A 56,428-nucleotide genomic window follows, 5' to 3' on the forward strand; every position below is an offset into this window, starting at 1 on the left:
AGCCTTGCGGGCACGGATGGCGGAGCGCTTGCAGGTGATGCTGGGGCAGTTGGCTTAGGCGCAGGCGGGGTTTCGGTATTTCCCAAGCCTGTTAAGAGATTTCTCTTCGGATGATTTCCGCACCTGCACTGAGCGCATGCAATTTGCCTCTTGCCACCTGACGCGACAAGGGCGCCATGCCACAGTTGGTGCTCGGGTAAAGCTTGTCGGCATCGACAAAGCGCAGCGCCTTGCGCAGGGTGTCGGCCACTTCCTGCGGCGTTTCAATGGTATTGCTTGCCACGTCGATAGCGCCGACCATCACTTTTTTGCCACGAATGAGTTCAATCAGGTCGATCGGGACACGCGAGTTGTGGCATTCCAGCGAGATGATGTCGATATTCGATTGCTGCAGCTTGGGGAACGATTCTTCATATTGGCGCCACTCGGAGCCCAGCGTATTTTTCCAGTCGGTATTGGCCTTGATGCCGTAGCCATAGCAAATGTGCACGGCCGTTTCGCATTTGAGCCCCTCGATTGCCCTTTCCAGCGTGGCAATCCCCCAATCATTGACTTCATCAAAGAACACATTAAATGCGGGTTCGTCAAACTGGATGATGTCGACGCCGGCCGCCTCCAGTTCCCTGGCTTCCTGATTGAGGATCTTGGCAAATTCCCAGGCCAGTTTTTCACGGCTTTTATAATGGCTGTCATACAGCGTATCGATCATCGTCATGGGACCCGGCAAGGCCCATTTGATCGGCTGGCTGGTTTGCTGGCGTAAGAATTTGGCGTCCTCCACAAAAACCGGCTTGGTGCGGCTCACGGCGCCCACGACGGTCGGCACGCTCGCATCGTAGCGGTCACGAATTCTGACGGTCTCGCGCTTGTCAAAATCAACGCCGCTCAGATGCTCGATAAACGTGGTGACGAAATGCTGGCGGGTCTGCTCGCCATCGCTGACGATATCGATGCCTGCCTGCTGCTGTTCCTGCAGTGACAAACGTAAAGCATCTTGTTTGCCCTCAATCAATTCCTCGTCCTGTAATTTCCACGGCGACCAGAGTTTTTCAGGCTGCGCGAGCCAGGAAGGTTTGGGCAAGCTGCCGGCAGTGGAGGTAGGCAATAATTTTTTCATGATCAGTAATGTCGTGTATGTTGATTAAGCAGAGAGCGTGGTCGCAGCCCATTGTTCAAGAATATGCTTGTAGGGCTTGATGAAGTGCTCTTCCGTATATTTGCCCTGCTTGACTGCCAGCTGGCTGCGCTCTTCCCGGTCATAGACAATTTGCGTCAACGAATAATCCTGGTTCTTCAGGCTGGGCTGATAGAGTCTTCCCGCCGCAGAATTGGCGTTGTAAATCTCGGGCCGGTAGATCTTTTGGAACGTTTCCATCGTGCTGATGGTGCCGATCAGCTCAAGATTGGTGTAGTCGCCCAGCAGGTCGCCGATAAAATAAAACGCCAGCGGTGCCGCACTGTTTGGCGGCATGAAATAGCGCACCTGCATCCCCATTTTCTCGAAATATTCATCCGTCGAGGAGAACTCATTTTGTTGATACTCAACGCCCAGGATGGGGTGCTGGTTTTCAGTGCGCTGATAGGTCTTGCTGCTCGAGGCGCTGATGCAGATGACCGGCGCCTTGCTGAAGTGCGCTTTGTAAGTAGCTGATCTGACAAAGTGCTTGAACAGCTTGCCATGAAAATCGCCGAAATTGTCCGGCGTGCCAAAGGTCGATGTATTGTTGTTGTGCTCTGGCAGCAGCACGCTGAAGTCGTAATCGCGCACGTAGGAGGAGAAGTTATTGCCGGCGATGCCGGCGATGCGCTCTCCGGTTTTTTTATCGAGGATATTCGGCTTCAATATCTCGATCAGCGGAATATTCGCGCCTGCGGCATCCATATTCAACGCGACGGAAATGATTTCAAGTTCGACGGCGTAGCGGTCTGCCTTCGGGTTGTCCCAATGGGCCAGGTTGTTGAAGCGGCTGTCGATCATTTTCAGGGTGTTGCGCAAGTTCTCCTGGCGACGCTCTCCCCTGGCCAGATTGGCAAAGTTGGTCGTCAGGCGCGTATTGTCCGATGGGTGATAATTTTCATCGAAAACAATGCTCTTGATGCTGAATGCAAAATCTTGGCTCATGGTGATCTGGTGTCCTGTTTGCTGCGAAAAGATGAATATGTTGCTTGCCTGGTGACCGTGCTGATGCGTATCAGGCCGAGACCAGCTCTTCAGCGGTGGCAGATTGCGCCTGGCGCGTCAGGCCGACCAAGGGCAATGCCCGTTGGACGGCCAGCGTGGCGCGCTGGATCAGGGCCGCGTTGTGCAGACGGTAGTCGAGGAAATCCCGGTCGGTCGCGTAGACGCCCAGCGGCAAGGTGCGTGCCTGGAAAAAGCTGAACAGCGGCCGCAACTGGTGGTCGATCATCAGGGCATGGCGCTCGCTGCCACCGGTGGCCGCCAGCAAGACGGGCTTGTCGATCAAGGCATCCTGATCAATGAAGTCGAAGAAGTGCTTGAACAGTCCCGTGTACGAGCCGCGGAAGACCGGTGTTGCCACCACCAGGATGTCGGCTTGCTCGACCGCCGCAAGTTCCCGCTCCACCGCATCGGGCAGGTGGGAGCGCCAGGTCGCGCCGGCGAGCTGCGGGGCGAGCTGGCCCAGTTCGATCAGGCGTTGTTCGCACAGCACTTCATCGGCGATCAGGTCCATCAGGTGCTCGGCCAGGGCTGCCGCCTTGGAAGGGCGTTGCAGCCCGCCGGAAACCGCGACTAAGCGAAGTGGACGTGTCATGTTTGCTTTCATAGGGAGTGATGCGCGAGGGCGAAGAATGCCAACAGCAAGAGGATCGATGATAGCGGCGAAGATCGATGAAGTATAATGGTCTTATTTCATACATCCATGAACTTGGCTCATTCAAATGCTTGAACGCATCCACCTCAGCATCGTCCAGCAGGTCGAAAAACAAGGGTCGTTGACGGCCGCCGCAGGCGTGCTGCACCTGACCCAGTCGGCCCTGAGCCACAGCATGAAGAAGCTGGAGCAGCAACTGGGCACCGACGTCTGGCTGCGCGAAGGGCGCAACCTGCGCCTGACGCAGGCCGGCCAGTACCTGCTGGCGGTGGCGAACCGGGTGCTGCCGCAACTGGACCTGGCCGAAGAGCGCCTGGGCCAGTTTGCGCAGGGCGAGCGCGGTGCGTTGCGCATCGGCATGGAATGCCACCCTTGCTACCAGTGGCTGCTCAAAATAGTCTCCCCGTATCTGGCCGCCTGGCCCGATGTGGATGTGGACGTCAAGCAGAAGTTCCAGTTCGGCGGCATCGGCGCGCTGTTCGGCTACGAGATCGACCTGCTGGTCACGCCCGACCCGCTGTACAAGCCGGGGCTGGCATTCGAACCCGTGTTCGACTACGAGCAGGTGCTGGTCGTGGCCAAGGGGCATGCCCTGGCGTCGGCGCCGTATGTGAAGCCGCAGCAACTGACCCAGGAAGTGCTCATCAGCTACCCCGTGGACATCGAGCGCCTGGATATTTACAATCAATTCCTCTTGCCGGCCGGTGTCACGCCCAAGCGCCACAAAGCCATCGAAACGACCGACATCATGCTGCAGATGGTGGCCAGCGGCCGCGGCGTGGCCGCCCTGCCGCGCTGGCTGGTCGAGGAATACGCGGCCAAGATGGACGTGGTGCCGGTGCGCCTGGGCGCGCGCGGCATCGCCAAGCAGATCTTCCTGGGCGCACGCGAGACGGACACCGCCATCGACTACGTGCGGGCCTTTATCGCGCTGGCGCGCCAGCCGGCCATGGCTCAGTGACGCATTGGCCAGCCCCTTGATGCCTCGCGCTCAGCCCTGGCGCGCGAGCGACATCACGCGCGGCTATTCCCTGGGCCCAGCCTGCTTCGCGCTTTCCATGGATTCCACCGTGTCGAAAATATGCGCCAGCGCGCTTTCCATGGCACCGGCAGTCGCGTCGCCGCTCTGGTTGGTGATGATGAAGACCCCAAGCTGATATTGAGGAACGACGTAGGCGTAGCTTTGCGCGCGTGGCACGCCGCCATGGTGCACATAATGCGTGCCCAGCTGGCGATTGCTGCCGATGTTCCAGAAATAGCCGATGCTGAAGTCGTCCTGAAAGCGCGCCAAAGGCTGGTGCGATTCGACGACCGCGGGATGGGCGCCCAATTGCAGGCGCAGGTACTTCACCATATCCGGCATGGTCGACTTCAGGTTGCCGGCCGCCCCCCAAGGCAGTTGTGGCATCGGTGTGGTCATGACGGGATTGTCGCTGTGGTAGCCGGGCGCCAGCCGGCCGGTATCCCTGGCGGTGATTCTCAGCCTGGTATCTTGCATGCCGGCTTCACGCGCGAGGAATTGCGTGAGCAGGACGTCATAGGGCATGCCGTAGATTTTTTCGAGCGTGTGCGCAATGAGTTCGCTACCGGCGCTGGAATATGCATAGTCCTTGCCAAGCGGACCTTTGATGCTGACCGTGTGCAAGTCCTGCCAGAATTGCTGTTGTCCGTAGTTGGCGTAGGCTGCATTGAGCTTTGCCGGCGTGGCGTGTGCCGTGAAATCCTGCAAGACGGTGTTCACCTGCAATGGCAACATGCCCGGCATATTGCTGGTGTGCGTGACCAAATGGCGCAGGCGAATGGGCTGCCCCTGCGACTGCAGGTTCGGGTAGGCATCCGCCAGGTACTTTTGTATGGGATCGTCGAGCGCCGCCTTCCCATCCAGCACGGCGTTCGCCAGTAGCAGGCCAGCAAAAGTTTTGCTGACCGAGCCGATTTCATACAGCGTTGTATCGTTCGGCGGATTGGCTTTGCCGGTCTCCAGCTCGCCTTGATGCAGAATGAATTCCTTGCCGCGATACACGACAGCAATCGAGGTCGCGTGCAGCAATGTTGACTGCAGCAGGGTGGTCGCGGTCTGGCGCATTGCCGCAGGAATATCATGCGCAGGTGCTGTGGCTGCGGGCTTGCAAGCTGCCAGCACGAGTGTCATTCCAGTCATGATTGCGGCGAGTTTTATCATCATGCGCACCATCCAGGGGGGAGGGGCATTCTCGCACAATGGATTCCGCGGTGACAGAAAAAAGTCACTCGTATGGTTTGTCCAGATAGTGAACGGCGGTGCTGGATAAAAGAAAACGCCACCCGGAGGTGGCGTTTCTTTCCGTTCCTGGTGGCCCGGGACGGCCCCCGGCCTGCTTACTCCACCGTCACCGACTTCGCCAGATTGCGTGGCTTGTCCACATCCGTGCCACGCGCCAGTGCCGTGTGGTACGCCAGCAATTGCAGCGCCACCACGTGCAGGATCGGCGACAAATCGCCGTAGTGCTCGGGCAGGCGGATGACGTGCAAGCCTTCGCCGGAGCTGATGCGGGAATCCACGTCGGCGAAGACGTACAGCTGGCCGCCACGGGCGCGCACTTCCTGCATGTTCGATTTGAGCTTTTCGATCAGGGCGTCGTTCGGCGCGATGGTGACGACGGGCATTTCATTCGTCACCAGGGCCAGCGGGCCGTGCTTCAGTTCGCCGGCCGGATACGCTTCGGCGTGGATGTAGGAAATTTCCTTCAGCTTTAACGCGCCTTCCAGGGCGATCGGGTAATGCATGCCGCGGCCCAGGAAGAGGGCGTTTTCCTTGCGCGCGAATTCCTCGGACCAGGCGATGATTTGCGGTTCCAGCGCCAGCACGGACGCGATGGCGACGGGCAGATGGCGCATGGCTTTCAGGTGCGCCGCTTCCTGCTCTTCGGACAGGCGGCCATTGACTTGCGCCAGGCACAGGGTCAGCAGGAACAGGCCCGCCAGCTGCGTGGTGAAGGCTTTGGTGGAGGCCACGCCCACTTCCACGCCGGCGCGCGTGATGTAGGCCAGCGCGCATTCGCGCACCATGGCGCTGGTGGCCACGTTGCAGATGGTCAAGGTGTGCAACATGCCCAGGCTGCGCGCATGTTTCAGGGCGGCCAGGGTGTCGGCCGTCTCGCCGCTTTGCGAAATGGTGACGACCAGCGTGTTCGGGTGCGGCACGCTGTCGCGGTAACGGTATTCGCTGGCCACTTCCACGCTGACGGGCACTTTCGCAATCGCTTCGATCCAATATTTCGCCGTCATGCCCGCATACGAGCTGGTGCCGCAGGCCAGGATCAGCACGCGGTCGATCTGCTTGAAGATGGGATAGGCCTTGTCGCCGAACAGTTCCGGCATGATGGCCGTCACGCCTTCGAGCGTGTCGCCGATAGCGCGCGGCTGCTCGAAGATTTCCTTCTGCATGTAGTGGCGGTACGGACCCAGCTCGGCAGCGCCCGTGTGCGCATGCACGGTTTTCACTTCGCGCTCGACGGGCTTGCCATCGACGTCGACGATCCAGCAGCGCGACAGTTGCAGGTCGACTACGTCGCCTTCTTCCAGATAGATGATCTGGTCCGTCGTGCCGGCCAGCGCCATGGCGTCGGAGGCGACAAAGTTTTCACCATTGCCCAGGCCGACGATCAGGGGCGAGCCCTGACGCGCGGCCACCACGCGGTGCGGCTCATCGCGGCAGAAGACGGCGATCGCATACGCGCCATCGAGGCGTTTCACGGCCTGCTGCACGGTCTCAAATAAATCGCCGTTGTACATGTGCTCGACCAGGTGGGCGATCACTTCGGTATCCGTCTGGCTCTGGAAGACGTAACCCAAGGCCGTCAGTTCGGCGCGCAGCTCATCGTGGTTTTCGATGATGCCGTTATGCACCAGCGCCACGCGGGCGTTCTCTTCCGCTGGGGAAAAGTGCGGGTGGGCATTGAAGTTGACAGGGGCGCCATGCGTGGCCCAGCGCGTGTGGGCGATGCCCGTAAAACCGCTCAAGCCCTCTTCGGCGATCTGCTTTTCCAGCTCGGCCACGCGCGAAGTGGAGCGCGAACGCTGCAAACGGCCATCGGCGTGCAGGGCGATACCGCAGGAATCGTAGCCACGGTATTCCAGGCGCTTCAAGCCTTCGAGCAGGATGGGAGTGATATTACGTTGCGCTACCGCGCCGACGATGCCGCACATGGAAACCTCTGTCTAAAAATTCATCAATGCACGCATGCTAATGCAGAGCGCATGAAATATGCTTTCTAAATATGTGTATTTTTGACTGAATATTTCACACCTATTTTGCGGTGAAATATTATTTCATTTAAACTCAATTTATTCTCTAATTCATCAAAATCATGAGCGAACACAACATTACTCTCGACGAGATCGATCGTCGCATCCTGAACGCCTTGCAAATTGATGCATCGCAAACCAACAGTGAACTGGCGCGCTCGGTGCATGTCTCGGCGCCCACCTGTTTGCGGCGCGTCAAGCATTTACGGGAAAGCGGCGTCATCGAGCGGCAAGTGGCCATCGTCGCGCCGCAGCTGGTGGGCGCGCGCCTGACGGCCATCGTGGAAATCACGCTCGACGTGCAGGCGGCGGAACGCATGGCGGAATTCGAGCAAGTCGTGGCGGACGAGCCCGCCGTGCTGCAGTGCTACCGCGTCTCGCCCGGACCCGACTTCGTGCTGATGGTGCAGGTGGCCGACATGCCCGCGTATCACGCGCTGGCGCACCGCCTGTTTGCCGCGCACGCGAATGTGCGCAACGTGAAAAGCTACTTTTCCACGTTTCGCAGCAAGTTCGAGACACGCATCGCCATCTGATTTGCCATGCGCCGATTATCCACCGCTTGCCCACATGCTTATACGCGTCTTGCGCACCGCTTATACGGCACTTTTACACAGGTTTATACACAAGCAGGCCAGGCGCCGCGAGCGATGGCAGGACGATTTTTCTCCAGCAAACTCCAGACTGGACGAGGCCGTACCCCGGCAAGCGTGTTGCACTTATTCATACCCACGAGCGAAGCATTGCCACGCTGACTTTTACACCGCTTTCCCACAGCTTGCCAACAGGCTTTTGCACCACTTATCGACAGGCTTATCCACAGCCGCGCGCAAAGGGAACATTCAGGGACGCACTTGCGCGTCGGCATAAAACCGGTAGCCGGCATTGCGCGCGGTATTGATGGGCAAGGTCATGCCGGCGGCCTCCTCCTTGCGGCGCAGGCGGCTGATCTGGGTGTCCAGGCGGCGCTGGTCATAGCAGAGGAAATTCTCGCCCAGCGACTGGACGATCTGCTGGCGGCTGACGATACGCTCCGGTTCGGCCATCAGGACGTGCAGCACCGTCACATCCTGTTGCGACAGCCCAATGGCGTCGCCTCCGGGCGGCAGCAGGCGGCGCGGCCCCAGTTCCAGCACCCAGGCCGTGACGGGCGCCGCAATGGCAGCAGCGGCCGGTTCGCCCAGGCGCCGCGCCAGCGCGCTCAGGGTGGCCGCCAGTTCATCCAGGTCGGCGCTCTTGGGCAGGTAATAGCAAGCCGCAGGGGCGTCATGCCCCGCATGGTAAGCTCCTGCGCCATGAAAATCCTGCTCGCCATTGTCCTGTTGTTCACCACCCTGCAAGCGCTGGCCGGGGCGGCCGCGCCCGTATCGGCGCCACTGTTGCTGCCAGCCAGCGGTCAACCCGTGTCGACCAGCGGCCACATGCAGATGCTGCGCGACCCCTCCGGCCAGCTGGGTCCGCAGGCCGCACTGGCCGCGCCCGGCTGGCGCCCCCTGCCTGGCGCCGTCAGTGCCGGCTATACGCAGGATGCCATCTGGCTGCGCCTGGAGGTGACGCGCGCGGCGCAGTCGCCCGATGAATGGGTATTGCGCTTTAGCAACGCCGTGCTCGATGACGTGCGCCTGTATCGCCAGGACCAGGCCGGACACTGGCTGCGGCAAGAGGCGGGCGCCGACGTGATCCGCGACGCCTGGCCCATCGATGCGCGCCAGGTGGTGTTTCCCGTGCAGTTGCAACCCGGTCAGCCGCAGCGCTGGCTGGTACGCCTGCAGAGCAAGAAAGCCATGTCGACGGAGCTGACCTTGCTGCCCAGCGATGCCTTCGACAACGCCTCGCGCCGCGAATACCTGTATTACGGCTTGCAGTTCGGCAGTTATTTGCTGCTGATCCTGTTCCATATCTTTTTCTGGCGCATGACACGCGAAGCCCACAGCGGCTGGTACCTGCTGTATGTGTTGACGAATGCCACCACGGAAGCGCTGACGATCGCCATTCCCCAGCAAATCTTCGCCATGCCGAACGGCTTGTCCGACCCCATGCTGGGCGTATCGATGGCCATGTCGATTGCCATCGGCGCGCGTTTTTCCACCTTGCAGCTGGAGCTGCCCGCCCTGTATCCCCGTTTCAGCCGTGCCGTGGTGGGCATCACGGCCGCCGCCGCCCTGTTCGGGGCGCTGCTGGTGCTGGGCGGCGACTATGCTGCAGGCGTGCTGGTGGTGCAAATGACGGCCTTGCCGCTGATCGTGCTGTTCATCGGCCTGGCCAGCTGGCTGGCGCTGCGCGGCCATCGCCCGGCGCATGCCTTTCTGTTCATTTTCGGCATCTTCTACGCCGGTGTCATCATCAGCTTCCTGCGCAACATGGCCGTGGTGCCGCCGAATTTCTGGACCAACCATGCCGCCACCCTGGGCGCCTTTGTCCACATGATGCTGATGAGCCTGCGCCTCAACCGCCGCTACGCGGAATTGCGCCGCGCCAAGGACAGGGCACAGGCCGAAGCCGTGCGTGCCGTGCGCGCCCTGAATGAACGGCTGGAAGAGCAGGTGGCGCGGCGCACGCTGGCGCTGCAACAGGAAATCGGCCGGCGCGCCGCACTCGAAGGCGAATTGCGTGCCGCCCTGGAAGTGGAAACCCGCACGCGCGAAGAACAGCAGGATTTCGTTGCCATGGTGTCGCATGAATTCCACACGCCGCTGGCCATCATCAACACCACGGCCCAGCAGATTGCCCGCAACACGGAGGCGCCACGGGAAAAAACCCTGCAGCGCTGCCAGAACCTGCGCGAAGCGAGCGGCCGCATGACGGCACTGGTGGATGAATACCTGAGCGCAGACCGCATGGAAACAAGCGCGGCGACATTCCGTCCCCAGCCATGCGACTTGCGCGCCCTGCTGCACGCCCTGCTGGCCGAATGGCCCGACGGCCGCATCGATGCCAGCGTACAGGCGCTGCCCGACAGCGTCGTGGCCGATGCCAGCCTGCTGCGCGTGGCCCTGCGCAACCTGCTCAGCAATGCTGACCGGCATGCGCCGCAGACCCAGGCGATTCGCGTGCAAGCCGCCACACTCGATGACGGCGGCGTGCAAATCGTCGTCAGCAATGCGGGCGAGCCCCTGCCTGCCGATGAAATCCCGCGCCTGTTCCAGAAATACTTCCGCGGCCGCATCGCCCAGCACAAGGCTGGTGCAGGATTGGGCCTGTACCTGGTACAGCGCATCGCCGAATTGCACGGCGGCCAGGTCACCCTCGACAGCGCCGGCAACAACGGCACCATCAGCTTCGCCCTGCGCCTGCCCGCCTGACTGCCCCGGCATTCCCGACTGAATCAGTCGGGAATTACTCAGATTTGCCCAACGTCACATTCTTCCCTTCTGCTGCGCCTGCAAAACCTGGACCAGCGCAACGCCGTGTATCCCGGTGCCGGGCCAGATGTGAACTGGGCGGGCAGCAGTGGAATACCCGTGCCTATGTCGCCAGGCCTGCCCTGATCGATGGCAGCACTTGCACACATGCTATCCACCGCCTATTCACGCGCTTTTCCACAGGCTTACCCACAGCAACCAAAGGCAAGCCGGTGGCAAAAAAACAGTTATCCCCACTTGTACCCAGGCTATCCAGCGCTTATCCGCAGCCTTACGCACAGACTTATCCACAATGCAGGGATAAGCGCCGCGACAATGCTGGCGGCGAGCGGCAATCGAAGGAAAAGGGAGCGACAGGCGCATGCCAGGCAGCAGGAAGAAACTTGCCAACAGCTTATGCACGGGCTTGCACACAGACTTATCCGCTACTTGTGCGGCGGCTTACCCACATAGTTATCCACAAATAAAAAAGGCAGGTCGCGAGACCTGCCTGTGTGCAAAACGGCACGTTGCGCTTACTTCTTGATTTTCACGGGGCGCGTCCAGCCGTCGATGGTCACTTGCCGTGCGCGCGAGACCGTCAGCTTGCCGGCCGGCGCATCTTTCGACAAGGTCGTGCCGGCGCCCAGAGTGGCGCCCTTGCCGACGGTGACGGGCGCGATCAGCTGGCTGTCGCTGCCGATAAAGGCGTCGTCTTCAATCACCGTGCGGAACTTGTTCACGCCATCGTAGTTGCAGGTAATCGTGCCGGCGCCGATGTTGACCTTCGAGCCGATGGTGGCGTCGCCGATATAGGCCAGGTGGTTGGCCTTGCTGTGCGCGGCGATCTGGCTGTTTTTCACTTCGACGAAGTTACCGATATGCACGTCTTCCGCCAGGACCGTGCCGGGGCGCAGGCGCGCGTAGGGGCCGATGATGGAGGCGGCGCCGACGACGGCGTCCTCGATATGGCAGAACGGCTTGATGTGCGCGCCAGCGGCCACCGTGGCGTTGATGATGACGTTGTTGGCGCCCACGCGCACGCCATCGCCCAGTTCGACTCTGCCTTCGAACACACAGCCGACGTCGATGGTGACATCGCGGCCGCAAATGAGTTCGCCGCGCACGTCGATGCGGGCCGGGTCCAGCAGGGTCACGCCACGCTCGAGCAGCGCTTGCGCGATATTGTTCTGGTGGATGCGTTCCAGCTGCGCCAGTTGCACCTTGCTGTTGACGCCCGCCACTTCCCACACGGCAGCCGGGTGGGCCGAGGTGACGGCCACGCCATCGGCGACGGCTTGCGCGACGATATCGGTCAGATAGTATTCCCCCTGCGCATTGTCGTTCGACAAGGCCGACAACCATTGTTTGAGCTGCACGGTGGGCGCGACCATGATGCCACTGTTGATCTCCTTGATGGCGCGCTCTTCTGGCGTGGCATCCTTTTCCTCGACGATGCGCACGATGGCGCCGTGCTCGCGCACGATGCGGCCCAGGCCGAAGGGATCGTCCTGTTCCACGGTCAAGATGGCCAGCTTGTCCTTGCCGGCGGCCTGCACCAGTTGCTGCAGGGAGGCGGCGCTGGTCAGCGGCACGTCGCCGTACAGGATCAGGGTCGGTACGCTGTCATCGAGCAAGGACACGGCTTGCTGCACCGCATGGCCGGTGCCCAACTGCTGCGTTTGCTCGGCAGCGTCGATCGCCAGGGCATGGCTGGTCTTGTAGCCGTCGAGCAACTTCAGCACGGCGGCGCCCCCATGCCCGTAAATCACGCATAATCGGGACGGCGCCAGGCCGCGCGCCGTGTCGATGACGTGCGACAACAGCGGCTTGCCAGCCAACGGGTGCAATACCTTGGGCAATGCCGACTGCATGCGTTTGCCCATACCGGCAGCGAGAATGACAACGTTCATAGACCGTCTTTTATAAGTTAAGAATATGAAAAAGTTTAACACGCAGGCCCCCACTTCCACGCCCTTCAAGCGGTTTACTTATGCCGTGCTGGCCCTCATGCTCGTCGTCATGGCCGGCTGCAGCGGCTTGCGCCTGGCCTACAACAATGGCGATACCGTGCTGTACTGGTGGCTGAATGCGTATGTCGACCTGGACCGCGACCAGAAGGGCTGGGTGCGCGACGACATTGACAAGCTGTTCGACTGGCACCGCAAGACGCAATTGAAGGATTACGTGGACATCCTGCGCACGGGCCAGAAGCAGCTGCAAGGCAATATCACGCAAGCAGACCTGATGGCCGACTACGGCGAGATCAAGCAGCGCACCCAGGCGTTGCTGCTGAAGGCGGCGCCCGAACTGGCCGACCTGGCGCGCTCGCTCAAGCCCGAGCAGATCGCACAGATGGAAAAGAAGTTCAAGTCCAACAATGACGATTACCGCAAGAAATACCTGAGCGGCGACCAGGAGAAGCGCCAGAAACTGCGCTACAAGAAAGCCATGGAGCAATTCGAACTGTGGTTCGGCAGCTTCAGCAGCGAGCAGGAAGCGATCATCCGCAAGGCGTCCGACGCGCGTCCGCTGAACAATGAGATCTGGCTCGACGAACGCATGCGGCGCCAGCAGAACGTATTGAACCTGGTCAAGAAAGTCCACCAGGAAAAGCTCGGCAAGGAAGCGGCCGCGACCTTGATCACGACGCTGATCAAGGACAGTTTCGAGCGCCTGGAACATTCCGAGCGCAAGGCCTTCTTCGATGCCTACGAAAGCAGCACGGCGCAGATGGTCTTGACGGTGATCAAGATCGCCACGCCGGCGCAAAAAGCCCACGCCGTCAAGCGCATGCAGGGCTGGATCGACGATTTCAATTCCCTGGCCACACAAGCCAAATAGACAGGCAGCGCCAGCAGGGGAGGTGGGGCCATATGCTATAGTGGCCGCCACCGAATTGAAGAAATACCCATGCAAAAGAAAATTAAGAAACCCGCCAAAGTCCCCGTCCACCACGCGCCGCCACCGAACCAGGTGCGCATCATCGGCGGCCAGTGGAAGCGTTCCGTGCTGCCTGTTTTACAGGCACTGGGACTGCGCCCGACACCAGACCGCGTACGTGAAACCGTATTCAACTGGATCAACCACTTGCGCGACGGCGACTGGGCCAACGCCCAGGTGCTGGACCTGTTCGCCGGCAGCGGCGCACTGGGCTTCGAGGCGGCCAGCCGCGGCGCGGCGTCCGTCACCATGGTCGACACGCATACGCCCGTGATCCGCCAACTGGAAGAAAACAAGGTGAAATTGCGCGCCGAGAATGTGCAACTGCTGCGCGGCGACGCCCTGCTGACGGCGCAAGGCCTGGCATCGCGCGGCCAGCGTTTCGACCTGATCTTCCTCGACCCGCCTTACCAGCAGGATTTCCTGGCCAAAGTGCTGCCCTTGTGCGCCAACCTGCTCAAGGAAGGCGGCATGGTCTACGCGGAATCGGGCTTGCCGCTGGTCTTCGATGAAGCCAGCGAACTGGACAAACCCGAGTGGATGGCGCCGTGGGAAGTCATCCGTGCCGACAAGGCGGGCACCGTTTATTATCATTTGCTAACTTACAACAAAGTGCCGGCAACTGCCTGAATCTGCCTATAAATGAGGCAAAAAGGCTCCCTGGCCCGAGGCGCAGCACCAATTTCAGGCATAATGCGCGTCTATATTGGTGCATCATCAGGGAGCCGCAATGGTTGTAGCCGTTTATCCAGGAACATTCGATCCGCTCACGCGCGGTCATGAAGATTTGGTGCGCCGTGCATCGGGTCTGTTTGACAAGCTGATCGTCGGTGTGGCCGACAGCAAGAACAAGCAACCGTTTTTCTCGCTCGACGAACGCCTGGAAATCGCCAACGAAGTCCTCGGTCACTATCCGAATGTGCAAGTGGAAAGCTTTTCCGGACTGCTCAAGGATTTCGTGCGCAAGCATGAAGCGCGGGTCATCGTGCGCGGCTTGCGCGCCGTCTCCGACTTCGAATACGAATTCCAGATGGCGGGCATGAACCGCTACCTGCTGCCCGATGTCGAAACCATGTTCCTGACACCGTCCGACCAGTACCAGTTCATTTCGGGCACCATCGTGCGCGAAATCGCGGCACTGGGCGGCGACGTCTCCAAGTTTGTCTTCCCCTCGGTGAACCGCTGGCTGCAAAACAAGATTGCTGCCAACGCTGCATCATCGCAATAAGTAAGAGTGAAATCATGGCATTACTGATCACCGACGAATGCATCAATTGCGATATTTGCGAGCCCGAGTGCCCGAATGACGCGATCTACATGGGCGCGGAAATCTACGAAATCGATCCCAACAAGTGCACCGAATGCGTGGGCCACTTTGACGAGCCGCAATGCCAGCAAGTGTGCCCCGTCAGCTGCATCCCCTTCAATCCCGCCTGGCGCGAAACGCCGGAACAGCTGATGGCCAAGTACGAACGCCTGCAGGCCGAGCTGCCTGCCGCAAAAACCTAAGCTTTTCCCTCCCGCCGCCGCTCCGCGCGGCCCTCTTTTACCAACTGTTCTACACTGTGTGCTCAGTTATCCACAGCCCATGGTTTCCACGGAGGTAGAAGATGCAAATCAGCACATCCCGCTTGGGCCGCTCCCTGGCTTGTGCCTGCCTGTGCGCTGCCCTGGCACAAGCAGCGCTGGCCATCGAGGTGGGCGGCGTCAAACTGGACGAGACCGTGCAGCTGGCCAGCCGCGAGTTGAAACTCAACGGCGCTGGCGTGCGCTACAAGGTCATCTTCAAGGTCTACACGATTGCGCTGTACCTGCCGGAAAAGAAAACCCAGCTGACCGACATCCTGGCCCTGCCGGGGCCGCGCCGTCTGGAAATCGTCATGCTGCGCGACATCACTTCCGACGAGCTGGGTCACGCCTTCATGCAGGGCTTGAAGCGCAGCTCCGACCAGGCCGACCGCACGCGCCTGCTGAGCCAAACGATGCAGTTCGGCGCCATGTTCGCCATGGTGCCCGGCCTGAAAAAAGGCGACATCCTGACGGTGGACTGGCTGCCGGAAGAGGGAACGTTGTGCAAGCTGAACGGCAAGCAGGTGGGCGACACGGTACCGGACCTGGCTTTTTATAATGCGCTGCTGAAGATCTGGATCGGCGCCCATCCGGCCGACAGCTTGCTGCGCGCGCATTTGCTGGGCGATATGGCCTAAAGCGGCCTGAAGCAAAACGCGGGCGTAAAAAAAGCCGGCGCAGGCCGGCTTGTCATACTGCAACAATTTAGCGCTCAGGCGCGCGTCGACAGGGCGCGCAATTCAGTGGCATTGCTGGGCGACACGCCATCCATCGTGCCCAGGGTGCGTTGCAAGGCTTGCGCTTCGCGCATCTGCTGGCGCGCCAGGCGCTCTTCGCGGCTCAGCTTGGGACGCACCACCAGCACCATGGCGCGGGCGATGCCCACCAGCAAAGGCTTGAACAGCAGGGCGAACGCGCCCACGGCGACGATCACCAGCACGAGTTGCAGGGCGTTCAGCAGGGAAATCTCCAGCACGGGTGCGGATACTGCGTACAGGGCGGCGGCGAAGGTAGACATACTGTTCCAGTGCATTATAGAATTTGCCAGTACTATAGTGCAGTGCAACATATAAATCTAATTCCATTTCTTGATACCAATTATATGAATCGTGAATGGAAAACGGTAATATTTTTTGACGAGTGAAAATATTCGCGCGCGGCGCGGTTTACACTCTCAAGTAATCAATTCAACTTTTATCTTGGGCTTTCCATGAGTTTTCTGACGCTGGATCTGAACTTGCTGCGTGTTTTCGACGCCGTCATGACGGAACAAAACCTGACGCGCGCAGCCGGCCACCTGGCGATGACGCAGCCGGCGGTATCGAACGCCATCAAACGCCTGCGCGAGAGCCTCGGTGACGAATTGCTGATCCGCACCGCATATGGCGTCAAACCCACGCCCCGCGCCGAAGCGCTGTGGCCATCCGTGCGCTCGGCCCTGGCCAGCCTGGAAGCGGCCGTCACGCCGGAAACCTTCGACGTGTCGAAGACCCACGCCACTTTCCGCATGGCCATGGCCGATGCGACGGCCGCCTTCTGGCTGCCCTCGCTGATGCGCTCGATCGAACGGGAAGCACCGGGCGTCAACGTGCGCATGATGCCACTGACCACGCGCGAACCGCGTCCCATGTTGCTGCGCGGCGATATCGACCTGGCTGTGGGCTTCTTTCCCGGCGTGGCGGCGCAACTGTCGAGCGAAACGGGTTCGCCCATCCGCCACGAGCGCTTGTATTCCGGCAAGTATGTGTGCGTGATGCGGCGCGGCCATCCGCTGGCCGACAAGGAATTAACCTTGGATAACTATTGCGCGGCGAACCATTTATTGGTGAGCTTTTCCGGCCGCGCGCATGGCTTGATCGACGAAGCGCTGTCGCAGATCCACCGCGAACGGCGCATCTTGCTGACGGTCAACCAGTTCTTCACGGCAGGCAGAGTCGTCGCCAATTCCGACCTGATCACCGTCTTGCCGCGCCATTTGATCGCCTCAACGGGCATGACGGAGTCCTTGCTGTACAAGGATTTGCCATTGACCCTGCCAGCGGTCCACCTGGACATGCTGTGGCACGAGCGCGATGCGCGCAGCCCCGCCCACAAATGGCTGCGTAATCATCTGGAAAGCATGAACACGCCCACTTTACGCACGGCCACGGCGGCCGGCGGCGGCGTGGCACCCAAGCCCCATATCGAGTGAAAAAATTAACGGCACGAACGTCTGAGAAAATCGTAGCGAACGGAAGTAAGTTGTGGCCGAGAAGCGGAACTGTGCTCTAGCACAGTGAGCATCGCAGGCCGCAAATTACGACGCGCAGTAGATTTAATCAGATGTTCTTCATGCGTGGCTGCTGGAGCGGTAACCAATCCTGAAACCGCCCCAGTGCTTGCCATCGACGTGGATCGGCACGGATAAATCGTGCATGACTTCGCCCGTGTCGCGTTTATAGGTCTGCAGCAGGAAAGGCTTGGTATTGCTGCCGCAGCGCTTGCCCGTGCGGTCGCTGAAGATGCGCTTGGTGCGGTTATTCACCATATCGGTGGCGTAATCGCCCGTCAGCGGCTGGGAAAACTTCTTGTTGTGCGTCGGAAAGTATCCATTGTTGTCGACGGCGCCCGCATACGCCAGATGGGGCAATGCCGCCAGCACGCCTTCCTGCAGCTCCGGCAAGACCTTGTCCGTAAACGCGTCGAACTTCGTGTTGTGCTTGGGCGGATTGGTGTTCGGGATGGGCCGGTAGTGGCGATCGAACAGGGCTTCGCGCGTGATGCGCCCCGACGCGATCGCTTGCTCGAACAGTTTGCCCACCTCGCGCGCGGCGCGCTGGGCCGTCTCGCGGATTTCATCGTGCGGCGTGGCCACACTCGATTCGCCCAAAGCGCCGGCGATCGCCTCGGCCCGCTCTGCCAGGGCCATGGCCGACTGCGTGGCACGCGGCAATGCGACATTCGTCGACAGCATGCTGTCGCGGATTTGCTCGATGGCGTCGGCGATCAGCTGCGTCGTCTCGACGTGTTCGCGCGAGGCGCGGGCGATTTGCCCGATCGCGTCCTCGGACTCGCCCGATGACTGTTCGATATGGCTGAGCGAGGCATGCACGCTTTCCACATTGCGCGCCGCTTCCGTCACGCCCTCCGCCAGCGAACTCATGCCACGCGCAGCTTTTTCCGACTGTTCATTGATTTCGCGCACCATCACGCTGATTTCATCGGAGGCTTCCTTGGTGCGCTGCGCCAATTGCCGCACTTCCCCCGCCACCACGGCAAAACCACGCCCGTGCTCGCCGGCACGCGCCGCCTCGATGGCGGCGTTCAGCGCCAGCAAGTTGGTGCGCGCGGAAATATCGGAAATGGCTTCCGTAAAGCCCGTGATGCGTTTGGATTTGTCCTGCAAGCTCAGCATGGTGCTGGAGGCGCCTTGCGCTTCCTCGCGGGCCTTGTTGATGCGGTGCAGCCCCTGATCGACTTCGGCACGCGCCGCCACGCTTTCCACGCGCACGCCGGCGGCGACCTTGGCGGCCCGTTCCGCGTTGGCGGCGATCTTTTCCGTCATCACGGCATTTTGTGCGGAACTGTCGGCGATGTCGCTGGCCGTGCGCACATCGAGTTCCACCTTCTGTTTGACGGAATCGACAAAATACGAGGTTTCCGCCGCGCCGATCATGATGGCGTCGATGGCGTTGCCCACCGTGTCGGCGAACTGGTGCAAGCCCGGCTCGCCGCGCGGACGTCCGGCGAACGCCAGCAGCGCCGCGCCGATGGCGGCAGCCACGCAGGCTATCAGATATGGATGGTCGCCGCCCGACAGCAGCAGCAGATAGGCCAGGCAACAGGCGACGGCCATGGCCAGGATCGTGAATGCAAAGAAACGCACCAGCTGATGCTGCAACTGCTTCATTTGTCCCCCGCTGCGCGAACCCGTCACGTCCCGCGAAAGGGACGTGCTGTAACCGTATGCGGGTGGGCACGATTGCCCACCTTGCACCCTGAACATCACGTCTGCGCGGCGTTTCAGGCGGCTACTGGATAGCAGTGTGTAGTTCTACCCTACAACATTTGTTCCGATAGCTCAATCAGAAAAGTGGGGCGGCTACACCAAGGTCACTTAATTGGCAATTTGGTGGTGTTTTTGACCTCTTCCATGACGGCATAAGTGTGGGTTTCCCGCACACCTTTCTGCAACAGCGTCTTGCCCAGGAATTCGCGGTAGGCGGCCATGTCCTTGACGCGCGCCTTGACCAGGTAATCGAAACCGCCAGCGACCATATGACATTCCAGTACCTCTGGGATGATTTGTACGCTATGCTTGAAGGCGTCGAACACTTCCGGTGTCGTGCGATCGAGCACCACTTCGATGAACACCAGCAGCGAGACGTCGAGCAGCTGCGGGTTCAACTGGGCCGTATAGCCCATGATGTAACCGGATTCGTGCAATTTGCGCACGCGCTCCAGGCAGGCGGCCGGCGACAGGTTCACGCGCGCAGCCAGCTCCACATTGCTGATGCGTCCATCGCTCTGCAATTCCATCAAGATTTTCTTACTGATCTTGTCCAGCATTACCATCACCCCCAAATTAATATTATTTGGTTAAATTGTCGCATCAAAAACTATCTATTGCTAGCCCCCTGTATTACCAGAATTAATCCATAAGAATCCCCTTTACAATCGAATCATCTTAACGTCCGACTTTCTGTATTTTTTTGCACCAAAAAAGAGCAAGAATTACGTCAGTTTTCGTCCCCTTTTTCCTTGTAAAGAGCACTTATGCACCCTGCAGGCCCCTCGGCTTTTACCCCGATTCCTTTTGCTGCGTTCCAGGCAGAAATCCTGCCCGAAGCGACACCCCAACGCGCCGCCATCACCTCCGCCTATAGGCGCGATGAGGTTTCCGCCGTGCAGTGGCTGTTGCAACAAGTGCGCCCCAGCAGTACCGAAACGACGGCCGAAGGGCAAGCGCTGGCGCACCGCCTGGTCTCGAACGTGCGCCACAAACGCACACGCGCCTCCGGCGTCGATGCACTGATGCACGAATTCTCGCTGTCGTCGGAAGAGGGTGTTGCATTGATGTGTCTGGCTGAAGCGCTGTTGCGTATACCCGACAGTCAGACGGCCGATCGCCTGATCGCCGACAAAATCAGCAAGGGCGACTGGAAGAAGCACCTGGGGGAATCGCCGTCGCTGTTCGTCAACGCGGCCACCTGGGGCTTGCTGATTACCGGCAAACTGGTCAGTACCAGCAGCGAAACGGGCCTCGGCTCGGCCATGACCAAGCTCATCGCCAAAGGCGGCGAACCGCTGATCCGCAAAGGCGTCGACCTGGCCATGCGCATGCTGGGCAACCAGTTCGTGACAGGCCAGACCATCGAGGAAGCGCTGAAAAACAGCCGCGAGAATGAAACGCGCGGCTACCGCTACTCATACGACATGCTGGGCGAAGCGGCCCTGACGCAGCAGGACGCGGCCAACTACTATGCCTCATACGAAACGGCGATCCATGCCATCGGCAAGGCCTCGAACGGGCGCGGCATCCGCAACGGCCCCGGCATTTCCGTGAAACTGTCGGCCCTGCATGCGCGCTACAGCCGCGCCCAGCGCGCCCGCGTCATGGAAGAATTGCTGCCGAAGGTCAAAGCACTGCTGTTGCTGGCCAAACAGTACAACATCGGCTTCAACATCGATGCGGAAGAAACGGATCGCCTGGAACTGTCGCTCGACCTGATGGAAGCGCTTGCCTTTGATACAGATTTGGCCGGTTTCGACGGCATCGGCTACGTGGTGCAGGCGTATCAAAAACGCTGCCCCTTCGCCATCGATTTCCTGGTCGACCTGGCGCAGCGCAGCGGCCGCAAGTTCATGGTGCGCCTGGTCAAGGGCGCGTATTGGGATGCGGAAGTCAAACGCGCGCAAGTCGATGGCCAGGAAGGCTATCCCGTCTACACACGCAAGGTCTACACGGACGTCTCTTACCTCGTGTGTGCGCAAAAACTGCTGGCCGCCAGCAGCCTGATCTATCCACAATTTGCCACGCACAACGCGCAAACCCTGGCGACCATCTATACCTGGGCGAAGCGCGACGGTATTAGCGACTACGAATTCCAGTGCCTGCACGGCATGGGCGAAACCCTGTACGACCAGGTCGTCGGCCCCGACAATCTCGACAAGCCGTGCCGCATCTACGCGCCCGTCGGCTCGCATGAAACCCTGCTGGCCTATCTGGTGCGCCGCCTGCTGGAAAACGGCGCCAACTCGTCGTTCGTCAACCAGATCGTCGATGAAAGCGTGGCCATCGATAGCCTGATCCGCGATCCCCTGGAACAGGCGCGCCTGCAGGGCGGCTTGCCGCACCCGTCGATTCCACTGCCACTGGACATGTTTGGCAGCGAACGCAGGAACTCGGCCGGCCTGGACCTGTCGAATGAAGACACCTTGCGCACCCTGGCCACCGGCCTGGCGCAGCAGCAGACCTGGCAGGCAGCGCCGCTGATCGATGGCGCGGTCAGCCTGAATGGCCCTACGCACATGCTGCACAATCCGGCCCAGCACGACGATGTCGTGGGCAAGGTCATGGAAGCCGGTCCGGCCGACGTGGAAACGGCCCTGGCCAGTGCCAGTGCGTATGCCATCGACTGGCAAACCACGGAGCCTTCGGTCCGCGCGCAAGCGCTACAACGCGCGGCCGACCTGTTCGAAGAACACCATATCGAGCTGATGGCCCTGGCCGTGCGCGAAGCGGGCAAGTCCTTGCCAAACGCGATCGCGGAAATCCGCGAAGCCGTCGACTTCCTGCGCTACTACGCGGCGCAGGTGGAACACGCGCCGAACACCCTGGCGCTCGGCCCCGTTACCTGCATCAGCCCGTGGAATTTCCCGCTGGCCATCTTTACGGGCCAACTGGCCGCCGCCCTGGCCGCCGGCAACGTGGTGCTGGCCAAGCCGGCCGAGCAAACGCCGCTGATCGCCCACCGCGCCGTGCAATTGCTGCATGCGGCGGGCGTGCCGCGCGGTGCGCTGCAATTTTTGCCCGGCAGCGGCGACATCGTTGGCGCCGGCCTGTGCAATGACGTGCGCGTGAAAGGCGTGATTTTCACGGGCTCGACGGAAGTGGCGCAATTGATCAACCGCAACCTGGCCGCACGCGCCGTGGCCGAAGGCATCGATATTCCCCTGATCGCCGAAACGGGTGGGCAAAATGCCCTGATCGTCGATTCGTCCGCCTTGCCGGAGCAAGTAGTGCAAGACGTGATGTCGTCCGCTTTCGATAGCGCCGGCCAGCGCTGCTCGGCCTTGCGCGTGCTGTTCCTGCAAGCGGAAATTGCCGACAAGACCATCCACATGCTGAAGGGCGCCATGCAGGAATTGCGCGTTGGCAATCCTGACCGCCTGGCCACCGATATCGGTCCCGTCATCGATGCGGAAGCGCAAAGCAATCTGCTGGCACACATCAACAAGATGAAAACCGTGGCCATCGACCATTATTCGCTCGATTTGCCGACCGTCAAAGGCACGTTCGTCGCCCCGACCGTGCTGGAAATCAAGTCGCTGGCGCAATTGACGCAGGAAGTCTTCGGTCCCGTGCTGCACGTGATCCGCTACAAGCGGGCCGAACTGCCGCAACTGGTGCAATCGATCAACGACAGCGGTTACGGCTTGACCCTGGGCATCCATACGCGCATCGATGAAACCATAGCTTTCATCACCAAACGCGCGCACGTGGGCAATATTTATGTGAACCGCAACATCGTCGGCGCCGTCGTCGGCGTGCAGCCGTTCGGCGGCGAAGGCAAATCGGGGACCGGTCCGAAGGCGGGCGGCCCCTTGTACCTGAAACGCCTGCAGCGCAATGCACCGGCCGGTGCGCAGCACCAGCGCCAGGCGCCGCCAGCGCTCGATGCGCTGACCGTGTGGGCCAAGATGCATGGCCACGACCAGGTGCAGCAACTGGCGCAGGAATACGCGCGCACGACCTTGCTGGGCAGCAGCACCGTCTTGCCAGGCCCAACCGGTGAACGCAATACCCTGAGCTTTGCGGCACGCGGCACGATTCTGTGCGCGGCGGCCACCTCCGGCACCTTGATGAACCAGCTGGCGGCAGTCCTGGCCACCGGAAACCAGGCCCTGGTGCTGGCACAATCGCCGGAGTTGATCCCGGGCGACTTGCCGGCGGCGCTGAAGGACCGCATCCAGGTCGTCAGCAGCCTGGCGTCGGTCCAGCATGATTTCCAGATCGCCATGATCGAGGCTAGCCTCGATGGCCAGCTCAAACCGCTGCTGGCGGCACGGGAAGGGGCCCTGGTGGGCACCATCGCCACCACGCAGGAGGGTGTCATCCCCCTATGGCGCCTGGTCGCTGAGCGGGCGCTGTGCGTGAATACGACGGCAGCCGGTGGTAACGCGAGTTTAATGATGCTCAGCGTTTAAAATGTAAGCAGGCAGTGAATGTAAAAGGGCAGAACCAGTGGTTCTGCCTTTTTTTTATGCACGCGTGATGAAAAATCAGCCAGCCAGACGCTGGCATAGCTGTTGGATCACCGTAAACGCATACGGCGAGGCGACGGTTTGCACGAAACGCATGAAGTCGACGGCGGCCTTTTCGTTGGCGTTGTCGGAAATGGTGCGCATGACCGTAAACGGCACGCCCAGTTCAAAACAGACTTGCGCCACGGCGGCACCTTCCATTTCGACGGCCAGCAGGTCGGGGATATCCACTTTGAGCTGGTGCAGATGCGCGGCGCTGCTGATGAACTGGTCGCCGCTGGCGATCAGGCCCCGGTGCACTTGCGCGTGCTGCAAGCCAAATGCCACGATATCGGCCGCCTTGAGCACGCTGGAAACATCGTCACGCAGGAAATCTTCGGCGGCAGCTGCCAGTTGCGTGCTCAGTTCCAGGTCCGTGGCAAAACGCTGCAAGCCCGTCAGCGGTACTTCGAAGCGGGGAAACAGGGGGCGGGCATCCATATCGTGCTGCAGCAATGCTTCCGCCACCACGATATCGCCAACTTTGACGTGTTTATCCCCACTACCGGCCACGCCGGTGAAGACGATGTGGGTAACTCCATACTTTTCCACAAGGATAGAAGCTGTCATGGCAGCGGCAACCTTGCCCAGACGCGACAGGACGCACACAGCGTCGATATTCCACAAGGTCCCCAGGGTGTAGTCGCGCATGCCGTGCGAACGCCTCTGGGGGCCTTGCATGGCTTCTACCAGCCCCTGCTGTTCTTCGTGCAAGGCACTGATGATGCCTAAACGCATTTTTTTGTGTGATTTCATGCTGTTTTTACAGGTTTTTTGAATTGCCAGACGGTTTACATGGTGAAAACAGCTGTTTTGGCGACTTTTCCACCGTTCGCGTTTGTCTCTGTGTTTTAAATAAAGATGTATACATAAAAATAGTAGTGATAGTAAACGGCCATTTTTTTGTGGATAAGTCGGTATACCGTATAAAAATCATCTACTTGGCGCACAAAAAAGTAGGCGCACAAGCATTGTATCGAGCGAGGACTTGTTTGGGATAAAAATCGGGCTGTGGACAAAGATCGACTTTTCCCACATCTCATCCTGTGGATATGCAGGCACTTATCCACAGCAGCAAGCAAAAATCACGGGTTTTCTTGCTGTAGTGACATGTTTGATGTGCATCGTACGCTCAGATCCCTGTTTGGCAATCAAGCTTGAGCGACCACGGGTGCTGTTCTTGCGCGAACGCTGGCATCGAGGTGATTCCTGCAAGACGGTTTGGCAGTGGGTCGCGCTGTCGCCGTTGGCTTTTTTTGGGGATGCTTTTTGCATGCTTTTTGAAAATATCCCCGGACTTCCGCTTTTTTTATCGGTTTACAATAGATCTATATATAAAAATAGTAGTAATAGTAAACGCGGATTTTTCTGTGGATAAGTCGCTTTTTTTCAACAGGATCAATCGTTTACGCGCAAAATAAAGCGTGCATAATCGCTGTATCACGCGAGGAGCAAAATTGTATAAAATGCGGGCCTGCGTAAAAGTTCGTGTTTACTCACAAATCATCCTGTGGATATCAAGTGACTTATCCACAATCGTTGTAAATTTCCCTCTTTTTGACATTGAATGGCTTGCTGGCACTGTGCCTGGTCAGGTCTGTTGACGTTTCCATTTTGCAAAACGGTTTGGCAGTGCTGTGTGCGTGATGCCGGCCACGCCGGCTTTCGTTGCTCAGTTGTTGGCGCGATTTTTTTTGTCAGCCGTTTGTCGCTTTTTTTTGAAGACAGGCTGGTGAACCTTTCCGAGTGCGAAGCATAGGCAAAGCGCGCGTTGTCGGGTTTACCTTAACAAGATCGTATACAAGAATAGTAATAGTAGTTAACGGCGGCATCTTCTGTGGATAAGTCCCGATTTATCCTTGTAAACAATCGCTTGGCGTGCGGATAAGCGCTGAGTAAGGCTTGTATCTGCCTGGGACGGTTTCTGGACAAAAAAACGCCGCCGAAAAAATTTTTCGTTTACGCACATATCGTCCCTGTGGATATCCATACGGTTATCCACAGCTTGCAGCCCCCTGTTTTACCCTGCTTTTGAGCGTGTCGCGAGGCTTGCCACGAATAATGTCGCTCTGGCCCGGCACTGGTGGTAATCTCAATGCGGCTCAACAGCCATGCATGCATGAAGAAAGACAGACTCTGGTAACGGGACGCGGCGGGGAGACACGCCGCGCGACAGCTTGATGGCATACCGAAAGGAGCTTCATTGGAATCGGCAGGCGAATACGACTACATCATCGTGGGTGGCGGTACGGCAGGTTGCGTGCTGGCCAATCGGCTCACACGCGACAAGGATGCCAACGTTTTACTCGTGGAAGCGGGCGGCAAGGACGATTACGTGTGGATACACATCCCCGTCGGCTATCTGCATTGCATCGGCAATCCCCGCACGGACTGGCTGTATTCCACCCAGGCGGACGCGGGCCTGGGCGGGCGCAGCTTGATGTATCCACGCGGAAAAGTGCTCGGGGGCAGCTCCTCCATCAACGGCATGATCTATATGCGCGGCCAGGCCGGCGATTACGACCACTGGGCCGACCTGACGGATGACGCCTCCTGGCGCTGGGATAAAGTCTTGCCGCTGTTTAAACAAAGCGAGGATTACCACGGCGGCGCGTCGGAAAACCATGGCGCGGGTGGCGAATGGCGTGTGGAAAAACAGCGGCTGTCGTGGGATATTTTGAATGCGTTCCGCGACGCGGCGCAGCAGGTCGGCATTCCGAAAACCAGCGATTTCAACGGTGGCGACAACAGCGGCAGCGCCTATTTCGACGTCAACCAGCGGCGCGGCATCCGCTGGAATACCTCCAAAGCGTTTTTGAAACCGGCATCGCGGCGCCCGAATCTGACCATCATGACGGGTTGCCACGTGGAACGTCTGCTGCTGGAGGCGACAGAATCGGGACCGCGCTGCACGGGCATCGTGTTTACGGGCGGCGGCACGCAGTGGCAGGCGACGGCCCGGCGTGAAACCCTGCTGACGGCGGGCGCCATCGGTTCGCCCCAATTGCTGCAACTGTCCGGCATCGGCCCGGCCGCCTTGCTGCACGAACACGGCATCACGCCCGTGCTCGATGCGCCTGGCGTGGGCGGCAATTTGCAGGACCACTTGCAGTTGCGTATGGTCTTTAAAGTGCAGGGCGTCAAGACTTTGAACGTGATGGCCAGCAATATTGTCGGCAAAATGCAGATCGGCTTGCAATATGCGCTATTTCAGAGCGGGCCCATGTCGATGGCGCCGTCGCAGCTGGGCGCGTTCGCCAAGTCCGATGCGCAGCAAGCCACACCGAACCTGCAATACCACGTGCAGCCGCTCTCCCTGGACAAGTTCGGCGAACCGCTACACGCGTTTCCCGCGTTTACGGCCAGCGTCTGCAATCTGCGCCCCACTTCGCGCGGTCACGTGCACATCGCCAGCGCCGACAGCTATGCGGCGCCGAAGATCGTGCCCAATTACCTGAGTACCGAGCCGGACCGCAAGGTCGCGGCCGACGCCTTGCGCCTGACGCGCGCCATCGCCGCCGCGCCGGCCTTGAAAAAATTTGCGCCACAGGAATACAAGCCTGGTGTGCAATTCCAGAGCGAGGAAGAGCTGGCGCAGGCGGCCAGCCAGATCGGCACCACCATCTTTCATCCCGTGGGCACATGCCGCATGGGCGTGGCAGGCGATGCGTCGAGCGTGGTCGACAGCCAGCTGCGCGTGCTCGGCGTGGACGGCTTGCGGGTGGTCGATGCCTCCATCATGCCGTACATTACTTCTGGTAACACGAACTCGCCCACCGTGATGATTGCGGAAAAAGCGGCGCAAATGATACATGCGGCCTGGAAATGACTGTGGCAAAGCGCGGGTTTGCGCTATTCGGGCTGGTGAAAAATCCCCGTAGTTATACTGTATTGTGCGTTAAATTTAAGTTGTGTATTATAAAAATGACTAAGTAGTACAAAAAGTACAACTAGGAGACACGATGTCAAACGTAATCTTGGAAACAAGAAATTTGACCAAGGAATTCAAGGGTTTCACCGCAGTGAGCGAGGTGAACCTGAAGGTAGAGCGGGGCCATATCCACGCCTTGATCGGTCCTAACGGCGCCGGCAAGACCACGTGTTTCAACTTGCTCACCAAATTCCTGGTCCCCACCGGTGGACAGATCCTGTTCAATGGGAAAGATATTACGGCAGCCAAACCGGCGCAGATCGCCCGCATGGGCGTGATCCGTTCCTTCCAGATTTCCGCCGTCTTCCCGCATCTATCCGTGCTGCAAAATGTGCGTATCGGCTTGCAGCGCCAGCTGGGGACCTCGTTCCACTTCTGGCAAAGCGAGCGTTCCTTGAACCGGCTCAATGACCGCGCCATGGCCTTGCTGGCCGAAGTCGACCTGACGGAGTTTGCCGATACCATCACGGTCGACATGCCGTACGGACGCAAGCGGGCGCTGGAAATTGCCACCACCCTGGCGATGGAACCGGAAATGATGCTGCTCGACGAGCCGACCCAGGGCATGGGCCACGAAGACGTGCACCGCGTCACCGAACTGATCAAGAAAGTCTCGGTCGGCCGCACCATTTTGATGGTGGAACACAATATGAGCGTGGTCTCTGGCATCTGCGACAAGATTTCTGTCCTGCAGCGCGGCGCCATGCTGGCCGAAGGCAGTTACGCGGAAGTGTCGCGCAATCCGCAAGTGATGGAAGCGTACATGGGCACCACCCACGCCGAACTGGAAGGGGCACATTGATGAGCGCTAGTAACAAGGCACCCGCGCTGGAAATTGCACAACTGCACACCTGGTATGGCGAATCGCACATCCTGCACGATGTGAACCTGAAAGTGGAGCAGGGCGAAGTGGTGACTTTGCTGGGCCGCAATGGCGCCGGCCGCACGACCACCTTGCGCGCCATCATGGGGCTGACGGGCGCGCGCACGGGTTCCATCAAAGTCAATGGCGTCGAAGCGATAGGTTTGGCCACGCACAAAATCGCCCACCTGGGCATCGGCTATTGTCCTGAAGAGCGCGGCATTTTTTCCTCGCTGTCGACGGAGGAAAACCTGATGCTGCCGCCCACCCTGGCCAGCGGCGAGAAGGGCATGTCGGTCGAGGAAATCTACGCCATGTTCCCGAATTTGCAGGAACGCCGCCATAGCCAGGGCACGCGATTGTCGGGCGGGGAACAGCAGATGCTGGCGGTGGCGCGCATCCTGCGCACGGGCGCGCGCCTGCTGCTGCTCGATGAAATTTCCGAAGGCCTGGCGCCCGTCATCGTGCAAGGGCTGGCGCGCATGATCACCACCCTGAAAGCGAAGGGTTACACCATCGTCATGGTGGAACAGAATTTCCGGTTTGCCGCACCGCTGGCAGACCGGTTTTATGTGATGGAGCACGGTCAGATCGTCGAGACTTTTGCTGCATCCGAACTGGAAGCCAAGATGCCGGTATTGACCGAGCTGCTTGGCGTGTAATGCCCATGTAGTTCCGTATCGTCGTCGAGCAATCGTTTAAATAGCAAACAATAATCCCAACGGAGACACTATGAAACGTAACGCTATCGCCATTGCCACCGCCACTCTTTGCGCACTGGGCTTGTCCAGCGCCGCGCACGCCCAGGTATCGGGCGACACCATCAAGATCGGTTTTATTTCCGACATGTCGGGCGTGTATTCCGACGTCGACGGCCTCGGTGGCGCGGAAGCCATCAAGATGGCGATCGCCGATGCCGGCGTGGTACTGGCCGGCAAAAAGGTGGAATTCATTTCCGCCGACCATCAAAACAAGGCCGACATCGCCGCCTCCAAGGCGCGTGAATGGTTCGACCAGCAAGGTGTCGACATGCTGATCGGCGGCACCAATTCCGGCGCCAGCCTGGCCATGGCCAAGGTGGCGGCAGAAAAGAAAAAAATCTTCATTGCCATCGGCGCCGGTTCCTCGCGCCTGACGAATGAAGAATGCACACCCTACACCGTGCATTACGCCTACGACACGGTAGCGCTGGCGCGCGGGACGGGTGGCACCATCGTCAAGCAGGGCGGCAAGAGCTGGTATTTCATGACGGCCGATTACGCGTTTGGCCATTCGCTGGAAAAAGACACGGCCGAGGTCGTCAAGGCGGCCGGCGGCAAGGTGCTGGGCAGCGTCAAGCATCCGCTGGGCGCCTCGGATTTCTCGTCCTTCCTGCTGCAGGCGCAATCGTCCAAGCCGCAAATCCTGGGCCTGGCCAATGCCGGCGGCGACGCCATCAACAGCATCAAGGCGGCCAACGAGTTCGGCCTGACGAAATCGATGAAGCTGGCCGGTCTGCTGATCTTCATCAACGACATCCATTCGCTGGGCCTGAACCTGACGCAAGGCATGTACCTGACCGATGGCTGGTACTGGGACTTGAATGCGGAAACGCGCGCCTGGTCGAAACGCTATTTCGCCAAGATGAAGAAGGAACCGTCGATGTTGCAGGCGGCCGACTATTCGGCCGCAGCAAACTACCTGAAAGCCGTCAAGGCGATCGGCACGGATGACACCGAGAAAGTCATGGCGTATCTGAAGAAGACCAAGATCAACGACATGTTCACGCAGAATGGCGAAGTGCGTCCCGATGGCCGCATGGTGCACGATATGTACCTGATGGAAGTCAAGAAACCGTCCGAGTCGAAATACCCATGGGATTACTACAAGGTGGTGGCCACCGTGCCCGGTGCGCAAGCGTATGTGACCAAGGCTGAATCGAAGTGTTCGCTGTGGAAGTAAGGCTGTAGCAACATCCAAAGAGTGCCCGCCGCTGCGCGGGTGCTCTGTCCTGCACTTCGCTCGCAGGGTTCGCCTTGCGCCGCCGCAGCCGTTTGCGGTGGCGCGTTTCCCTTGATACCACACCGCTACCCGGCGGTGCTTTTTATACTGTGATGCCATGGAAATTTTCGGCGTTCCAATACAAGCGATGATGAGCCAGCTGCTGCTGGGTCTCGTCAACGGCTCGTTCTATGCCATGTTGTCCCTCGGTCTGGCCGTCATCTTCGGCTTGCTCAACGTTATTAATTTCTCGCACGGCGCCATGTACATGATGGGCGCCTTCCTGGCCTGGATGGGCCTCAGTTATTTCGACATCAATTACTGGGCCATGCTGGTCATCGCCCCGATCCTCGTCGGCCTGGTCGGCATCCTGATCGAAAAGACCATGTTGCGCTGGCTGTATAAACTCGACCACCTGTATGGCTTGCTGCTGACCTTTGGCATTACCCTGATCATGGAAGGCGTGTTTCGCTCTTTCTATGGCGTCTCGGGCCAGCCGTATGCCGTGCCTGAAGCGCTGGCCGGCGCGACGGACCTCGGTTTCATGATCCTGCCGAACTACCGCGCCTGGGTGGTGATCGCCTCGCTTTCCGTCTGCCTGGCGACCTGGTTCGTCATCGAAAAAACCAAGCTGGGCGCCTACCTGCGGGCTGGCACGGAAAACCCGAAACTGGTGGAAGCGTTCGGCATCAACGTGCCGCTGATGGTGACCTTGACCTTTGGCTTCGGCGTGGCGCTGGCCGGTTTCGCCGGCGTGCTGGCTGCACCGATCATCCAGGTTTCGCCGCTGATGGGCTCGAACCTGATCATCGTCGTGTTTGCCGTGGTGGTGATCGGTGGCATGGGTTCCATCATGGGTTCCATCCTGACGGGCCTGGGCCTGGGCGTGATCGAGGGCCTGACCCGCGTGTTCTACCCGGAAGGCTCGGCCACCGTGGTCTTCGTGGTAATGGTCATCGTGCTGCTGCTGCGTCCCGCCGGTCTGTTCGGCAAAGAAAAGTAATCCTCATCAGTCATGTATTGGAGCTACCACGATGAATAAGAATGTAGGCTACGCCATTGCCTTGCTGCTGGCGTTGGCGGCCCCGTTTTACGGCTATCCCGTCTTCCTGATGAAGTTGCTGTGCTTTGCCCTGTTTGCCTGTGCCTTTAACTTGCTGATCGGCTACACGGGCTTGCTGTCGTTTGGCCATGCGGCGTTTTTTGGCGGCGCCGGCTATGTCACCGGCTACGCGCTGCGCACCTGGGGCTGGCCAACGGAACTGGGCTTGCTGGCCGGCGTCGCCACGGGCGCCTTGCTGGGCCTGGTGATCGGCGGTCTGGCGATCCGCCGGCAGGGCATCTACTTTACGATGATCACCCTGGCGCTGGCGCAGATGGTGTACTTCCTCGCCTTGCGCCTGCCCTTCACGGGCGGCGAAGATGGCTTGCAGGGTGTTCCACGTGGAACCTTGCTGGGCATGATAGACCTAGGCAATGACACGGTGCTGTACTACGTGGTGCTGGCCATTTTTGTCGCCGGCTTCGCCCTGATCGTACGCACCATCCATTCACCGTTCGGCCAGGTGCTCAAGGCGATCAAGGAAAACGAACCGCGCGCCATCTCGCTCGGTTACGACGTCAACAAGTACAAGCTGATGGCCATCGTGCTGTCCGCTTCGCTGGCGGCACTGGCCGGCGCCACCAAGACCCTGGTGCTGGGCTTTGAAACCCTCACCGATGTGTATTGGGGCATGTCGGGCCTGGTCGTGCTGATGACCCTGGTGGGCGGCATGGGGACCTTGTCCGGTCCCATCCTCGGCGCCGTGCTGATCATCGCGCTGGAAAACAAGCTGGGCGATGTTGGTAGCTATCTGGCCACGCATACGGGCATCGAGTGGTTCGGTACCCTGGGCGAATCGGTGGGCATGGTCACGGGGGTGATTTTCGTCATCTGCGTGCTGCTGTTCCGGCGCGGCATTGTCGGCGAAGCCATCGCGCGCTTCGGCGGCAGGCCAGCCAAAGCCGCTGTCTGATTTCAAGCAACGCCGGACGATTCGTCCGGCGTTTTTCATTGTGCGTCCACTGTTACCTCAACGGAGAGAACCACCATGCAAATGACGATCACGCGCGCGGGCACGACTGGCATGCGCCTGTGCACCCTGCTGGCATTGGCAGCCTGCGGCAGCAACCATGCACCGGAAGAGCTGAACCAGATGCCCGGCTACCTGGGCAGCATCACGCGCGCCGACTACGACGGCAAGACGAATGATTTACTCACGGCCGGCCTGGGCAAGACGGGGCTGGCGGGCGCCGCACCCGCGTATGCGAATACGGAACAGCCGACGCCGCTCGAACTGCGCCGCAATGCGATCTACGCCAACTACCGCGCCGTGCTCGACATTGCCGCCAACAGCGGCTATGGCACCCTGTACGGACCGAACGTGGATGCGTCCGGAAACGTGGGCACGGGCGAAGGCCTGGTGGCGGGCAGCGAATACATCGCCTATGCCGATGACGGCACGGGCAAGAAGAATGTCACCCTGATGGTGCAGGTGCCGGCCAGCTTCGACCCCGAGCATGCCTGCATCGTCACGGGCACGTCGAGCGGCTCGCGCGGCATCTATGGCGCCATCGGCAGCTCCGGCGAGTGGGGCTTGAAGAAGGGTTGCGCCGTGGCGTATGCGGACAAGGGTTCCGGCACAGGCCTGTATGTGTTTGAAGACGACAGCGTGAATGTGCAGAATGGCGTGCGCGCGGGCAGGGTGACTGCCGGCAAGAGCGCGCTCTTCGCACCGGACTTGAACGACGCCGACCGGCTGGCCTGGGCCGCCGCCTATCCGAACCGCATCGCCTTCAAGCATGCACATTCGCAACAGAACCCGGAGAAGGATTGGGGCAAGGTGACCTTGCAGGCGGTCGAGATGGCGTATTACGTCTTGAACGAGCGCTATGGCGTGCTGGCCCGCGATGGCAGTTCGCGCATCGTGCGCCTGACGCCGAAGAACACCATCACGATCGCCTCGAGCATTTCCAACGGCGCCGGCTCGGCCTTGCTGGCAGCGGAACAGGATACGCAAGGCTTGATCAGCGGCGTGGCGGCCAGCGAGCCGCAGGTCCAACCGGCGGCGTCGAGTGCCTACAGCGTACGCCAGGGTGGGGTGGTAGTGAATACACCGGGGCGCGCGCTGTTCGACTACGCCACCTATGCGGCGCTGTACCAGCCGTGCATCGCTTCCGTGGCCGGCAATGCGGGACGCTGCACGGCGCTCGTCAGCAAGGGGCTATTGAACGGCGCGGATCTGGCGGCGCAGCAGGCGGACGCGAAGCAGCGCTTGCGCGCATATGGCTGGTTGCCGGACTCCGACCCGCTGCAGGCGGCGCACGCGGGCACGAATATCCTGGTGGCCGTCACGTACGCGTATGCCTATGGGAAATTCTCCGTGACGGACAAGGTGTGCGGTTTCACGTTTGCGCAGACCGATGGCAGCGGCAATCCGATCGCGTTCACCTCGGCGCAAAAGGCGGCCAGCTTTGCCGCGCAAAACGGCATCCTCGGCAGTGTCGTGTACGAGAACAGCGTGGGCGGCGCCAAGGGCTACACGGCCGGCGTATCACCCTCGACCAGTCTGGCGGACCAGTCGCTCGATGGCTTCCTGTGCCTGCGCAGCCTGGCGACGGGGCGCGACGCCGTCAGCGGCGCCAACCTGGAAGGCACTTTGGCAGGGCAGAGCGCGCGCGTGCGGGCAGGCGTGGCCGAGGTAGCGGCCAGCGGCAAACTGAACGGCAAGCCGGCCATCATCGTGCACGGTCGCAGCGATACCCTGATTCCCGTCAATCACGCGTCGCGCGCCTATCTTGGCCTGAACGCTGCGGTGGAAGGGAGCAATAGCAAGCTGCGCTATATCGAGGTGACCCATGCCAACCACTTCGATTCCTTCAGCAGCGCCTTGCCGACCCTGATCGTGCCGCTACATGTGTACCTGAACCGGGCGCTCGATGCCATGTATGCGCATTTGTCTGCCAAGCAAGCCTTGCCGCCATCGCAGGTGGTGCGCACGGTAACGCGCGCCGATGCGTCGACCTTGATCACGGCTGTCAACCTGCCGGCGATAGCGTCGACCCCAGCGGCAGGCAATGCGATCAGTGTGACGGGAACGGTGGTGGATGTGCCCGACTGAGTCTCATAGCGCGGCCGCATAGATGGCGCGGGCATCCTCGCGTGTGACGACGCGCGGATTGTTGCCCAGCAATCGCGTCTGCAGCATGGCGTCGTCGGCCAGCCGGTCCAGGTCGCTGGCCGCGATGCCCACCTCGCGCAGGGTGCGCGCGATACCGGTGGCGCGCGCCAGCGCCTGCATGGCGTCGATCAGGGCCACGGCCCGCGCTTCCTCGCTGCCCACGATACCAGGCTGCAAGACGGCCGCCAGTTGCGCATACAGCGGTGCCGCGTGAGACAGATTAAAACGCAACACGTGCGGCAGCACCAGCGCATTCGACAGGCCGTGTGGCACGTGGAACAAACCACCGATGGGATAAGCGAGCGCATGCACGGCGGCCACCGGTGCATTGGCAAACGCCTGGCCGGCCAGCATGGCGCCCAGCAGCATGGCCTGGCGCGCCGGCAAGTTGCCGCCATCGCGGCAGGCGGTGAGCAGGTTGCTGGACAGCAGCGACAGTGCCTGGGTGGCCAGCATGTCGGACAGGGGATTTTTCAGCAGGCGGCTGGTGTACGCTTCGATCGCATGCACCATGGCGTCGATGCCGGTGGCGGCTGTCACGGCGGGCGGCAAGCCCAGGGTCAGGCTGGCGTCGAGGATGGCCAGGTCCGCATACAGTTGCGGCGCGACCACGCCCAGCTTGCTGGTGGCGCCCGTGGTGACGATGGCGATGTGCGTCACTTCCGAACCGGTGCCGGCCGTGGTCGGCAATTGCACCAGGGGCAGGCGCTGGCCGTGCACATTACCGATGCCATACAGTTGCGCCAGTTCCTGGTGGCCCGGCGCCAGCACGGCGATCAGCTTGGCCACGTCCAGCGAGCTGCCGCCACCGAGGCCGATAATCAGTTCCACGTGAAACATCTGCGCCTGGGCCACGCCGGCCAGGACGATGGCTTCGGGCGGATCGGCTTGCACGTCGGCAAAGACGTGGACCTCGATCCCCGCCGTCTGCAAGCTGTGCAGGGGAGCATCGGCCAGGCCCGTACGCAGAAACCCCGCGTCGGTGACGAGCAGGGCGCGGCGCACGCTCGGGAAGTGATGGGCGATGTGCGCGCCCAGTTGGGCGGCGGCGCCTGGTTCAACGATCAGATGCGGCACGGTACGGAACTGGAAGGCGGACATGCAGACTCCTGACAGTGAGGACAGAAGCCAAGCTTACTCCGCTTTCCCGCCCTGCGCATGTTTCACGTGGAACCAGAAGTGGGGCTTACTCCCACTCCAGCGCGCCGCGTTTCCATTCATACGCCAGGCCGATGGCCAGTACGCTCAAGAAGCCCATGACGGCCCAGAAGCCGTGCAAACCCAGTTCGTTGACGTTGGCCGCCCACGGCATCAGGAAGATCACCTCGATATCGAACAGGATGAACAGGATGGCGACCAGGTAGAAGCGGATGTCGAATTTCATGCGTGCGTCGCCGAACGCTTCGAAGCCGCATTCGTACGGGGACAGTTTTTGTGGATCGGGTTTGTGCGGACCGAGCACGCGCCCCAGCAGCATGGGGACGATGCCGACCAGGATGCCGATCAGAATGAACAGCAGGACGGGAAAATAGTTTTCGAGGAGCATGGGAATTCCTCTCAGTGGCTGGACGACAGCTTCATCAGTACGATGCCGCACACGATGAGGACGGCGGCGCACACGCGCATGGTGTTGACTTGCTCGCCCAGAAAGACGATGCCGACGATGAAGGCGCCGACGGCGCCGATGCCGGTCCAGATGGTGTAGGCCGTGCCCAGGGGCAGGGTGCGCATGGCAATCGACAGCAAGCCGAAGCTGGCGATCATCATGACGATGGTCATGACGGAAGGGGTGAGTCGGTTGAAACCTTCGGAGAGTTTCATCGAGTATGCCCACACGACTTCAAGCATGCCGGCAATCAGTAACAGTATCCAGGCCATGGCGGCTCCTTATACAGAGCGGGCCGTCCCGGTGTGTGCCCATGATGGGGGAGGCCGTCCTCCTGGATGCTCGTCACGATGGCCACTGGCGTGACCACGCTTGCGGACGATGCGGCAATTGTAGCAAACATTCACGAGCACCGCAGCCCCAGCCCAGGCCAGTTACGTGTTCCACGTGAAACAGAAACGGCCGATGGCTTGCCACTGCTGAGTAAAAATTAAGCAAAAATTGGCCCGAGGAAGGTTGCGCTCGCAAAAAGACTCTATAATCGGAGCTCTCTTCCCGCATTTTTACTTGCACTGTTACCTATTTATCATGTTATTTCCTACAGAATTCGACGTCATCGTTGTCGGTGGTGGTCACGCCGGTACCGAGGCGGCCCTCGCTTCCGCCCGCATGGGGCAGAAGACGCTATTGCTCACGCATAATATTGAGACACTGGGCCAGATGTCGTGCAACCCCTCCATCGGTGGCATCGGCAAGGGCCACCTGGTCAAGGAGGTCGATGCCATGGGCGGCGCGATGGCGATTGCCACCGACGAGTCCGGCATCCAGTTCCGCATCCTGAACTCCTCGAAAGGCCCGGCAGTCCGCGCCACGCGCGCCCAGGCCGACCGCATTCTCTACAAGGCCGCCATCCGTACGCGCCTGGAAAACCAGCCGAATCTGTGGCTGTTCCAGCAAGCGGTCGATGATCTGATCGTCGAAGGCGACCGCGTCGTCGGCGCCGTGACGCAGATCGGTTTGAAGTTCCTGTCGCGCGCCGTGGTGCTGACGGCCGGCACTTTCCTCGACGGCAAGATCCACGTGGGCTTGAATAATTACTCGGCTGGCCGCGCCGGCGACCCGCCCGCCATTTCGCTGTCCGCCCGCTTGAAGGAATTGAAGCTGCCCCAAGGCCGCTTGAAGACGGGCACGCCGCCGCGCATCGATGGCCGCACGATTGACTTTTCCGTGATGCAAGAGCAGGCGGGCGACCTCGATCCCGTGCCCGTGTTTTCCGTGATGGGCAACACGTCCATGCACCCGCGCCAGGTGCCGTGCTGGGTCACGCATACGAATAGCCAGACGCACGACATCATCCGCGCTGGCCTCGACCGCAGCCCCATGTACACGGGCGTGATCGAGGGCGTGGGCCCCCGCTATTGCCCGTCCATCGAAGACAAGATTCACCGTTTCGCGGGCAAGGAATCGCACCAGATCTTCCTCGAGCCGGAAGGCTTGACGACGCATGAGTTCTATCCGAACGGCATTTCCACCAGCCTGCCGTTCGACGTGCAGATCGCCCTGGTGCAATCGATGAAGGGCATGGAAAACGCCCACATCCTGCGCCCCGGTTACGCCATCGAATACGATTACTTCGACCCGCGCGGCTTGAAAGCCTCGCTGGAAACGAAGGCCGTGGCCGGCCTGTTCTTCGCCGGGCAGATCAACGGCACCACCGGCTACGAGGAAGCGGCCGCGCAAGGCATGCTGGCGGGCCTGAATGCGGCCCTGCTGACGCAGGACAAGGAAGCCTGGGTACCGGGCCGCTCCGAGGCGTATCTGGGCGTGCTGGTCGACGATCTGATCACCCAGGGCGTGCAGGAACCGTACCGCATGTTCACCAGTCGCGCCGAGTACCGCTTGAGCCTGCGCGAAGACAATGCCGACATGCGCCTGACGGAAATCGGCCGTACCCTGGGCTGCGTCGGCGACGCCCAATGGCAAGCGTTCGAGACCAAGCGCGAAGCGGTGGCGCTGGAACTGCAGCGCCTGCGTTCCACGTGGGTCAATCCGCGCATCCTGGCGGCGGCCGAATCGGAACGCATCGTCGGCCAAGCCATCGAGCGCGAGTATTCGCTGGCGGACTTGCTGTGCCGCCCGAACGTCGCCTACGACACCCTGATGAGCATGACGGGCATGGAAGGCCAGGCCCTGGCCGGTCCCGGCGTGCAGGACCCCGCCGTGCGCGAGCAGGTGGAAATCCAGCTCAAATATGCGGGCTACATCGAGCGCCAGAGCAAGGAGATCGAGCGCCACGAACACTATGAAAACCTGGCCTTGCCGGCCGGTTTTAATTACCTCGATATCGGCGCGCTGTCGGTCGAAGTGCGGCAAAAACTCGACAAGCAGCGCCCGGAAACCCTGGGCCAGGCCTCGCGCATTTCGGGCGTAACGCCGGCGGCGATTTCGCTGCTGCTGGTGCATTTGAAAAAGCGCGGCTTCGGTGCCGCACAGACCACCACTTTAAAGGACGAGGTTGTTGAATGAAGCAGTTTGACCGGGCCGCACTGGCCCCCATTTTGAATGAAGGCATCGCCGCGCTGGGGCTGGACCTGAGCGCGGATCAGACGGAAAAACTGCTCGATTACCTGGCCTTGCTGGCCAAATGGAACAGCGTGTACAACCTGACGTCGGTGCGCGACCCCATGCAGATGCTGACCCTGCACGTGCTCGATTCGCTGGCGGCCGTGCCCGCGTTCGCGGATGCCAAAAACGTGCTCGACGTGGGCGCCGGCGGCGGCTTGCCGGGCATGGTATTGGCCATCGCGCGGCCTGACGTAAAAGTGTCGATGATCGACACGGTGCACAAAAAGACAGCCTTTCTGACGCAGGTGAAGGCGGAACTGGGCCTGGCCAACGTCACCGTGTACACCAAGCGCGTGGAACAGCTGGAAGTGTCGCAGAAATTCGATGTGATCACCTCGCGCGCCTTTGCCGACCTGTCCGACTTCGTCAACTGGTCGCACCACGTGCTGGCCGAGGGCGGGCAATTCATCGCCTTGAAAGGGGTGGCACCGCCAGACGAGCGCGAGCGACTGCCGGCAGACTGGAAAGTGACGCAATTACGCGCAATTCAGGTGCCAGGGCTAAATGCAGAGCGTCATCTGGTCTTTATAGCAAGAATATAAAGACTGGAAAATTAAACGGTATAAATCATATAAACAGTTTATACGGTATAAATGATATAAACCATATAAACGATTTATATCGTATAAATGAAATAAACAGTATAAATCGTTTCGGCCGGATGCCGGGGCGCACGATGAAGTTTGCATCTCTTTACAACTAGAAGATACATGGCCAAAATTTTTTGTGTAGCAAATCAAAAGGGTGGTGTTGGTAAAACCACAACAAGCGTCAACCTCTCCGCCGGTCTGGCCAAGTTGAACCAGCGCGTGCTGCTGGTCGACCTCGACCCGCAGGGCAATGCGACCATGGGTGCCGGCATCAACAAGGCCGGCCTGAAGGCGTCGACCTATGAAGTCATGCTGGGCGAATCCGATGTCAAAACGGCACGCCAGCGTTCGGAAGCGGGGCGCTTCGATGTCCTGCCGTCGAACCGCGAACTGGCCGGCGCGGAAGTGGAGATGGTCGAACTGGACAACCGCGAACGCCGCCTGAAGGATGCGCTGGCCGAAGTGGATAGCGAATACGACTTCATCCTGGTTGATTGCCCACCGGCATTATCGATGCTGACCCTGAACGGCCTGTGCGCCGCGCATGGCGTGATCATCCCGATGCAGTGCGAGTACTACGCGCTGGAAGGCCTGTCCGACCTGGTCAACACCATCAAGAAGGTACATGCCAACCTGAACCCGGACTTGAAGATCATTGGTCTCTTGCGCGTGATGTTCGATCCGCGCATGACATTATCACAACAAGTGTCGGCCCAGCTGGAACAGCATTTCGGCGACAAGGTCTTCAAGACCATCATCCCGCGCAATGTGCGCCTGGCCGAAGCGCCATCGTACGGCTTGCCCGGCGTGACCTTCGATCCCAGCTCGAAAGGTGCCCAGGCGTATATCGCCTTCGGCGCCGAGATGGTCGAGCGCATCAAACATATGTAAACAAAGGGCGAGCGACTCGCAAGGAATGATGTGAGCGCTCACTCTGAAAACACGATTAGGACAGCATGGCTACGAAAAAATTAAAAGGACTGGGTCGCGGACTCGACGCCCTCCTGGGTGGCGGCGGCGACTTCGCCAGCCCGGACACGCATCAACCCTCCAGCTTGCCCGTGTCGCAAATGCAAGCCGGCAAATACCAGCCGCGCACGCGCATGGACGAAGGGGCCTTGAACGAACTGGCCGCCTCGATCAAGGCGCAAGGGCTGATGCAGCCGATCCTGGTGCGCCCGATCGGGCAAGACACCCTGAGCGGACTTGTCAAATATGAAATCATCGCCGGTGAACGCCGTTTCCGCGCCTCGCAACTGGCCGGCCTGACGGAAGTGCCGGTGCTGGTGCGCGATGTGGATGACCTGGCCGCCGCCGCCATGGCGCTGATCGAGAACATCCAGCGCGAAGACTTGAATCCCCTGGAAGAGGCGCAGGGTATTCACCGCCTGATCGCCGACTTCAGTTTCACGCATGAGCAAGCGGCCACTGCGCTGGGACGCTCGCGCAGCGCGGTGTCGAACCTGCTGCGTCTGATGAACCTGGCCAGTCCCGTGCAGACCATGCTGATGGCCGGCGATATCGACATGGGCCATGCGCGCGCCTTGCTGGCGGTCGATGCGGCCAGCCAGATCACGCTGGCCAACCAGGTCGTGGCCAAGCGCCTGTCGGTGCGCGAAACGGAAAAGCTCGTCACCCGCACGCTCGAGGAAGCGGCCAACCCGGTCGAACCGCGGCAAAAGGAAAAGTCCGGCGACATCGCGCGCCTGGAAGAAGAGTTGTCCGATGCGCTGGCCACGCCCGTGGTGTTCAAAATGGGTAACAAAGGCCGTGGCCAATTGGTGATCGATTTTGCCGATCTTGACGTGCTCGATGGTTTGTTGACCCGCTTGCGTGGTTAAATAGCAAGCTGCAAAGACATGGGGAGTGCGGTGTGGACAATCCAGCCATGCTTTCCAGATGCACCACGTGATTCCTTGATAACACGGCTGGAAGCGGCCAGACAAGCGACTTTGCCATATAGTGGTGCAAATGGCGGCGAATAGTCGGTAAAGCGTCAGTTTCACGCCGCAATCGCCCTGCTGCGGTGCAGCAACGTTTGACTCTATAGATCAAAGCCAACTATAATCCCGTGTCTTTGCGTGTGTAGATTTTTTTGGGAACCTGGCAATTGAGCGATTCACAACAAAGTATTGCCAAGCCCGTCTACAAAGTAGTTGCCTTGCAGTTAGCAATCGTGATCAGCTTTGCCACGCTCACCGTGTTTTTCGGTGGTAGTGTGAGAGGCTGGTCCGCCGCATGCGGCGGTGCGATCGCCGTCGCTGGCAGTCTGGCGTATGCCTTGCTGGTGGTTCGCGGTAGTAGCGACGCCAAAAAGGCTTTTCGCGCGCACTTGCGTGCGGAAATGGTGAAAATATTTATTACAGCGGTGCTGTTTATATTGGCACTGGTGTTGTTTCAGTCGGCCGCCTGGTTATGGCTGATCTTGGGTTTCGCGGTGGCAACCTTAGCATACTGGTTTTCATTGCTCGCTGTTTAATCATTGGTTTTGGGGCCTGTTGTGCTCTGAAACGACAAATCTAAATTCATTATGACCACAGAACACGCTATTGAAGCGGGCCATGCTGCCCCGGCCAACGCCACAGAATACATCAGCCACCATTTGGCCCACTTGAAAAGCGCCGATGGCGCCTTCAACCTGGACACCTTCTGGGTGTCTGCCATCATGGGCTTTGTTTTCCTTGCCGTTTTCTACATGGCTTCGCGCCGTGCGACGGCCGGTGTTCCTGGCAAACTGCAAAACTTCGTCGAAATGATCATGGAAATGGTCAATGAGACTATTAATGGGGCCTTCCACGCAAAAAGCAAGATCATCGCGCCGCTGGCCATCACGATTTTCGTGTGGGTCTGGTTGTTGAACGCCATGGACTTCTTGCCGGTGGATCTGCTGCCGACGGTGTTGAGCTGGTTTGGCGTGCACAAGCTGCGCGTGGTGCCGACCGCCGACGTGAACCATACTTTTGCGATGTCGTTCTCGGTCGTTCTGTGCATTATCGCGTTTTCCGTCAAGGCCAAGGGCCTGGGCGGCTGGATCAAGGAATTGTTTACCGCGCCTTTCCATGCAAGTGGCATCATCGGCACGATCTTGTTGGCACCAGTTAATTTCTTGCTGCAAATGGTTGAGTTGGTTGCAAAACTGATCTCCCTGTCGCTGCGACTGTTCGGCAATATGTATGCCGGCGAGCTGATTTTCATCTTGATCGCGTTGTTGCCTTGGTGGGCACAGTGGGCGTTGGGTGGTCCATGGGCAATTTTCCATATCTTGATTGTAACTTTGCAAGCTTTTGTGTTTATGGCGTTGACGGTTGTGTATCTGAGCCTTGCGGTTGAGAAACATTAATCAGCAACTTTATATTTTGTTTTTTTAGTATCTTTCGTTTTTAAATTTAGGAGAATTTTATGCAAGCTCTGATCGCACAAGTACAAAGCATGACCGTTCTGGCAGCAGCAATCATCATCGGCCTGGCCGCAATCGGCACCGCTCTGGGCTTCGCTATTCTGGGTGGCAAATTCCTGGAAGCTTCGGCACGTCAACCAGAACTGATGCCACAACTGCAAACCAAACTGTTCGTTATCGCTGGTCTGCTGGATGCTATCTCGATGATCGGCGTTGGTATCGCTCTGCTGTACACGTTCGCTAACCCGTTCCTGTCCGCTCTGACGGCTGTTGCTCAGTAATTCGCTCCAACCCTAGGAGAAACTTTTAGTTAGGAGCAAAGGTATGGACATCAATATGTCGCTCATCGGCCAGATGATCACCTTCGCGGTGTTGGTCTGGTTCTCGATGAAGTTCGTATTTCCAGCGCTGAACACAGCGCTGGATGAGCGTGCCAAACGAATCGCGGATGGATTGGCTGCGGCCGATCAAGGTCAGGCTTCGATGGCTGTCGCTGAAAAGCGTGCGCAAGAGGCATTGAACAGTGCACGTGAAGAAGCGTCGCAACGCGTTGCGGACGCTGAAAAGCGCGCGCAGCTGGTTGCTGAAGAGATCAAGCAAAATGCACAAGCTGAAGCGGCGCGTATCATTGCGCAAGCCCAGTCGGACGCGGAACAGCAACTGTCGAAAGCACGCGAACAATTGCGCGCTCAGGTGGCTGACCTGGCTGTCAAGGGTGCCGAGCAGATCTTGAAGCGTGAAGTCAACGCTACGGCTCACGCCGAAATGTTGCAGCGTCTTGCTGTCGAGCTGTAATCATGGCAGAACTCGCAACCGTCGCCCGTCCCTACGCGGAAGCTTTGTTCCGCGTAGCCCAAGCTGGTAAGGAGTCAAGCAACCTCGCGGCGTGGTCCGAACTGGTGTCCGAACTGGCACAGATCGGTAGCCACCCCGAGGTACAGGCGTACGCGCGCAATCCGAAAGTTTCGGAAAGCGACGTCGCCGCCACCATCCTGTCGTTGTTGAAATCGCCGCTCAATGAAGAAGTCAAAAACTTCGTCACGTTGTTGATCGAAAATGGCCGCATCAGCCTGCTGCCGGAAATCGGCGCGCAATTCCATGCCTTGAAAAATGGTCTGGAAGGTGCGGCTGACGCCGAGATCACGAGCGCTTTCGATCTGAGCGAAGGCCAAACGGCCGAGCTGGTCGCAACGCTGGAAAAGAAATTCAGTCGTAAGCTCAACCCTGCCGTCACAGTGGATCCATCGCTGCTCGGCGGCGTGCGCGTGGTTGTTGGCGACCAAGTGCTCGATACCTCGGTGCGCGCCAAGCTGCAGCAACTGCACGCTGCATTGGTGTCGTAAGACACGCGCTTCGGCAGGCCAGCTAAGACAGACCCTTACCCCTCGCGCAAGCTGAGAGAAACACTTTTAGGAGTTAGTATGCAACTCAACCCATCTGAAATCAGCGAGTTGATCAAGAGCCGGATCCAAGGTCTTGACGGCGGCGCTGAAGTGCGTAATCAAGGCACGGTTATTTCCGTCGCCGACGGTATCTGCCGCATCCACGGTTTGTCGGACGTGATGCAAGGCGAGATGCTGGAATTCCCAGGCAACACGTTTGGTCTGGCAATGAATCTGGAACGCGACTCCGTCGGTTCCGTGATTCTGGGTGCCTACGAGCACATCTCCGAAGGCGACACGGTGAAATGCACCGGCCGCATTCTGGAAGTGCCAATTGGTCCTGAGCTGCTCGGCCGCGTTGTCAACGCGCTGGGTCAGCCAATCGACGGCAAAGGCGCCATCGACACGAAACTGACGGCCGCGATTGAAAAAATCGCTCCGGGCGTGATCGCCCGTGAGTCCGTTTCGCAACCAATGCAAACCGGCCTGAAGTCGATCGATGCGATGGTTCCAGTTGGCCGCGGCCAGCGCGAACTGATCATCGGCGACCGTCAAACCGGCAAGTCGGCTGTGGCGATTGATGCGATCATCAATCAAAAAGGCCAGGGCATGAAATGTATCTACGTCGCGATTGGCCAAAAAGCCTCGTCGATCAAGAACATCGTGCGCTCGCTGGAACAGCACGGCGCGATGGAATACACCATCGTTGTCGCCGCTTCCGCTTCGGAATCGGCCGCCATGCAATACATCTCGCCGTACTCCGGTTGCGCCATGGGCGAATACTTCCGTGACCGCGGTGAAGATGCACTGATCGTCTACGATGATCTGTCCAAACAAGCTGTTGCATACCGTCAAATCTCGCTGCTGCTGCGCCGTCCACCAGGTCGCGAAGCATACCCAGGTGACGTGTTCTACCTGCACAGCCGCCTGCTGGAACGCGCAGCACGCGTGAACGCCGACTACGTCGAGAAGTTCACCGACGGCGCCGTCAAAGGCAAGACCGGTTCCCTGACGGCACTGCCGATCATTGAAACGCAAGCTGGCGACGTGTCCGCATTCGTTCCAACCAACGTGATTTCGATTACCGACGGTCAGATCTTCCTGGAAACCTCGCTGTTCAACGCCGGTATCCGTCCTGCAATTAACGCCGGTATTTCCGTATCGCGCGTCGGTGGCGCCGCCCAGACCAAGGTCATCAAAAACCTGTCCGGTGGTATCCGTACCGACTTGGCGCAGTACCGTGAATTGGCCGCGTTTGCGCAGTTCGCATCGGACCTGGACGAGTCGACCCGCAAGCAGCTGGACCGTGGTGCCCGCGTGACGGAATTGCTCAAGCAAGCCCAGTACTCGCCACTGTCGATCTCGCTGATGGCCGTATCGCTGTTCTCGGTGAACAAAGGCTTCATGGACGACGTGCCAGTCAAGCAAGTGCTGTCGTTCGAAGCTGGTGTCCACGCTTACATGAAGACCAAGCAAGCTGCTCTGCTGGCCAAGATCGAAGAAACCAAGCAACTCGACAAAGACAGCGAAGCAACTCTGTCGGCGGCCATTGCTGATTTCAAGAAATCCGGCGCATATTAAGCGGCCAGGCGGCGCCCACCTCGAGTGAGGCGCCGCCCTACGCGCAGAAGGAGTAAGGACTCATGGCATCAAGCAAAGAGATACGAGGCAAGATCAAGAGCGTAGAGAATACGAAGAAGATCACCAAGGCGATGGAAATGGTCGCCGCGTCCAAAATGCGCAAGGCGCAAGACCGGATGCGGGCCGCTCGTCCCTATAGTGACAAGATTCGGAATATCGCCGCCAATCTGGCGAATGCCAATCCGGAATACACGCACCCGTTCCTGGCAGCTGCCCAGGGTACGCAAGCGAAGGCAGTGGGTTTCATCGTTGTCACGACCGACAAGGGTCTGTGCGGCGGCATGAACACCAACATCCTGCGCCAGGTGACGAGCAAGTCGCGCGAGCTGGAAGCAGCTGGCAACCGGATTGAAGCAGTTGCCATCGGTAACAAGGGTTTGGGTTTTTTGAATCGCATCGGCGTCAAGATCGTCGCTTCTGCCATTCAAACTGGTGATACGCCCCACCTGGACAAATTGATCGGACCTGTCAAGGTCATGCTCGAAGAGTTCCAGGCAGGCAAGCTCGACGCAGTGTACCTGTGCTACACCAAATTCATCAACACGATGAAGCAGGAACCAGTGGTCGAACAGTTGCTGCCCCTGACGGCTGACAAGATGGTCGCCGACAAGAGCGCACACTCGTGGGATTACATCTACGAGCCGGATGCGCAAAGCATCATCGACGAATTGCTGGAGCGCTATGTAGAAGCGCTGGTGTACCAGGCAGTCGCGGAGAATCTGGCGTCCGAGCAATCGGCACGGATGGTCGCGATGAAAGCTGCAAGCGACAACGCGGGTAGTGTGATCGGCGAACTGAAGCTGATCTACAACAAGACCCGCCAAGCTGCGATTACCAAAGAACTCTCCGAAATCGTCGCCGGTGCGGCTGCGGTTTAAACGAATTTAACTATATTGAAGGAACGAACATGGCTGATGGCAAAATCGTTCAGTGTATCGGCGCTGTGGTGGACGTTGAGTTTCCCCGCAACGCGATGCCTAAGGTATTTGATGCCTTGAAGATGGCAGGCTCGGAACTGACCCTGGAAGTACAACAGCAGTTGGGCGACGGCATTGTCCGTACCATTGCACTCGGCACGTCCGATGGCTTGCGTCGCGGCATGATGATCCAGAATACCGGCAAACCTATCATGGTGCCAGTCGGTAAAGCAACCCTGGGTCGCATCATGGACGTGCTGGGTAACCCGATTGACGAATGCGGCCCAGTGTCGCACGAGCAAGTCGCGTCGATCCACCGCACCGCTCCTGCATACGACGAACTGTCGCCATCGCAAGAACTGCTGGAAACCGGCATCAAGGTGATCGATCTGGTTTGTCCGTTTGCAAAAGGCGGTAAAGTTGGTCTGTTCGGCGGCGCTGGCGTAGGCAAGACCGTCAACATGATGGAATTGATTAACAACATCGCCAAAGCGCACAGCGGCGTGTCCGTGTTCGCCGGTGTTGGTGAGCGTACGCGTGAAGGTAACGACTTCTACCACGAGATGGCTGACGCGAAAGTGGTCGATCTGGAAAATCCAGAGAACTCCAAGGTAGCGATGGTCTACGGTCAGATGAATGAACCGCCAGGTAACCGTCTGCGCGTTGCGCTGACCGGCCTGACGATCGCTGAATCGTTCCGTGATGAAGGCAAGGACGTTCTGTTCTTCGTCGACAACATCTACCGCTTTACGCTGGCTGGTACCGAAGTATCGGCACTGCTGGGCCGTATGCCGTCGGCTGTGGGTTACCAACCGACCCTGGCTGAAGAAATGGGCCGTCTGCAAGAGCGTATCACGTCGACCAAGACCGGTTCGATCACCTCGATCCAGGCCGTCTACGTTCCAGCCGATGATTACACCGATCCATCGCCTGCTACCACGTTTGCTCACTTGGATTCGACCGTTGCGCTGTCGCGTGACATCGCTTCCCTGGGTATCTACCCAGCCGTGGACCCACTCGATTCGACCTCGCGTCAGCTCGATCCGTTGATCGTTGGTCAAGAGCACTATGACACCGCGCGTGCCGTGCAAACGACCCTGCAACGCTACAAAGAATTGCGCGACATTATCGCGATTCTGGGTATGGACGAGCTGGCACCGGAAGACAAACTGCTGGTCGCCCGTGCACGTAAGATGCAGCGTTTCCTGTCGCAGCCTTTCCACGTCGCTGAAGTCTTTACCGGCGCGCCTGGTAAATACGTTTCGCTCAAAGACACGATCAAGGGCTTCAAAATGATCGCTTCGGGCGAACTCGATCACCTGCCGGAACAAGCGTTCTACATGGTCGGCACGATCGAAGAAGCAATCGAAAAAGCCAAGAAACTTAACTAAGTTAAGTCTGGGCCTAACCCCGCCCCTCAGAAGGCGGGGTTCTTCAACCCGATAGGACACACATGGCACACACAATTCACGTTGACGTGGTTTCCGCTGAAGAACTGATTTTTTCAGGCGAAGCAGAATTCGTCGCGTTGCCGGGTGAACAGGGCGAGCTGGGTATCTACCCACGCCACACGCCGTTGATTACCCGCATCCGTCCGGGCGCGGTCCGCATCAAGGTAGTCGGCCAGGCTGAAGAAGAGTTCGTCTTCGTTGCCGGCGGCCTGCTGGAAGTGCAACCGGATACCGTGACCGTCCTGGCCGATACCGCAATCCGCGGTCACGACCTGGATGAAGCGAAAGCGCTGGAAGCGAAGAAGTTGGCGGAAGAAAATATCCACAACAAGGATTCGGGCATCGACTACGCGCAAGCGCAAGCCGAACTGGCCAGCGCGATTGCGCAGCTGGCAGCGATCCAGAAGCTGCGCAAGCATTAATTTGCTCGCACGCAGTAAAACAAAAAGGCAGCCTGCGGGCTGCCTTTTTTTTTCAGCAAACCGATTTCAGTCAAAATTAGCGGCGCTTGTCCTTTCCCCTTTCCAGTCCCGCCTTCAATATCGTCTTCCACTTGGCGCGCGCGGCAATGCGCTCGAGCGGCGTTGCCTCGCCACGGCGGGCGTCGCGCAGCAGCTTGTGATAATTGCGCAGGCGGTCCGCATCGACGGCGCCGCGCACTGCGCAACCGGGTTCGCTCGCGTGCCGGCAGTCGCGGAACTGGCAGGTGGACGCCAGTGCCGCGATGTCGTCAAACGTGGCCGCCAGGGTCTGCGCATCGGCATCGGCCTGCCAGCTGCGCAAGCCCGGCGTGTCGATGATGCAGGCGCCGTCCGCGCACTGGTGCAGCGAGCGTGCCGTCGTCGTATGCCGGCCACGGCCATCACCATGGCGCACAGCATCGGTTGCCTGCCCGGCCGTACACAGGGTATTGGTCAGGCTGGACTTGCCGGCGCCCGATGAACCGAGCAGCACCAGGGTCTGGCCGGCGCCCAGCCAGGGTTCCAGGATGGCCACGTCATACGCGTGGCGCGTATCGACGGCAAACAGCGGCACGTGCTGCGGCAGGCGCTGTTTCAGCTGCGCCAGTTTGCCGGCGACGTCGTCGGCCACGTCGGCCTTGCTCAGCACCACCACAGGCGTCACTTGCGCCGCCAGCACGATGGCCAGATAGCGCTCCAGGCGGCGCGGATTAAAATCCCCGTCCAGTCCCATCACCAGCAGGGCCGTATCGACATTGCTGGCAAGTACCTGGCGCCGGCCGTCATTGCCGCGCCTGGCGATTTGCGTGACTGGGGATAAGTGCGCCGTTATCCACAGCGTGCCGTGTGCATCGTGTTCGGCGGCGACCCAGTCGCCGACCGTGAGGACGTCGTCCTGCGCCTGCAGCTCGTGCAGCAGGCGTGGCAGGATCTGCGCCGGGTGTTCCAGGATGCCGTCGTGCACGCCGATGCTGTCGCGATGCACGGCGCTCACGCGCAGCAGCTGCGCGGCGGGGGAAGATAAGTCGAGTTGGGTGGCTGCGCCGGCGATGGCCTGCTGCAGCCCGATAAGGCGTAGTTGCGCAAAATCGAATGCGATCATGGTAGCGTGATTCCAGATTCTGTCGTCCGCGTGCGGACGTGAAGCCTGCGCGTGCAGGCACAGCCAGTCGCGATGACTGGCACGAAAGAAGGGGAACGTCGGCTACGCGATCACGCGTATGAAGAAGAGCGGGCTAAGGGTCTTAGCCGGGAAAGACAGTGATCAGGCAGCCGACAGCACGGCAGTATCCGAATGGCGCATATTGTCACCTCCTGAGGTGTGAGGGAAAACGCCAGTGTGCCAGCGGCGTACGCCGCCGTCAATGGACGGTGTGGCTCAGCTGCACATGCCGTACGCCTGGCGCTCGGGGAAATAGCGGTACGTAAACGTGCGCACCGGGTAGCGCTTGCCGGCGACGAGCATGTCGGGCATCGACAGATCGAAGCGCTGCGGCAGCTGGCGCGGCAGTTGCAGGCGCAAGCGCCACTGGGTTTCGGCGCTCGAACCCACGGCGGAAAACATGATGGGCAGTGTGTCGATGACGTCGACCATCTCCGCCTTGCGGCTCACGCCGCGCTGGTAAATGGTGAGTATCTTGGCTTCGGCGAACGGTGCTTGTTTCGGTTCTTCCAGCAGGAAGGACAGGCGCGTAAAACTGGCTTGGGTACCGACGGGCAAGGTAAAAATCAGCGCCAGCTCCGTACCGCCTTCCTTCAAGGTGACGGGGGGCGTGGCATACACGCTGATACCGCGCGGCAGCGCGAAACGCGAGCCCTCCGTCCAGGTCTTGCACTCGGGCGTGGTAGCCTGGTACAGGCTGGGCGCCGTGTAGTCGTCGCAGGCGGAAACCAGCAGCAGCAGGGGCAGGGCGAGGAGGGCGGAACGGTGCATGGGAGTCAAGGTTGGAGGATCAGCCGACAGTGTAAGCGATCGCCACGCGATCCACCAGCGACGCCAGGCCTACCCTGGCGGGGCGCGCCGCACGGACTGCAGCTGGCAGTGCGCCGCCTGCAGCGCGTTCTGGATGACGTCGAGCGCCAGCTGCGGCTGCGCCGCGCCGCACATGAAGATGTCCACGGCGGCAAAGCTGCATTCCGGCCAGGTGTGGATGGAAATGTGCGATTCGGCCAGCAGCACCACGCCGGTGACGCCCTGGCCTGCGCCAAAGCTGTGGAAATGGCTGTGCAGCACCTGCGCGCCTGCCGTAGTGGCCGCTGAGCGCAGCAGGCGTTCGAGCGCGGCGCCGTCGCGCAGGCGTTCCGGCGCGATGCCGGACAAGTCGGCCAGCAGATGGATGCCCAGGGGCAGATGCGGTGTGGCGGTCATGCTTATTTGTGGCTGCCGCCACTGGAGCCGCCGCCATAGCTGCCGCCGCCGCTGCCCGTGCGCGAACTCCAGCTGCTGCTGCTGCTGCTGCCGGCTACCTTGAACATGCGCACCCAATTGGCGGCCGTGACGGAAAACGTCACCATCAGGGCATAGATCACGTACTTACTCATGGAGGATTCTTTGCATTCTTGTCGAGGAAAACGGCGGGCAGGAACAGCGCCAGGCAGCCCAGCAAACTCCACATCAAGGTGCTGGAAAACGAGACAAACATGGGGATCGCATTCAGGACCAGCACGATGACGATGAAGACCTTGGCGATGCCACGGTGGCTCAGTTTCGTATTTTGTACCTTGGCGCCGCCATGGAAGGCGGCGCCGAACCAGGCGGCCATCTGGTCATAGGCGACGGGCACGGAGCGCGACCACGTCATTTCCTCGCCGGTGAGCTCCGCCGCCAGCTTGGTCTGACCCTGTTCGAATTCATAGACGCGCGTGCTGTCGCCGACGGCCACCTTCCAGTTGAAGGCGCCCGCCGCGTAGACAACCTGCGAGCCGTAGTCGTACAGTTTGCGATAGGTGGCGCCATCGAGCGTGCAGGTAGCGGCGTCCAGCGAGGCCCAGTTGGGCCAGTTCGGCAGCACGTTCGAGCGCGACCAGCCGTCGTCCGTCTCCACCAGCCAGAAAAAACCGGCGCGCGCGCTGAACAGCAGGTATTCGTTCCACTGACTACCCTCGTCGTCGGCGCGGCGCATCATGCCGATCACCGTAAAGTCGGCATTGCTGATCTTTGCGCTGGCGCCCAGCTCCAGCGTGATGTCGGCGTTGTCGTGCACCTGTTTGCCGATGGCCAGCACTTGCGCTTCCGGGCCGCTGGCGTCGAGCTGCGCGTGGCAGGCGGGACACACCAGCTGCGCCGCCGCGCCGGGCACATACTTGATGCCGCTGCCGCAGGACGGGCAGTCGAGCGCATCGAGCTTGCCGCGGTACTTGCCGGCGCTTTTGGCGATGGCGTCGTCGTCGCGCAGCAGCTGGCACTGCAAGCCATCCAGGGTGACGGCGACGCCCTGGTAGACGACCGGGTGCGGGCCATCCGTGTAGTCGAGCGTGACAAAGCTCGCGTAGTTGCGGAAGTCCGCCACCTGGATGCGCCAGCCGGCGCCCACCTTGAACGGCAATTCTCCCTGGCCGGCGATGCATTCGGCATTGCGGATCTCGGCCGCCGTGTACGGCTCGCCGCAGAGCGTATAGCGCTTGCCTGGCGCCAGCTCGCCAAAGACGGGCAGGGCGTCTTGCGTGCTGCGCTCACGCGTCAGGGTGTACAGGCCGGACGAGTCGCCCAGCCAGGCCGTGCTGGCGTCGTCGAACAGCAGATACCACTCGTTCCACGTGCCGGCGCTGTAGCGCTGCTGGATGCGCCCGACGACGGTGAAGTGCAGGCCGTCATAGACGCCGGCCGTGCCGATCTGGATCGGTGTATAGTCTTCCAGGACGGCCGACATCTTGCCCACGTCCCTGACGGAATCGGCGTCCTTGAGGATGGTGCTGTGGCAGTACTCGCACACGGCGAGCACGGAAGCGTGCGAGCGGAAGCGGACTTCCGCGCCGCAGCTGGGACAGGAAACAGTTTGCATGCAGTCGTATTTCGCTCTAATCAGCCGATCAGTTTCTTCAGCAGTTCCGCTTTCGCGCCGTCATAGTCGGCCGGCGATATGAGGCCCTTGTCCAATAAACCCTTGAGCTTTTCCAGGCGCGCCTCGATCGGTTCCTCGGCAGGGGCCGGTGGCGCCACCGGAGCCGGTGCCTGCTGCTGCAGCGCACCGCCCATGCTTTGCGCCATCACCTGGCCGATCGACAGCCCGGCGCCGAGTCCCGCGCCGATGCCGGCCATGCCGCCTTCGTTCTGTGCCGCCAGCGGGATCGCGTTGGCCACCTGGAATTTGGTGTAGCCGCTCATCTTGTCGGCGCCCAGCCCGCCCTTCATGCCGGCGGAAATACGCTCGTCGAGCGCCGCCTGCAATTCCTCGGGCAGGCTGATGCTGGCCACGTTGAATTCATCGAGGCCCACGCCATAGCGGGCAAACGCCTGCGCCAGGCCATCTTTGACCTCTTGCGCCATCAGCGCCTGGTTGGCCGCCATGTCGAGGAAGGGCACATTCGCGCCGCCCAGCGAGCTGGCCATGCTCGACATCAGAATGCCGCGCAACTGGTCTTCCACCTCGTCGCGCGTATAGATTTCGCGCGTGCCGCTGATCTCGGTGAAGAAGGTGCGGGCGTCGGCGATGCGGTACGAATACATGCCGAAGGCGCGCACGCGGATCATGTCGAAATCCTTGTCGCGGATGGTGATCGGCTGCGGCGTGCCCCATTTGCGGCCCGTCTGCACGCGGGTGCTGAAGTAATACACGTCCGACTTGAAGGGCGAGTCGAACAGCTTGTCCCAGTTTTTCAGGTTGGTCAGCAGCGGTAATGTCTGCGTCGTCAGCTTGTGCGTGCCGGGGCCGAAGACGTCGGCGATCTTGCCTTCATTGACGAAGACGGCGACCTGCGATTCGCGCACATTCAGGATGGCGCCGTTCTGGATCTCGAAATCCTGCATCGGAAAACGCCAGGCCAGTACGCCTTCCGTTTCTTCGTTCCACTGCAGTACGTCGATAAACTGCTTCTTGATAAAGCTGCCGAGGCTCATGATGGATATCCTTGAATAAGATAAAACGGTGTCAGGAAATGCAGGCGGCGTTGATGGCGCCGATCGACAGGGAAATGGCGCCCAGCAGGCCGCCGAAGGCGCTGTTGTTCGATTCGATCTGGTCCTTCGACATGCGCAGCAGGCGCGTGGTGACCACATAGGCGAGCAATTGCACCACCATGGCGCCGAAGGCCCAGGCGAAGAACTGCTGGTAGTCGGCCGTATGCATCAGGGACGAGGCGATGGTAGCGGAAAAGCCCAGCAGCGCGCCGCCCAGCGACAGCGCCGCCGCCTGGTTGCCCTGGCGAATCAGCAGCACTTCGTTATACGGCGTGACGCGCGTGTAGATGATAAAAAATACAATCAACAGCCCGGCGGCCAGTAAAAGATGGATCAGATAGTTTAGGATGGCGGGCACGGCTTTCCTCGCAATGAGTATTTGATAACGTCAACGCATATTAGAACAAAAAAAGTCCAATGAACAAAAAGATTCTGATCTTGTCCGTCTTCGTGGTTGCCTCCTGCGGCCTCGCGTATGAGCTGATCGCCGGCGCCATGTCCAGCTACCTGCTCGGCGACTCCATCTTGCAGTTTTCCACCATTATCGGCTGCTACCTGTTCGCCATGGGTGTGGGCGCTCACTTTTCCAAGTATGTAAAGGACGACGACGTGCTCTCGCGCTTCGTCGACATCGAGCTGGCCGTGGGCCTGATCGGCGGCTTGTCGGCCGCCATCCTGTTCATGACGTTTTCGTGGATGGCGGCGCCATTTCGCACCTTATTGTATGTGATGGTGTTCCTGATCGGCGCACTGGTCGGCATGGAAGTGCCGCTGGTGATGCGTGCCCTCAATTCGCGCCAGACGGAATTTAGTGAACTGGTCAGCCGCGTACTGACCTTCGATTACCTGGGCGCGCTGGCAGTTTCGCTGCTGTTCCCGCTGGTGCTGTCGCCGTATCTGGGACTGGTGCGTACGGGCTTTTTGTTCGGCATGCTCAACGTGGGCGTGGGCCTGTGGACGATTTACGTGTTCCGCGCCGAGCTGAAGAACCTCACCGGGCGCTTCCTGCGCGCCTGCGTCGTGCTGCTGCTGCTGATCGTCGGCTTTGCCATGTCGGACCGCATGGTGGCCTGGGGCGAACATGGCCTGTTCGGTGACCAGATCGTGTATTCCACCACCACGCCCTACCAGCGCCTGGTGATCACGCGCTGGAAGGACGATACGCGGCTGTACATCAATGGCAACCTGCAGTTTTCCTCGCGCGACGAGTACCGCTACCACGAAGCGCTGGTGCACCCCGTGCTGGAAGCCTTGCCATGGGCGCGCCGCGTGCTGGTGCTGGGCGGCGGCGATGGCCTGGCGCTGCGCGAAATCCTGCGCTATCCGAATATCGAACACGTCACCGTGGTCGACCTTGACCCCGCCATGACGGCCGCGTTTACCACGCGCCCGGAACTGGCAAAGCTGAATAACAATTCGTTCTCGGACAAGCGCGTCACCGTCGTCAATGCCGATGCCGCCGTCTGGCTGCGCAACAACGGCGACATGTTCGACGCGGCCATCGTCGACTTTCCCGATCCGTCCAGCTTCGCGCTCGGCAAGCTGTATTCCGTGCCCTTCTACGACCTGGTGAAAAAACACCTGGCGGCCAAGGGCTTGATGGTGGTGCAATCGACGTCGCCTTTCTTTGCCCCACACGCCTACTGGACCATCAATGCGACCCTGCGCGAAGTGGGCATGCGTACCTGGCCCTACCACGCCTATGTACCCTCGTTCGGCGAATGGGGTTTTATCCTGGCTTCACCCCAGCTTGACTACACACCGCCGACGACATACCGCCTGCCGATGCGCTACCTGAATGCGGACACCACGCGCGAAATGTTCATCTTCCCGCCCGACATGCAGCCGCTGCCGATGGCGCCGAATCGCCTCAACACCCAGTCGCTCGTGCATGAATTCGAGCAGGACTGGAACCGGGTGATTCGCTGATGCAGCGCCGCTCCTTCATGCTGTGGGCTGCCGGTGGCGCGGCGGCGGCCGCCGCCGGCATCGGCAGCATTGCCGCGTATCTGCGCTGGCAGGAGATCACGCCCAAGGTGCTGTATCCGGGCCGCAGCGAGGGACACTATTTGCGCACGCTGCTGCGCGAGCACACGGCGCTGCCGGCGCCCTCGGCAACCATCACCACGGATGTCGCCATCCTCGGTTCCGGCATCGCCGGCCTGACGGCGGCGTGGCGCCTGAACAAGCTGGGGCACCAGGATTTCCTGATGGTCGATGGCCCGCAGCCGTATGGCAACGCGGCCGGCGGGCAGTTCGGCGAGCTGGCCTATCCGACCGGTGGCCATTATTTGCCGCTGCCTTCACCCGAATCGACCCACGTGCGCGAGATCCTGTTCGACCTGGGGATTATCCAGCGCGACCCGCAGGCGGAAAAGCCGTACTACGACGAGCGCTATATCCTGCACGCGCCGGAAGAACGATTGCTGTTCAACGGCCTGTGGCAGGATGGCTTCATTCCCACCGAAGGCGTGCCGCCTGCGGAACTGGCGCAGCACGAACGCTTCTTTGCCGAGGTGCGGCATTTGCGTCAGGCGCGCGGCAACGATGGCAAGCGCGTCTTCGTTTTCCCTACCGTGGAATCGTCGCAAGACCCGGCCTGGCAGGCGCTCGACGCCATCACCTTGAAGCAGTGGATGGAGCGCGAAGGCTATACCTCGCCCACCCTGCACTGGTATCTGAATTACTGCTGCCGCGACGACTATGGCACGCGCTACGATCAGGTGTCGGCCTGGGCCGGCCTGCATTACTATTGCAGCCGCTGGGGGCA

At 60.1% G+C, this 56,428-nt stretch carries 54 protein-coding genes (2 of these 54 cut by a window edge); 33 read left to right on the forward strand and 21 right to left on the reverse strand.

What is annotated here, in order from left to right:
• On the forward strand, positions 1-58 hold the end of the coding sequence (locus tag FJQ89_RS18515) for a type II toxin-antitoxin system HipA family toxin (RefSeq protein WP_141171235.1). Its footprint begins 1,187 nt before the window's first position; 58 of the gene's 1,245 nt are visible here — the last part of the coding sequence; its start codon lies beyond the left edge, outside the window; it ends in the stop codon at positions 56-58.
• Positions 59-91: 33 nt separating this feature from the next.
• Here the strand turns inward: FJQ89_RS18515 and FJQ89_RS18520 are convergent, their stop codons facing one another.
• From FJQ89_RS18520 to msuE, 3 genes are all read right to left on the reverse strand, one after another.
• Positions 92-1,117, reverse strand: coding sequence for a methionine synthase (locus tag FJQ89_RS18520; RefSeq protein WP_141171236.1), 1,026 nt, complete (start codon positions 1,115-1,117; stop codon positions 92-94).
• A 24-nt stretch (positions 1,118-1,141) separates the two neighbouring features.
• Complete coding sequence (locus FJQ89_RS18525; protein ID WP_141171237.1) at positions 1,142-2,122, reverse strand: DUF1852 domain-containing protein; 981 nt, start codon at positions 2,120-2,122, stop codon at positions 1,142-1,144.
• 70 nt (positions 2,123-2,192) lie between these two features.
• The gene (msuE, locus tag FJQ89_RS18530; protein WP_141171238.1) at positions 2,193-2,774 is read right to left on the reverse strand and encodes an FMN reductase; all 582 of its coding nucleotides are present in this window, start codon (positions 2,772-2,774) and stop codon (positions 2,193-2,195) included.
• Between the two features lie 127 nt (positions 2,775-2,901).
• On the opposite strand from msuE, the gene FJQ89_RS18535 reads away from it, so the two are divergent.
• Positions 2,902-3,795: a LysR family transcriptional regulator gene (locus tag FJQ89_RS18535; protein WP_141171239.1), complete on the forward strand. Its 894-nt coding sequence runs from the start codon at positions 2,902-2,904 to the stop codon at positions 3,793-3,795.
• A 63-nt stretch (positions 3,796-3,858) separates the two neighbouring features.
• On the opposite strand, the gene FJQ89_RS18540 is transcribed toward FJQ89_RS18535, so the two are convergent.
• Together FJQ89_RS18540 and glmS are read right to left on the reverse strand one after the other, a co-directional pair.
• Positions 3,859-5,019, reverse strand: a complete 1,161-nt coding sequence (locus FJQ89_RS18540) for a serine hydrolase domain-containing protein (protein ID WP_205704508.1) — start codon at positions 5,017-5,019, stop codon at positions 3,859-3,861.
• A gap of 173 nt (positions 5,020-5,192) precedes the next feature.
• Positions 5,193-7,022 carry a glutamine--fructose-6-phosphate transaminase (isomerizing) gene (glmS, locus tag FJQ89_RS18545; RefSeq protein ID WP_141171240.1) on the reverse strand — a complete coding sequence of 610 codons (1,830 nt, stop codon included), beginning with the start codon at positions 7,020-7,022 and terminating at the stop codon, positions 5,193-5,195.
• A 161-nt stretch (positions 7,023-7,183) separates the two neighbouring features.
• On the opposite strand from glmS, the gene FJQ89_RS18550 reads away from it, so the two are divergent.
• Positions 7,184-7,657: an Lrp/AsnC family transcriptional regulator gene (locus FJQ89_RS18550; protein ID WP_141171241.1), complete on the forward strand. Its 474-nt coding sequence runs from the start codon at positions 7,184-7,186 to the stop codon at positions 7,655-7,657.
• 306 nt (positions 7,658-7,963) lie between these two features.
• On the opposite strand, the gene FJQ89_RS18555 is transcribed toward FJQ89_RS18550, so the two are convergent.
• On the reverse strand, positions 7,964-8,461 hold the full coding sequence (locus tag FJQ89_RS18555) for a winged helix-turn-helix domain-containing protein (RefSeq protein ID WP_243136123.1): 498 nt from the start codon (positions 8,459-8,461) through the stop codon (positions 7,964-7,966).
• Here FJQ89_RS18555 and FJQ89_RS18560 point away from each other — a divergent pair.
• Complete coding sequence (locus FJQ89_RS18560) at positions 8,417-10,423, forward strand: sensor histidine kinase (RefSeq protein ID WP_168208482.1); 2,007 nt, start codon at positions 8,417-8,419, stop codon at positions 10,421-10,423. The genes FJQ89_RS18555 and FJQ89_RS18560 overlap by 45 nt on opposite strands.
• Before the next feature lie 575 nt (positions 10,424-10,998).
• Here the strand turns inward: FJQ89_RS18560 and glmU are convergent.
• On the reverse strand, positions 10,999-12,375 hold the full coding sequence (glmU, locus tag FJQ89_RS18565; RefSeq protein WP_141171243.1) for a bifunctional UDP-N-acetylglucosamine diphosphorylase/glucosamine-1-phosphate N-acetyltransferase GlmU: 1,377 nt from the start codon (positions 12,373-12,375) through the stop codon (positions 10,999-11,001).
• Between the two features lie 25 nt (positions 12,376-12,400).
• Between glmU and FJQ89_RS18570 the strand changes: the two genes are divergently transcribed.
• The 5 genes from FJQ89_RS18570 (at position 12,401) to FJQ89_RS18590 (ending at position 15,612) form a co-directional block, all read left to right on the forward strand.
• Complete coding sequence (locus FJQ89_RS18570) at positions 12,401-13,306, forward strand: DUF6279 family lipoprotein (RefSeq protein WP_205704509.1); 906 nt, start codon at positions 12,401-12,403, stop codon at positions 13,304-13,306.
• 69 nt (positions 13,307-13,375) lie between these two features.
• Positions 13,376-14,035 carry a 16S rRNA (guanine(966)-N(2))-methyltransferase RsmD gene (gene rsmD, locus FJQ89_RS18575; protein WP_141171244.1) on the forward strand — a complete coding sequence of 220 codons (660 nt, stop codon included), beginning with the start codon at positions 13,376-13,378 and terminating at the stop codon, positions 14,033-14,035.
• Positions 14,036-14,135: 100 nt separating this feature from the next.
• The gene (gene coaD / locus FJQ89_RS18580; RefSeq protein ID WP_034752633.1) at positions 14,136-14,633 is read left to right on the forward strand and encodes a pantetheine-phosphate adenylyltransferase; all 498 of its coding nucleotides are present in this window, start codon (positions 14,136-14,138) and stop codon (positions 14,631-14,633) included.
• A gap of 14 nt (positions 14,634-14,647) precedes the next feature.
• The gene (locus tag FJQ89_RS18585) at positions 14,648-14,914 is read left to right on the forward strand and encodes a YfhL family 4Fe-4S dicluster ferredoxin (RefSeq protein ID WP_141171245.1); all 267 of its coding nucleotides are present in this window, start codon (positions 14,648-14,650) and stop codon (positions 14,912-14,914) included.
• Positions 14,915-15,015: 101 nt separating this feature from the next.
• Positions 15,016-15,612 (forward strand): chalcone isomerase family protein, encoded by a 597-nt coding sequence (locus tag FJQ89_RS18590; protein WP_141171246.1) that lies wholly within the window; start codon positions 15,016-15,018, stop codon positions 15,610-15,612.
• A gap of 74 nt (positions 15,613-15,686) precedes the next feature.
• On the opposite strand, the gene FJQ89_RS18595 is transcribed toward FJQ89_RS18590, so the two are convergent.
• Positions 15,687-15,992 (reverse strand): hypothetical protein, encoded by a 306-nt coding sequence (locus FJQ89_RS18595; RefSeq protein WP_141171247.1) that lies wholly within the window; start codon positions 15,990-15,992, stop codon positions 15,687-15,689.
• Positions 15,993-16,184: 192 nt separating this feature from the next.
• Between FJQ89_RS18595 and FJQ89_RS18600 the strand changes: the two genes are divergently transcribed.
• Positions 16,185-17,165, forward strand: a complete 981-nt coding sequence (locus tag FJQ89_RS18600) for a LysR family transcriptional regulator (protein WP_034752642.1) — start codon at positions 16,185-16,187, stop codon at positions 17,163-17,165.
• A 138-nt stretch (positions 17,166-17,303) separates the two neighbouring features.
• Here the strand turns inward: FJQ89_RS18600 and FJQ89_RS18605 are convergent, their stop codons facing one another.
• Entirely contained in the window at positions 17,304-18,863 is a 1,560-nt protein-coding gene (locus tag FJQ89_RS18605) for a methyl-accepting chemotaxis protein (RefSeq protein WP_141171248.1), read from the reverse strand.
• Positions 18,864-19,066: 203 nt separating this feature from the next.
• A complete protein-coding gene (locus FJQ89_RS18610; RefSeq protein ID WP_010393827.1) occupies positions 19,067-19,522 on the reverse strand; it encodes an Lrp/AsnC ligand binding domain-containing protein in 456 nt (151 codons plus the stop codon).
• A gap of 207 nt (positions 19,523-19,729) precedes the next feature.
• On the opposite strand from FJQ89_RS18610, the gene putA reads away from it, so the two are divergent.
• Positions 19,730-23,383, forward strand: a complete 3,654-nt coding sequence (putA, locus tag FJQ89_RS18615; RefSeq protein WP_141171249.1) for a trifunctional transcriptional regulator/proline dehydrogenase/L-glutamate gamma-semialdehyde dehydrogenase — start codon at positions 19,730-19,732, stop codon at positions 23,381-23,383.
• Positions 23,384-23,458: 75 nt separating this feature from the next.
• Here the strand turns inward: putA and FJQ89_RS18620 are convergent, their stop codons facing one another.
• On the reverse strand, positions 23,459-24,235 hold the full coding sequence (locus tag FJQ89_RS18620) for a 5'-methylthioadenosine/adenosylhomocysteine nucleosidase (RefSeq protein ID WP_141171250.1): 777 nt from the start codon (positions 24,233-24,235) through the stop codon (positions 23,459-23,461).
• Positions 24,236-25,682: 1,447 nt separating this feature from the next.
• Here FJQ89_RS18620 and FJQ89_RS18625 point away from each other — a divergent pair.
• The 7 genes from FJQ89_RS18625 (at position 25,683) to FJQ89_RS18655 (ending at position 34,412) form a co-directional block, all read left to right on the forward strand.
• A complete protein-coding gene (locus FJQ89_RS18625) occupies positions 25,683-27,308 on the forward strand; it encodes a GMC family oxidoreductase (RefSeq protein WP_141171251.1) in 1,626 nt (541 codons plus the stop codon).
• 133 nt (positions 27,309-27,441) lie between these two features.
• Entirely contained in the window at positions 27,442-28,212 is a 771-nt protein-coding gene (locus tag FJQ89_RS18630; protein WP_099761182.1) for an ABC transporter ATP-binding protein, read from the forward strand.
• Positions 28,212-28,934 (forward strand): ABC transporter ATP-binding protein, encoded by a 723-nt coding sequence (locus FJQ89_RS18635; protein WP_141171252.1) that lies wholly within the window; start codon positions 28,212-28,214, stop codon positions 28,932-28,934. The genes FJQ89_RS18630 and FJQ89_RS18635 overlap by 1 nt, the downstream gene beginning before the upstream one ends.
• A gap of 70 nt (positions 28,935-29,004) precedes the next feature.
• Positions 29,005-30,213 carry an ABC transporter substrate-binding protein gene (locus FJQ89_RS18640; RefSeq protein ID WP_141171253.1) on the forward strand — a complete coding sequence of 403 codons (1,209 nt, stop codon included), beginning with the start codon at positions 29,005-29,007 and terminating at the stop codon, positions 30,211-30,213.
• 157 nt (positions 30,214-30,370) lie between these two features.
• Positions 30,371-31,255, forward strand: coding sequence for a branched-chain amino acid ABC transporter permease (locus FJQ89_RS18645; RefSeq protein WP_034752662.1), 885 nt, complete (start codon positions 30,371-30,373; stop codon positions 31,253-31,255).
• A gap of 31 nt (positions 31,256-31,286) precedes the next feature.
• Entirely contained in the window at positions 31,287-32,267 is a 981-nt protein-coding gene (locus FJQ89_RS18650) for a branched-chain amino acid ABC transporter permease (protein WP_141171254.1), read from the forward strand.
• A 75-nt stretch (positions 32,268-32,342) separates the two neighbouring features.
• Complete coding sequence (locus FJQ89_RS18655; RefSeq protein ID WP_141171255.1) at positions 32,343-34,412, forward strand: 3-hydroxybutyrate oligomer hydrolase family protein; 2,070 nt, start codon at positions 32,343-32,345, stop codon at positions 34,410-34,412.
• A 3-nt stretch (positions 34,413-34,415) separates the two neighbouring features.
• Here FJQ89_RS18655 and FJQ89_RS18660 read toward each other — a convergent pair whose 3' ends face one another.
• The 3 genes from FJQ89_RS18660 to sugE all read right to left on the reverse strand — a co-directional run bounded on the left by FJQ89_RS18660 (position 34,416) and on the right by sugE (position 36,350).
• Positions 34,416-35,573, reverse strand: a complete 1,158-nt coding sequence (locus FJQ89_RS18660) for an iron-containing alcohol dehydrogenase (RefSeq protein ID WP_141171256.1) — start codon at positions 35,571-35,573, stop codon at positions 34,416-34,418.
• 85 nt (positions 35,574-35,658) lie between these two features.
• Positions 35,659-36,018: an NADH-quinone oxidoreductase subunit A gene (locus FJQ89_RS18665; protein WP_141171257.1), complete on the reverse strand. Its 360-nt coding sequence runs from the start codon at positions 36,016-36,018 to the stop codon at positions 35,659-35,661.
• An 11-nt stretch (positions 36,019-36,029) separates the two neighbouring features.
• Positions 36,030-36,350, reverse strand: a complete 321-nt coding sequence (gene sugE / locus FJQ89_RS18670; RefSeq protein WP_141171258.1) for a quaternary ammonium compound efflux SMR transporter SugE — start codon at positions 36,348-36,350, stop codon at positions 36,030-36,032.
• Positions 36,351-36,666: 316 nt separating this feature from the next.
• Between sugE and mnmG the strand changes: the two genes are divergently transcribed.
• From mnmG to FJQ89_RS18735, 13 genes are all read left to right on the forward strand, one after another.
• Positions 36,667-38,604, forward strand: a complete 1,938-nt coding sequence (gene mnmG, locus FJQ89_RS18675) for a tRNA uridine-5-carboxymethylaminomethyl(34) synthesis enzyme MnmG (RefSeq protein ID WP_141171259.1) — start codon at positions 36,667-36,669, stop codon at positions 38,602-38,604.
• On the forward strand, positions 38,601-39,245 hold the full coding sequence (rsmG, locus tag FJQ89_RS18680) for a 16S rRNA (guanine(527)-N(7))-methyltransferase RsmG (protein WP_141171260.1): 645 nt from the start codon (positions 38,601-38,603) through the stop codon (positions 39,243-39,245). Before mnmG ends, rsmG begins: the two co-directional genes overlap by 4 nt.
• A gap of 168 nt (positions 39,246-39,413) precedes the next feature.
• Positions 39,414-40,184 (forward strand): ParA family protein, encoded by a 771-nt coding sequence (locus FJQ89_RS18685; RefSeq protein ID WP_096232943.1) that lies wholly within the window; start codon positions 39,414-39,416, stop codon positions 40,182-40,184.
• A 65-nt stretch (positions 40,185-40,249) separates the two neighbouring features.
• Positions 40,250-41,134: a ParB/RepB/Spo0J family partition protein gene (locus FJQ89_RS18690; protein WP_141171261.1), complete on the forward strand. Its 885-nt coding sequence runs from the start codon at positions 40,250-40,252 to the stop codon at positions 41,132-41,134.
• Positions 41,135-41,403: 269 nt separating this feature from the next.
• Complete coding sequence (locus FJQ89_RS18695; protein WP_100875073.1) at positions 41,404-41,772, forward strand: ATP synthase subunit I; 369 nt, start codon at positions 41,404-41,406, stop codon at positions 41,770-41,772.
• A 51-nt stretch (positions 41,773-41,823) separates the two neighbouring features.
• Positions 41,824-42,633 carry a F0F1 ATP synthase subunit A gene (atpB, locus tag FJQ89_RS18700; RefSeq protein WP_071080010.1) on the forward strand — a complete coding sequence of 270 codons (810 nt, stop codon included), beginning with the start codon at positions 41,824-41,826 and terminating at the stop codon, positions 42,631-42,633.
• Positions 42,634-42,692: 59 nt separating this feature from the next.
• The gene (gene atpE / locus FJQ89_RS18705; RefSeq protein ID WP_071080009.1) at positions 42,693-42,971 is read left to right on the forward strand and encodes a F0F1 ATP synthase subunit C; all 279 of its coding nucleotides are present in this window, start codon (positions 42,693-42,695) and stop codon (positions 42,969-42,971) included.
• Between the two features lie 43 nt (positions 42,972-43,014).
• Positions 43,015-43,485 (forward strand): F0F1 ATP synthase subunit B, encoded by a 471-nt coding sequence (locus FJQ89_RS18710; RefSeq protein ID WP_099761157.1) that lies wholly within the window; start codon positions 43,015-43,017, stop codon positions 43,483-43,485.
• A gap of 2 nt (positions 43,486-43,487) precedes the next feature.
• A complete protein-coding gene (locus tag FJQ89_RS18715) occupies positions 43,488-44,033 on the forward strand; it encodes a F0F1 ATP synthase subunit delta (protein WP_071080008.1) in 546 nt (181 codons plus the stop codon).
• A gap of 78 nt (positions 44,034-44,111) precedes the next feature.
• On the forward strand, positions 44,112-45,653 hold the full coding sequence (gene atpA, locus FJQ89_RS18720; RefSeq protein WP_071080007.1) for a F0F1 ATP synthase subunit alpha: 1,542 nt from the start codon (positions 44,112-44,114) through the stop codon (positions 45,651-45,653).
• 62 nt (positions 45,654-45,715) lie between these two features.
• Positions 45,716-46,591, forward strand: a complete 876-nt coding sequence (gene atpG, locus FJQ89_RS18725) for a F0F1 ATP synthase subunit gamma (protein WP_141171262.1) — start codon at positions 45,716-45,718, stop codon at positions 46,589-46,591.
• 29 nt (positions 46,592-46,620) lie between these two features.
• Positions 46,621-48,021: a F0F1 ATP synthase subunit beta gene (gene atpD / locus FJQ89_RS18730; RefSeq protein ID WP_071080005.1), complete on the forward strand. Its 1,401-nt coding sequence runs from the start codon at positions 46,621-46,623 to the stop codon at positions 48,019-48,021.
• Between the two features lie 62 nt (positions 48,022-48,083).
• Entirely contained in the window at positions 48,084-48,503 is a 420-nt protein-coding gene (locus FJQ89_RS18735; RefSeq protein WP_065307860.1) for a F0F1 ATP synthase subunit epsilon, read from the forward strand.
• A gap of 76 nt (positions 48,504-48,579) precedes the next feature.
• Here FJQ89_RS18735 and rsgA read toward each other — a convergent pair whose 3' ends face one another.
• The 7 genes from rsgA to FJQ89_RS18765 form a co-directional block, all read right to left on the reverse strand.
• Complete coding sequence (gene rsgA, locus FJQ89_RS18740; RefSeq protein WP_141171263.1) at positions 48,580-49,644, reverse strand: ribosome small subunit-dependent GTPase A; 1,065 nt, start codon at positions 49,642-49,644, stop codon at positions 48,580-48,582.
• Positions 49,645-49,920: 276 nt separating this feature from the next.
• Positions 49,921-50,475, reverse strand: a complete 555-nt coding sequence (locus FJQ89_RS18745) for a hypothetical protein (RefSeq protein WP_141171264.1) — start codon at positions 50,473-50,475, stop codon at positions 49,921-49,923.
• Positions 50,476-50,544: 69 nt separating this feature from the next.
• Positions 50,545-50,910, reverse strand: coding sequence for an adenosylmethionine decarboxylase (gene speD, locus FJQ89_RS18750; protein WP_141171265.1), 366 nt, complete (start codon positions 50,908-50,910; stop codon positions 50,545-50,547).
• A 2-nt stretch (positions 50,911-50,912) separates the two neighbouring features.
• Positions 50,913-51,083: a hypothetical protein gene (locus FJQ89_RS28090; protein WP_168208483.1), complete on the reverse strand. Its 171-nt coding sequence runs from the start codon at positions 51,081-51,083 to the stop codon at positions 50,913-50,915.
• Entirely contained in the window at positions 51,080-52,543 is a 1,464-nt protein-coding gene (locus FJQ89_RS18755; RefSeq protein ID WP_141171266.1) for a DUF4178 domain-containing protein, read from the reverse strand. Before FJQ89_RS18755 ends, FJQ89_RS28090 begins: the two co-directional genes overlap by 4 nt.
• A 20-nt stretch (positions 52,544-52,563) precedes the next feature.
• A complete protein-coding gene (locus tag FJQ89_RS18760; RefSeq protein WP_141171267.1) occupies positions 52,564-53,598 on the reverse strand; it encodes an SPFH domain-containing protein in 1,035 nt (344 codons plus the stop codon).
• Positions 53,599-53,629: 31 nt separating this feature from the next.
• Entirely contained in the window at positions 53,630-54,016 is a 387-nt protein-coding gene (locus FJQ89_RS18765; protein WP_070313122.1) for a DUF350 domain-containing protein, read from the reverse strand.
• A 59-nt stretch (positions 54,017-54,075) separates the two neighbouring features.
• Here FJQ89_RS18765 and FJQ89_RS18770 point away from each other — a divergent pair, with 59 nt between their 5' ends.
• A complete protein-coding gene (locus FJQ89_RS18770) occupies positions 54,076-55,587 on the forward strand; it encodes a polyamine aminopropyltransferase (RefSeq protein ID WP_141171268.1) in 1,512 nt (503 codons plus the stop codon).
• Positions 55,587-56,428, forward strand: partial view of an FAD-dependent oxidoreductase gene (locus tag FJQ89_RS18775; protein WP_141171269.1) — the 5' portion only. 793 nt of this gene lie beyond the right edge of the window; 842 of the gene's 1,635 nt are visible here — the first part of the coding sequence; the start codon lies at positions 55,587-55,589; the stop codon falls past the right edge of the window. The genes FJQ89_RS18770 and FJQ89_RS18775 overlap by 1 nt, the downstream gene beginning before the upstream one ends.

Origin of the sequence: Janthinobacterium tructae, from assembly GCF_006517255.1 — a bacterium.
In the GTDB taxonomy this organism is placed as follows: domain Bacteria; phylum Pseudomonadota; class Gammaproteobacteria; order Burkholderiales; family Burkholderiaceae_D; genus Janthinobacterium; species Janthinobacterium tructae.

What these genes read in the sequence shown, in the direction of transcription:
- mnmG (WP_141171259.1), top strand. Translation starts at nt 36,667, where the DNA reads ATGTTATTTCCTACAGAATTCGACGTCATCGTTGTCGGTGGTGGTCAC.
- FJQ89_RS18660 (WP_141171256.1), bottom strand. Translation starts at nt 35,573, where the DNA reads ATGTCCGCCTTCCAGTTCCGTACCGTGCCGCATCTGATCGTTGAACCA.
- FJQ89_RS18525 (WP_141171237.1), bottom strand. Translation starts at nt 2,122, where the DNA reads ATGAGCCAAGATTTTGCATTCAGCATCAAGAGCATTGTTTTCGATGAA.
- sugE (WP_141171258.1), bottom strand. Translation starts at nt 36,350, where the DNA reads ATGGCCTGGATACTGTTACTGATTGCCGGCATGCTTGAAGTCGTGTGG.
- FJQ89_RS18665 (WP_141171257.1), bottom strand. Translation starts at nt 36,018, where the DNA reads ATGCTCCTCGAAAACTATTTTCCCGTCCTGCTGTTCATTCTGATCGGC.
- FJQ89_RS18760 (WP_141171267.1), bottom strand. Translation starts at nt 53,598, where the DNA reads ATGAGCCTCGGCAGCTTTATCAAGAAGCAGTTTATCGACGTACTGCAG.
- FJQ89_RS18735 (WP_065307860.1), top strand. Translation starts at nt 48,084, where the DNA reads ATGGCACACACAATTCACGTTGACGTGGTTTCCGCTGAAGAACTGATT.
- glmU (WP_141171243.1), bottom strand. Translation starts at nt 12,375, where the DNA reads ATGAACGTTGTCATTCTCGCTGCCGGTATGGGCAAACGCATGCAGTCG.
- FJQ89_RS18585 (WP_141171245.1), top strand. Translation starts at nt 14,648, where the DNA reads ATGGCATTACTGATCACCGACGAATGCATCAATTGCGATATTTGCGAG.
- FJQ89_RS18745 (WP_141171264.1), bottom strand. Translation starts at nt 50,475, where the DNA reads ATGCACCGTTCCGCCCTCCTCGCCCTGCCCCTGCTGCTGCTGGTTTCC.
- FJQ89_RS18560 (WP_168208482.1), top strand. Translation starts at nt 8,417, where the DNA reads ATGAAAATCCTGCTCGCCATTGTCCTGTTGTTCACCACCCTGCAAGCG.
- atpD (WP_071080005.1), top strand. Translation starts at nt 46,621, where the DNA reads ATGGCTGATGGCAAAATCGTTCAGTGTATCGGCGCTGTGGTGGACGTT.
- speD (WP_141171265.1), bottom strand. Translation starts at nt 50,910, where the DNA reads ATGACCGCCACACCGCATCTGCCCCTGGGCATCCATCTGCTGGCCGAC.
- FJQ89_RS18715 (WP_071080008.1), top strand. Translation starts at nt 43,488, where the DNA reads ATGGCAGAACTCGCAACCGTCGCCCGTCCCTACGCGGAAGCTTTGTTC.
- FJQ89_RS18770 (WP_141171268.1), top strand. Translation starts at nt 54,076, where the DNA reads ATGAACAAAAAGATTCTGATCTTGTCCGTCTTCGTGGTTGCCTCCTGC.
- FJQ89_RS18690 (WP_141171261.1), top strand. Translation starts at nt 40,250, where the DNA reads ATGGCTACGAAAAAATTAAAAGGACTGGGTCGCGGACTCGACGCCCTC.
- atpG (WP_141171262.1), top strand. Translation starts at nt 45,716, where the DNA reads ATGGCATCAAGCAAAGAGATACGAGGCAAGATCAAGAGCGTAGAGAAT.
- FJQ89_RS18535 (WP_141171239.1), top strand. Translation starts at nt 2,902, where the DNA reads ATGCTTGAACGCATCCACCTCAGCATCGTCCAGCAGGTCGAAAAACAA.
- FJQ89_RS18710 (WP_099761157.1), top strand. Translation starts at nt 43,015, where the DNA reads ATGGACATCAATATGTCGCTCATCGGCCAGATGATCACCTTCGCGGTG.
- FJQ89_RS18635 (WP_141171252.1), top strand. Translation starts at nt 28,212, where the DNA reads ATGAGCGCTAGTAACAAGGCACCCGCGCTGGAAATTGCACAACTGCAC.
- FJQ89_RS28090 (WP_168208483.1), bottom strand. Translation starts at nt 51,083, where the DNA reads ATGAGTAAGTACGTGATCTATGCCCTGATGGTGACGTTTTCCGTCACG.
- FJQ89_RS18550 (WP_141171241.1), top strand. Translation starts at nt 7,184, where the DNA reads ATGAGCGAACACAACATTACTCTCGACGAGATCGATCGTCGCATCCTG.
- FJQ89_RS18590 (WP_141171246.1), top strand. Translation starts at nt 15,016, where the DNA reads ATGCAAATCAGCACATCCCGCTTGGGCCGCTCCCTGGCTTGTGCCTGC.
- FJQ89_RS18620 (WP_141171250.1), bottom strand. Translation starts at nt 24,235, where the DNA reads ATGAAATCACACAAAAAAATGCGTTTAGGCATCATCAGTGCCTTGCAC.
- atpA (WP_071080007.1), top strand. Translation starts at nt 44,112, where the DNA reads ATGCAACTCAACCCATCTGAAATCAGCGAGTTGATCAAGAGCCGGATC.
- FJQ89_RS18655 (WP_141171255.1), top strand. Translation starts at nt 32,343, where the DNA reads ATGCAAATGACGATCACGCGCGCGGGCACGACTGGCATGCGCCTGTGC.
- rsgA (WP_141171263.1), bottom strand. Translation starts at nt 49,644, where the DNA reads ATGATCGCATTCGATTTTGCGCAACTACGCCTTATCGGGCTGCAGCAG.
- FJQ89_RS18630 (WP_099761182.1), top strand. Translation starts at nt 27,442, where the DNA reads ATGTCAAACGTAATCTTGGAAACAAGAAATTTGACCAAGGAATTCAAG.
- FJQ89_RS18755 (WP_141171266.1), bottom strand. Translation starts at nt 52,543, where the DNA reads ATGCAAACTGTTTCCTGTCCCAGCTGCGGCGCGGAAGTCCGCTTCCGC.
- coaD (WP_034752633.1), top strand. Translation starts at nt 14,136, where the DNA reads ATGGTTGTAGCCGTTTATCCAGGAACATTCGATCCGCTCACGCGCGGT.
- msuE (WP_141171238.1), bottom strand. Translation starts at nt 2,774, where the DNA reads ATGACACGTCCACTTCGCTTAGTCGCGGTTTCCGGCGGGCTGCAACGC.
- FJQ89_RS18605 (WP_141171248.1), bottom strand. Translation starts at nt 18,863, where the DNA reads ATGAAGCAGTTGCAGCATCAGCTGGTGCGTTTCTTTGCATTCACGATC.
- glmS (WP_141171240.1), bottom strand. Translation starts at nt 7,022, where the DNA reads ATGTGCGGCATCGTCGGCGCGGTAGCGCAACGTAATATCACTCCCATC.
- atpB (WP_071080010.1), top strand. Translation starts at nt 41,824, where the DNA reads ATGACCACAGAACACGCTATTGAAGCGGGCCATGCTGCCCCGGCCAAC.
- FJQ89_RS18520 (WP_141171236.1), bottom strand. Translation starts at nt 1,117, where the DNA reads ATGAAAAAATTATTGCCTACCTCCACTGCCGGCAGCTTGCCCAAACCT.
- FJQ89_RS18640 (WP_141171253.1), top strand. Translation starts at nt 29,005, where the DNA reads ATGAAACGTAACGCTATCGCCATTGCCACCGCCACTCTTTGCGCACTG.
- FJQ89_RS18600 (WP_034752642.1), top strand. Translation starts at nt 16,185, where the DNA reads ATGAGTTTTCTGACGCTGGATCTGAACTTGCTGCGTGTTTTCGACGCC.
- FJQ89_RS18595 (WP_141171247.1), bottom strand. Translation starts at nt 15,992, where the DNA reads ATGTCTACCTTCGCCGCCGCCCTGTACGCAGTATCCGCACCCGTGCTG.
- FJQ89_RS18570 (WP_205704509.1), top strand. Translation starts at nt 12,401, where the DNA reads ATGAAAAAGTTTAACACGCAGGCCCCCACTTCCACGCCCTTCAAGCGG.
- FJQ89_RS18645 (WP_034752662.1), top strand. Translation starts at nt 30,371, where the DNA reads ATGGAAATTTTCGGCGTTCCAATACAAGCGATGATGAGCCAGCTGCTG.
- FJQ89_RS18650 (WP_141171254.1), top strand. Translation starts at nt 31,287, where the DNA reads ATGAATAAGAATGTAGGCTACGCCATTGCCTTGCTGCTGGCGTTGGCG.
- FJQ89_RS18540 (WP_205704508.1), bottom strand. Translation starts at nt 5,019, where the DNA reads ATGATGATAAAACTCGCCGCAATCATGACTGGAATGACACTCGTGCTG.
- rsmD (WP_141171244.1), top strand. Translation starts at nt 13,376, where the DNA reads ATGCAAAAGAAAATTAAGAAACCCGCCAAAGTCCCCGTCCACCACGCG.
- rsmG (WP_141171260.1), top strand. Translation starts at nt 38,601, where the DNA reads ATGAAGCAGTTTGACCGGGCCGCACTGGCCCCCATTTTGAATGAAGGC.
- atpE (WP_071080009.1), top strand. Translation starts at nt 42,693, where the DNA reads ATGCAAGCTCTGATCGCACAAGTACAAAGCATGACCGTTCTGGCAGCA.
- FJQ89_RS18685 (WP_096232943.1), top strand. Translation starts at nt 39,414, where the DNA reads ATGGCCAAAATTTTTTGTGTAGCAAATCAAAAGGGTGGTGTTGGTAAA.
- putA (WP_141171249.1), top strand. Translation starts at nt 19,730, where the DNA reads ATGCACCCTGCAGGCCCCTCGGCTTTTACCCCGATTCCTTTTGCTGCG.
- FJQ89_RS18610 (WP_010393827.1), bottom strand. Translation starts at nt 19,522, where the DNA reads ATGCTGGACAAGATCAGTAAGAAAATCTTGATGGAATTGCAGAGCGAT.